The 56,247-nt window shown below is 70.8% G+C and carries 50 protein-coding genes (1 of these 50 only partly in view); 15 read left to right on the forward strand and 35 right to left on the reverse strand.

Annotated elements, in window-relative coordinates; genetic code table 11:
- Window positions 1-420 precede the first annotated feature (420 nt).
- Window positions 421-930 (reverse strand): peptide deformylase, encoded by a 510-nt coding sequence (gene def, locus K8625_RS25200; RefSeq protein ID WP_223751025.1) that lies wholly within the window; start codon window positions 928-930, stop codon window positions 421-423.
- A gap of 164 nt (window positions 931-1,094) precedes the next feature.
- Here def and K8625_RS25205 point away from each other — a divergent pair, with 164 nt between their 5' ends.
- Window positions 1,095-1,577 carry a nuclear transport factor 2 family protein gene (locus K8625_RS25205; RefSeq protein WP_141331158.1) on the forward strand — a complete coding sequence of 161 codons (483 nt, stop codon included), beginning with the start codon at window positions 1,095-1,097 and terminating at the stop codon, window positions 1,575-1,577.
- Between the two features lie 53 nt (window positions 1,578-1,630).
- Here the strand turns inward: K8625_RS25205 and K8625_RS25210 are convergent, their stop codons facing one another.
- The 5 genes from K8625_RS25210 to K8625_RS25230 all read right to left on the reverse strand — a co-directional run bounded on the left by K8625_RS25210 (window position 1,631) and on the right by K8625_RS25230 (window position 5,108).
- On the reverse strand, window positions 1,631-2,059 hold the full coding sequence (locus tag K8625_RS25210) for a hypothetical protein (RefSeq protein ID WP_223784141.1): 429 nt from the start codon (window positions 2,057-2,059) through the stop codon (window positions 1,631-1,633).
- Window positions 2,056-2,526 (reverse strand): MarR family winged helix-turn-helix transcriptional regulator, encoded by a 471-nt coding sequence (locus K8625_RS25215; RefSeq protein WP_223751023.1) that lies wholly within the window; start codon window positions 2,524-2,526, stop codon window positions 2,056-2,058. The genes K8625_RS25210 and K8625_RS25215 overlap by 4 nt, the downstream gene beginning before the upstream one ends.
- A gap of 167 nt (window positions 2,527-2,693) precedes the next feature.
- Window positions 2,694-3,269: a hypothetical protein gene (locus K8625_RS25220; RefSeq protein WP_223751022.1), complete on the reverse strand. Its 576-nt coding sequence runs from the start codon at window positions 3,267-3,269 to the stop codon at window positions 2,694-2,696.
- Window positions 3,270-3,337: 68 nt separating this feature from the next.
- The gene (locus tag K8625_RS25225; protein ID WP_370640428.1) at window positions 3,338-3,955 is read right to left on the reverse strand and encodes a DUF2378 family protein; all 618 of its coding nucleotides are present in this window, start codon (window positions 3,953-3,955) and stop codon (window positions 3,338-3,340) included.
- Window positions 3,956-3,995: 40 nt separating this feature from the next.
- Entirely contained in the window at window positions 3,996-5,108 is a 1,113-nt protein-coding gene (locus K8625_RS25230; RefSeq protein WP_223751021.1) for a 3-oxoacyl-ACP synthase III family protein, read from the reverse strand.
- 507 nt (window positions 5,109-5,615) lie between these two features.
- On the opposite strand from K8625_RS25230, the gene K8625_RS25235 reads away from it, so the two are divergent.
- On the forward strand, window positions 5,616-7,313 hold the full coding sequence (locus tag K8625_RS25235) for an MASE1 domain-containing protein (RefSeq protein WP_223751020.1): 1,698 nt from the start codon (window positions 5,616-5,618) through the stop codon (window positions 7,311-7,313).
- 92 nt (window positions 7,314-7,405) lie between these two features.
- Here K8625_RS25235 and K8625_RS25240 read toward each other — a convergent pair whose 3' ends face one another.
- From K8625_RS25240 to K8625_RS43840, 3 genes are all read right to left on the reverse strand, one after another.
- Window positions 7,406-7,930 (reverse strand): hypothetical protein, encoded by a 525-nt coding sequence (locus K8625_RS25240; RefSeq protein ID WP_223751019.1) that lies wholly within the window; start codon window positions 7,928-7,930, stop codon window positions 7,406-7,408.
- A gap of 799 nt (window positions 7,931-8,729) precedes the next feature.
- Window positions 8,730-9,317: a vegetative protein gene (locus K8625_RS25245; RefSeq protein WP_074958614.1), complete on the reverse strand. Its 588-nt coding sequence runs from the start codon at window positions 9,315-9,317 to the stop codon at window positions 8,730-8,732.
- 169 nt (window positions 9,318-9,486) lie between these two features.
- Window positions 9,487-9,651, reverse strand: a complete 165-nt coding sequence (locus K8625_RS43840) for a hypothetical protein (RefSeq protein WP_254042161.1) — start codon at window positions 9,649-9,651, stop codon at window positions 9,487-9,489.
- Window positions 9,652-9,824: 173 nt separating this feature from the next.
- Between K8625_RS43840 and K8625_RS25255 the strand changes: the two genes are divergently transcribed.
- The 3 genes from K8625_RS25255 (at window position 9,825) to tkt (ending at window position 14,105) form a co-directional block, all read left to right on the forward strand.
- Window positions 9,825-10,673, forward strand: coding sequence for a MoxR family ATPase (locus K8625_RS25255; protein WP_141331140.1), 849 nt, complete (start codon window positions 9,825-9,827; stop codon window positions 10,671-10,673).
- A gap of 13 nt (window positions 10,674-10,686) precedes the next feature.
- The gene (locus K8625_RS25260; RefSeq protein ID WP_223751017.1) at window positions 10,687-11,895 is read left to right on the forward strand and encodes a VWA domain-containing protein; all 1,209 of its coding nucleotides are present in this window, start codon (window positions 10,687-10,689) and stop codon (window positions 11,893-11,895) included.
- Window positions 11,896-12,044: 149 nt separating this feature from the next.
- On the forward strand, window positions 12,045-14,105 hold the full coding sequence (gene tkt, locus K8625_RS25265) for a transketolase (RefSeq protein WP_223784142.1): 2,061 nt from the start codon (window positions 12,045-12,047) through the stop codon (window positions 14,103-14,105).
- Window positions 14,106-14,388: 283 nt separating this feature from the next.
- Here the strand turns inward: tkt and K8625_RS25270 are convergent, their stop codons facing one another.
- From K8625_RS25270 to K8625_RS25285, 4 genes are all read right to left on the reverse strand, one after another.
- Entirely contained in the window at window positions 14,389-15,840 is a 1,452-nt protein-coding gene (locus K8625_RS25270) for a hypothetical protein (protein ID WP_223751015.1), read from the reverse strand.
- Between the two features lie 303 nt (window positions 15,841-16,143).
- Window positions 16,144-17,037, reverse strand: coding sequence for a tRNA pseudouridine(55) synthase TruB (gene truB, locus K8625_RS25275; protein ID WP_223751014.1), 894 nt, complete (start codon window positions 17,035-17,037; stop codon window positions 16,144-16,146).
- Between the two features lie 132 nt (window positions 17,038-17,169).
- Window positions 17,170-18,351, reverse strand: coding sequence for an FAD-dependent monooxygenase (locus tag K8625_RS25280; RefSeq protein ID WP_223784143.1), 1,182 nt, complete (start codon window positions 18,349-18,351; stop codon window positions 17,170-17,172).
- Between the two features lie 205 nt (window positions 18,352-18,556).
- Window positions 18,557-19,678: an AAA family ATPase gene (locus K8625_RS25285; RefSeq protein ID WP_223784144.1), complete on the reverse strand. Its 1,122-nt coding sequence runs from the start codon at window positions 19,676-19,678 to the stop codon at window positions 18,557-18,559.
- Between the two features lie 242 nt (window positions 19,679-19,920).
- Here K8625_RS25285 and K8625_RS25290 point away from each other — a divergent pair, with 242 nt between their 5' ends.
- Complete coding sequence (locus K8625_RS25290; protein WP_223784145.1) at window positions 19,921-21,579, forward strand: LVIVD repeat-containing protein; 1,659 nt, start codon at window positions 19,921-19,923, stop codon at window positions 21,577-21,579.
- Window positions 21,580-21,594: 15 nt separating this feature from the next.
- Here K8625_RS25290 and K8625_RS25295 read toward each other — a convergent pair whose 3' ends face one another.
- The 4 genes from K8625_RS25295 to K8625_RS25310 all read right to left on the reverse strand — a co-directional run bounded on the left by K8625_RS25295 (window position 21,595) and on the right by K8625_RS25310 (window position 28,352).
- A complete protein-coding gene (locus K8625_RS25295; protein ID WP_223784146.1) occupies window positions 21,595-23,025 on the reverse strand; it encodes a S28 family serine protease in 1,431 nt (476 codons plus the stop codon).
- Window positions 23,026-23,112: 87 nt separating this feature from the next.
- Window positions 23,113-25,179: a M36 family metallopeptidase gene (locus tag K8625_RS25300; protein ID WP_223784147.1), complete on the reverse strand. Its 2,067-nt coding sequence runs from the start codon at window positions 25,177-25,179 to the stop codon at window positions 23,113-23,115.
- A gap of 142 nt (window positions 25,180-25,321) precedes the next feature.
- Window positions 25,322-26,059: a hypothetical protein gene (locus K8625_RS25305; protein WP_223784148.1), complete on the reverse strand. Its 738-nt coding sequence runs from the start codon at window positions 26,057-26,059 to the stop codon at window positions 25,322-25,324.
- Window positions 26,060-26,126: 67 nt separating this feature from the next.
- Window positions 26,127-28,352: a DPP IV N-terminal domain-containing protein gene (locus K8625_RS25310; RefSeq protein WP_223784149.1), complete on the reverse strand. Its 2,226-nt coding sequence runs from the start codon at window positions 28,350-28,352 to the stop codon at window positions 26,127-26,129.
- 76 nt (window positions 28,353-28,428) lie between these two features.
- Between K8625_RS25310 and K8625_RS25315 the strand changes: the two genes are divergently transcribed.
- On the forward strand, window positions 28,429-29,334 hold the full coding sequence (locus K8625_RS25315) for a LysR family transcriptional regulator (RefSeq protein ID WP_223751006.1): 906 nt from the start codon (window positions 28,429-28,431) through the stop codon (window positions 29,332-29,334).
- Between the two features lie 4 nt (window positions 29,335-29,338).
- Here K8625_RS25315 and K8625_RS25320 read toward each other — a convergent pair whose 3' ends face one another.
- The 3 genes from K8625_RS25320 to K8625_RS25330 form a co-directional block, all read right to left on the reverse strand.
- Window positions 29,339-29,548 carry a hypothetical protein gene (locus tag K8625_RS25320; protein ID WP_223784150.1) on the reverse strand — a complete coding sequence of 70 codons (210 nt, stop codon included), beginning with the start codon at window positions 29,546-29,548 and terminating at the stop codon, window positions 29,339-29,341.
- 184 nt (window positions 29,549-29,732) lie between these two features.
- Complete coding sequence (locus tag K8625_RS25325; protein ID WP_141332502.1) at window positions 29,733-30,614, reverse strand: AraC family transcriptional regulator; 882 nt, start codon at window positions 30,612-30,614, stop codon at window positions 29,733-29,735.
- A 45-nt stretch (window positions 30,615-30,659) separates the two neighbouring features.
- Window positions 30,660-31,598 carry an NAD(P)/FAD-dependent oxidoreductase gene (locus tag K8625_RS25330; RefSeq protein WP_223751005.1) on the reverse strand — a complete coding sequence of 313 codons (939 nt, stop codon included), beginning with the start codon at window positions 31,596-31,598 and terminating at the stop codon, window positions 30,660-30,662.
- A 326-nt stretch (window positions 31,599-31,924) separates the two neighbouring features.
- Between K8625_RS25330 and K8625_RS25335 the strand changes: the two genes are divergently transcribed.
- Window positions 31,925-33,502: an LVIVD repeat-containing protein gene (locus K8625_RS25335; RefSeq protein WP_223751004.1), complete on the forward strand. Its 1,578-nt coding sequence runs from the start codon at window positions 31,925-31,927 to the stop codon at window positions 33,500-33,502.
- Between the two features lie 6 nt (window positions 33,503-33,508).
- On the opposite strand, the gene K8625_RS25340 is transcribed toward K8625_RS25335, so the two are convergent.
- From K8625_RS25340 to K8625_RS25360, 5 genes are all read right to left on the reverse strand, one after another.
- Window positions 33,509-35,524 (reverse strand): response regulator, encoded by a 2,016-nt coding sequence (locus tag K8625_RS25340; protein ID WP_223784151.1) that lies wholly within the window; start codon window positions 35,522-35,524, stop codon window positions 33,509-33,511.
- Window positions 35,521-38,082, reverse strand: coding sequence for an ATP-binding protein (locus K8625_RS25345; RefSeq protein WP_223784152.1), 2,562 nt, complete (start codon window positions 38,080-38,082; stop codon window positions 35,521-35,523). Before K8625_RS25345 ends, K8625_RS25340 begins: the two co-directional genes overlap by 4 nt.
- A complete protein-coding gene (locus tag K8625_RS25350; RefSeq protein WP_223751001.1) occupies window positions 38,079-38,456 on the reverse strand; it encodes a response regulator in 378 nt (125 codons plus the stop codon). The genes K8625_RS25345 and K8625_RS25350 overlap by 4 nt, the downstream gene beginning before the upstream one ends.
- 139 nt (window positions 38,457-38,595) lie before the next feature.
- Window positions 38,596-39,033 (reverse strand): helix-turn-helix domain-containing protein, encoded by a 438-nt coding sequence (locus K8625_RS25355; protein ID WP_141332397.1) that lies wholly within the window; start codon window positions 39,031-39,033, stop codon window positions 38,596-38,598.
- A gap of 50 nt (window positions 39,034-39,083) precedes the next feature.
- The gene (locus tag K8625_RS25360; RefSeq protein ID WP_223751000.1) at window positions 39,084-39,455 is read right to left on the reverse strand and encodes a helix-turn-helix transcriptional regulator; all 372 of its coding nucleotides are present in this window, start codon (window positions 39,453-39,455) and stop codon (window positions 39,084-39,086) included.
- A 231-nt stretch (window positions 39,456-39,686) separates the two neighbouring features.
- On the opposite strand from K8625_RS25360, the gene K8625_RS25365 reads away from it, so the two are divergent.
- Both K8625_RS25365 and K8625_RS25370 read left to right on the forward strand, forming a co-directional pair.
- A complete protein-coding gene (locus K8625_RS25365) occupies window positions 39,687-40,862 on the forward strand; it encodes a serine/threonine-protein kinase (RefSeq protein ID WP_141332395.1) in 1,176 nt (391 codons plus the stop codon).
- Window positions 40,863-40,983: 121 nt separating this feature from the next.
- The gene (locus tag K8625_RS25370; RefSeq protein WP_223750999.1) at window positions 40,984-42,393 is read left to right on the forward strand and encodes a serine/threonine-protein kinase; all 1,410 of its coding nucleotides are present in this window, start codon (window positions 40,984-40,986) and stop codon (window positions 42,391-42,393) included.
- Between the two features lie 9 nt (window positions 42,394-42,402).
- Here the strand turns inward: K8625_RS25370 and K8625_RS25375 are convergent, their stop codons facing one another.
- Both K8625_RS25375 and K8625_RS25380 read right to left on the reverse strand, forming a co-directional pair.
- A complete protein-coding gene (locus tag K8625_RS25375) occupies window positions 42,403-43,374 on the reverse strand; it encodes a zinc ribbon domain-containing protein (protein ID WP_223750998.1) in 972 nt (323 codons plus the stop codon).
- Window positions 43,371-44,324, reverse strand: a complete 954-nt coding sequence (locus K8625_RS25380) for a hypothetical protein (RefSeq protein WP_223750997.1) — start codon at window positions 44,322-44,324, stop codon at window positions 43,371-43,373. The genes K8625_RS25375 and K8625_RS25380 overlap by 4 nt, the downstream gene beginning before the upstream one ends.
- Before the next feature lie 135 nt (window positions 44,325-44,459).
- Between K8625_RS25380 and K8625_RS25385 the strand changes: the two genes are divergently transcribed.
- From K8625_RS25385 to K8625_RS44535, 4 genes are all read left to right on the forward strand, one after another.
- Window positions 44,460-44,774, forward strand: coding sequence for a hypothetical protein (locus tag K8625_RS25385; protein WP_223784153.1), 315 nt, complete (start codon window positions 44,460-44,462; stop codon window positions 44,772-44,774).
- A 176-nt stretch (window positions 44,775-44,950) separates the two neighbouring features.
- Window positions 44,951-45,634 carry a hypothetical protein gene (locus K8625_RS25390; RefSeq protein ID WP_141332498.1) on the forward strand — a complete coding sequence of 228 codons (684 nt, stop codon included), beginning with the start codon at window positions 44,951-44,953 and terminating at the stop codon, window positions 45,632-45,634.
- A 183-nt stretch (window positions 45,635-45,817) separates the two neighbouring features.
- Window positions 45,818-45,991 carry a hypothetical protein gene (locus K8625_RS25395; RefSeq protein ID WP_170300510.1) on the forward strand — a complete coding sequence of 58 codons (174 nt, stop codon included), beginning with the start codon at window positions 45,818-45,820 and terminating at the stop codon, window positions 45,989-45,991.
- A gap of 183 nt (window positions 45,992-46,174) precedes the next feature.
- Window positions 46,175-47,755, forward strand: a complete 1,581-nt coding sequence (locus K8625_RS44535; RefSeq protein WP_223784154.1) for a CBS domain-containing protein — start codon at window positions 46,175-46,177, stop codon at window positions 47,753-47,755.
- A 22-nt stretch (window positions 47,756-47,777) separates the two neighbouring features.
- On the opposite strand, the gene K8625_RS25405 is transcribed toward K8625_RS44535, so the two are convergent.
- The 6 genes from K8625_RS25405 to K8625_RS25430 form a co-directional block, all read right to left on the reverse strand.
- Window positions 47,778-48,317, reverse strand: coding sequence for a hypothetical protein (locus K8625_RS25405; protein ID WP_223750994.1), 540 nt, complete (start codon window positions 48,315-48,317; stop codon window positions 47,778-47,780).
- Between the two features lie 18 nt (window positions 48,318-48,335).
- Window positions 48,336-49,664, reverse strand: coding sequence for a kelch repeat-containing protein (locus K8625_RS25410; protein ID WP_223784155.1), 1,329 nt, complete (start codon window positions 49,662-49,664; stop codon window positions 48,336-48,338).
- On the reverse strand, window positions 49,661-50,518 hold the full coding sequence (locus K8625_RS25415) for a hypothetical protein (RefSeq protein WP_223784156.1): 858 nt from the start codon (window positions 50,516-50,518) through the stop codon (window positions 49,661-49,663). Before K8625_RS25415 ends, K8625_RS25410 begins: the two co-directional genes overlap by 4 nt.
- Before the next feature lie 179 nt (window positions 50,519-50,697).
- Window positions 50,698-51,504 carry a Rieske (2Fe-2S) protein gene (locus tag K8625_RS25420; protein ID WP_223784157.1) on the reverse strand — a complete coding sequence of 269 codons (807 nt, stop codon included), beginning with the start codon at window positions 51,502-51,504 and terminating at the stop codon, window positions 50,698-50,700.
- Window positions 51,501-52,079, reverse strand: coding sequence for a YceI family protein (locus K8625_RS25425; protein ID WP_223750990.1), 579 nt, complete (start codon window positions 52,077-52,079; stop codon window positions 51,501-51,503). The genes K8625_RS25420 and K8625_RS25425 overlap by 4 nt, the downstream gene beginning before the upstream one ends.
- A 62-nt stretch (window positions 52,080-52,141) precedes the next feature.
- Window positions 52,142-52,801, reverse strand: a complete 660-nt coding sequence (locus tag K8625_RS25430; RefSeq protein WP_223750989.1) for a hypothetical protein — start codon at window positions 52,799-52,801, stop codon at window positions 52,142-52,144.
- 493 nt (window positions 52,802-53,294) lie between these two features.
- Here K8625_RS25430 and K8625_RS25435 point away from each other — a divergent pair, with 493 nt between their 5' ends.
- Window positions 53,295-55,139, forward strand: a complete 1,845-nt coding sequence (locus tag K8625_RS25435) for a GAF domain-containing protein (protein WP_223750988.1) — start codon at window positions 53,295-53,297, stop codon at window positions 55,137-55,139.
- 13 nt (window positions 55,140-55,152) lie between these two features.
- Here the strand turns inward: K8625_RS25435 and K8625_RS25440 are convergent, their stop codons facing one another.
- A complete protein-coding gene (locus tag K8625_RS25440; protein ID WP_141332492.1) occupies window positions 55,153-55,578 on the reverse strand; it encodes a nuclear transport factor 2 family protein in 426 nt (141 codons plus the stop codon).
- 136 nt (window positions 55,579-55,714) lie between these two features.
- On the reverse strand, window positions 55,715-56,247 hold the 3' portion of the coding sequence (locus K8625_RS25445) for a hypothetical protein (RefSeq protein ID WP_223784158.1). 916 nt of this gene lie beyond the right edge of the window; the window shows 533 of its 1,449 coding nt (coding positions 917-1,449); the start codon falls outside the window, past its right edge; it ends in the stop codon at window positions 55,715-55,717.

Here is a 56,247-nt window from a genome sequence, read left to right on the forward strand (position 1 = left end):
CTCCCGAAGTCCTCAGCGCCGCCCAGTGGCTTCCGCTGCTTTCTTCCGGAGGGGCGCGGCTTCTACCTCTTCGCCGCGTCCCGGATCAACCTATTTGGTCAGATCCGTTTGATTCTTTTCGTCCGCCCCGGTGGGCTGCTGCGTTCACCGGTTCGTCGAGGGGCGCGGCTTCTATCACCACCGCGTTCCAGGTCAACAACCTTCGTCGACCTTTTTCTTCCCCCGTTGTTCGTTTCCCCAGGGCCGGAGCGCCAGGGCGACGAGCAGGGGTCCAGTTACTACCTCGTCACATCCCGTCCGTCAAATACCGGATGATCCACCCGGCGGATTTTCCGGCCCGGTCCATTGGGGGAACCCGGGAGGCCCTTGCGCCCCATCCCCGAATCGTCCGGCTCGTCGCTCCGGCTGCCCCTCGACGGGTCAGCTCTCCTTCTGACGGGCCTTCGACTTCTGGAGCTTCTTCATCTTGTCCAGGATGAGGGTGCGCTTGAGCGAGGACAGGTGGTCCACGAAGACGTGGCCATCCAGGTGGTCGATTTCGTGCTGGAGGATGTGGGCGATGCGGCCCTCCGCCTCCAGCTCGTGCCACTCCCCCGTCCGGTCCTGGTAGCGGACCTTGACCTTGTGGAAGCGCGGGCACTTCTCCCACTCCCGGGGAACCGAAAGGCACCCCTCCTCCAGCTTCACGGGCTCCTTCTTCTCCAGCACCTGGGGATTGACGATTTCGAAGGACGTCCCGTCCTCCCGCCCCACCAGCGCCACCCGAAGAGGCTCGCCCACCTGGTTGGCGGCGATGCCGATGCCCTCGGCTTCCTTCATGGACTCGGCCATCTGCTCCAGGAGCGTCTGGAGGGCGGGGCCGAAGTCCGTCACGGGCTTCGTGGGAGTGGTCAGGACCTTGTTGGGCCAGATAACGATTTCGCGAGCCATGGGCGCAATCTGCCATGTGCGCCCCACCTTCGCCGCGCCATTCCGCATGTCCCTGGAATGATGGACCCTGGCCAGGCCCCAGCGCCCCATCCGTCGGGGCCCCCGCCCCGTCGGAGGCCCGCCTCCCAGCGCGGAGGTCCCCAGGTCTGCTAGACCTCGGCGCCATGCACCCGCACGCTCAGCTCCTCAACGACTTCTACTCGGCGTTCCAGCGCCGCGACGCCCAGGCCATGAACGCCTGCTACCACCCGGATGTGGAGTTCACCGATGAGGTCTTCGTCGGACTGCGCCACGCGGGCACCACCTCCATGTGGAGCATGCTCTGCGAGCGGGGCAAGGACCTGGAGCTCACCTTCCGCGACATCCAGGCCGATGACCGCTCCGGCCGCGCCCACTGGGATGCGAACTACACCTTCTCCACCACCGGCCGGAAGGTCCTCAACCGCATCGACGCGGAGTTCGAGTTCCGCGACGGCAAGATTGTCCGCCACCGTGACCGCTTCGACTTCTGGGCCTGGTCACGACAGGCGCTCGGCCCCGCGGGACTGGTGCTCGGATGGACGCCCCTCCTGCGAAACCAGGTCCGCGCCCAGGCCCGGAAGACGCTCGACAAGTACATGCGCGAGCGGGGCACCGCCGCTCCCTGAGCAGCCCACCTCACCGGCCCCGCTCCGGCGCGCCGCTCGACCCAGGGCGCGCCTCACACCGCCGGTGGCCTCAGGGGCGTGACGTCGGGCGCCACCCACGCCGTCCTCGCCTCGGCGGAGTCGAGCGTCTGCTTCCGGTAGTGCCTCGCCAGGAGCGTCGCGTCCAGCAGGTGCGGATTCTCCTCCAGCAACTGCTCGAGCGACCGGGCCTCGGGGGTGAGCTCCATCGCCACCTGGACCAGCTCCATCCACGCCCGGGTGAGCGTCTCATGGTACTTGCCCGTGGCTCCAAGCGCGGCCGCATAGCGCTGGATGAGCGCTCGCACCCGTTGGAGTCCACGGTCGAACCCCTGCTCCTCGCGCAGGCAGCTCCAGGCCAACCTCAGGTGCTCGCGGTGCCCGAACCGCTCGCCCGGATACGTGGCCGAGGCCACCGCCGCCACGAAGGCCGCGTCCTCCAGCTGATTCCAATCCTCGCTCATGTCGACCGGGTCCTCGTCCGCATTCGCCTCGGGCTCTCGGACGGGTGCTCCTCCCGGTCGACCTCGGCGATGGCCTCGAGCCCCGCTCGCAAGCTCTCCACGTCCTCTTCTCCCAGCTGCCCCAGCACCACCGCCTCCAGGGCCTCCAGGCGCCGGTGCACCCGCGTCGCCAATGTCCGCCCCGGCCCCGTCAGGGAGACCTGGAACGAGCGCCGGTCCTCCGGCCGCGCCTCCCGCTTCACCAGCCGCTTCGCCTCCAACCGGTCCATGTAGCTGGTCAGCGTGGAGCGCTTGTGGCCGAAGGCCGCGTGCAGCTCGCTCAACGACGTGTCCCCCGCCTCCAACAGGTACGCCAGCAGGTGGGCCTCCCCCTGCGAGAGCCCCAGCGGCGGCGCCGCCCCCTCCAGGAACAGGCCGATGCGATGCGTGGCCCGGTGCACCTCGAGAACGAATCTGAGCCGCTTCATGATACTCGCGCAACAATCATTCCGTTTTCGGAATTTCCGAAATCGGAACGAATGTGCCTCCCGGTCCATGCCGGGGCCCGCAGAGGGTACACGGGGCACTCGAGCCGGGACGGCGCTCCCGGGCGCGGGGAGCCATCACCGCGGGAGGCTCCTCCGTGCTCCAGGACTCAGGGCGTGGGGGCCTTGGCTCCCGCCGCCTTGGGCGGTGAGCCCCGGTAGGCGAGGAGCGTGTAGTACGAGCCCGTCGCATACCCCGGCAGCTTCTTCGGGTTGAACGAGCTGGTGCTCGACACCGTGCCGCCCACGTAGCCCGCGGGCATCTCCACCAGCTTCAGCGCACACCCGGCGAGCACCAGGCCCGCGACGGGGACGTCGTTCGACACCACGTTGCAGGTGCCCGTGGCCGCGAAGGTCCCCTCCGGGAGGACGAAGCGCATGTGGGCCGGCACCTGGTTGCCCGGCGCCAGCGGCGTGCCCGGCGTGATTCGCAGACAGGCCGTGGCCATGCCCACGCTCTTCTGCCCCAGGTCCACCCACTTGCCATCCTGCTCGCGAGCGCGCGGCACGTAGATGCCCGCCCCCAGCTTCACCGTCGCCTCGAACGGCGCCGCCGCGCAGGCCGCCGCATCCGCGGGCTTCGTCGCGTCCTCCTGCGTGCGGAACTGGAAGACCTCCGACTCCGCCCGCGCCTCGAACGCACCCGCGAACATCAACGCCACCACTGCGTCGTGCCACCGCGCCATCGGCACCTCCGTCGAGAGTCCACCCTCCTAACGGCGCCCGGCCCTCCCGTCCGGGCGCGCCAGGACGGCTACTGCCAGGACAGCGTGTACTCAGCGTCGAGCGGCCCCGTCTTCTTGCCGCTCACCCGCACCTGCTTGCCACCGACGGCCTCGATGACCGCCTGGAGCACGCCCTCGTGATAGGCCGGCGTCATGAAGTCGCGCTTCATGGAGAAGACACCACTGGTGTCTCCCGTCCACGTCACGCCACGCTCACCGTAGCTCACCGCCGCCTTGTAGCCCGAGTGCAGGTTGCCCAACATGCGCTTCGGGCTGTTCGACGCCAGCAGGAGCAACGTCTTGCCCGCCGCGGAGGACAGGAAGTCCGTCGTCGCCTGCACGCCCATCCGCCGCAGCGCCGCGTCGAAGCCACCCAGCTTGGGCCCCATCACCTGCGCCGCCGTGAAGGCCAGCCTCAGGTACGCCTCCACCGGGTAGTTGAAGAAATCGACGTACTTCTTTTCTCCCGCAGCGGCGAGGCAACGCTGCACCGCGGCCTCGCCATCGAGCACCCTGACCGCGCCAAGTACGCCATTGAAAAACAGTCCTCGCGCGGTGTCGTCGCGCGTCGCCAACGAGACGCGCTCCTCCAGCTCTCGTGCGAGTTGGGGTTCGAGCACGTCCAACTTCAAAGCCATGTCTGCCATCAAACGGTGTCTCCATGGGGGGGAAGGAGGCACCCGAAGTCTACAGCCGAATGAGCTGCGCGCCGTAGTGGATGTTCGCGCCAACGGCCGCCACCAAAACGATGTCCCCTCCTCCGAGGCGAACCCGCCCGCACGCCAGGTCCTCGGCCAACAGGATGAGCATCCCCGCGGCCGACGTATTGCCATACAAGTCGACATTGCAGGCCACCGCCTCCGCGGGTAGCCCCGCGCGCGCCACGAACGCGTCCATCACCCGCTTGTTCGGTTGATGAAAGTAGTACCGCTTCACCTCACCCTTCAGGTCGGGTCGGGGACTCAACACCGCGTCCAGGCACTTCTGCATGTACTCCGGATAGCTGCGCGCCACGCGGAAGCCATCCACCACGAAGGCCATGTCCGCCGGACGCGAGCGCCCCGGCTGGTAGGGCAGCTTCAGCGTCCCGCCGCCCTTGCGGATGACCAGGTCCCCATGCGCGTTGCCGGAGAACGAGGCGAGGATGCCCGCACCTCCCGGCGCGTCCTCCTTCGTCTGGAGCACCACCGCGCCCGCCCCGTCTCCGAACACGTACATGGACAGATAGCCCTGCAGCGTCTTCGCCCGCCCGGGGCCCGGTGGCAGCTCGTCCTGGTACACTTCCCGGTTCACCAGCGGCGAGGTGAAGGCCGACGCCACCACCGCCACCGTGCGGAAGCGGCCCCCGTCCATCATCTTCTTCACCAGGTCCAACACGTACGTCGTGCCGCCGCAGCCATCGTCCACCAGCAGCGCGAACGCGTCCTCGCGCAGCCCCAGCCGCTGGTGCACCGCCATGGCGTCGTGGTTGAAGTGCGGCGCGTCCGGCGTGCACGTCACCACGAACAACGCGTCGAGCTGCTTCGCGTCCACGCCCGAGCTCTCGAGCGCCTTGCGCAGCGCCACCTCGCACATGTCCGTGTTCGTCGCGGGGTAGAAGTGGCCGTCGTCCTCCGGCGGAGGCACCGCGCGCCCCGTCGCCTCGTCGAAGTCCCACAAGAACCGCCGCTCACGGATGCCCAGCTTCTCCTCGATGCGCTCCGCCGGCCACCCGGGGATGGCCTTCGCGATGCGCGCGTTACTCACCCGCCGCGAAGGAACAAATGCTCCGGCACCGACGACACAGACATTGGGTGTCATTCCATGGCCTCGTTTTTTCACAGCCACGCCGGATGGGAGGGATTCCCTGGCCCACTGCATCGAGCAGGATTCACGCCAGATACGAAGCCCTTGAAATGACGGCCTCTCAACCCGGAAGCCGCTTCACTCTTGAAGAGCTTCATGGAGCCACGCGCGCTCAACCCACCGGATTTACAAGGAGGACCGTGATGCTTCAGAAATGAAGCGTCTTGCTGCGGAATTGAAGCAGCGCCGGCGATACATTGACTTCAGGTGCGGCGCCACTCCACTCGACGCGGCATCCCGGAGACCAGCAACGCCAGGGTTGCGAGTGATTGCGCACTCCGAGTGCCGAGACATCTTGGACCCATGGCACTGGACACGCCAGGGCCTCCTGGGGTTCCCGGCGGAGGCCCGGGGATTTCCCGGATACTTCCCGGGGCGCGTGGGAGCATGCCAGTGTGCGCCTCCGAAAGGCGTCGCGGGACCGCGCACTCCCAGAGCGGAGGCCCGGTCGACGAATGGGTCGTGCCCTCGCTCGAGTCCCTCCCCCGCCGCTGGCAGCCCGTCCTCCGGCTGGTGCTCTTCACGGCCGCGTATGCACTGGGGGCACGGCTGGGCGCGGTGCTGGCGTTTCCTCCCGAGCACGTCTCCGCCATGTGGCCCCCCAGCGGCGTGGCGCTCGCGGGGCTGCTGCTCACCCGGCACCGCGAGTGGCCCGCGCTCGTGCTGGCCGCCATCCTGGTCGAGCCCTTCGCCGTGGGCGCCTCACACGGGCCCGTCACGTCCACCGGGTTCGTCATCGCCGCGGGCAACCTGCTGGAGGCCATGGTGGGGGCGCTGCTGCTGCGCCGGGTGGTCCGCTTCCACCCGTCGATGGACCGCGTGCGCGACGTGCTGGGGCTGGTGGGGCTGGGCGCCCTGGGCGCCACCCTGCTCAGCGCGAGCCTGGGCATGAGCATGCTGCTGTCCGCGCAGCGCCTGGCCCCCGCGGACTTCTGGCCCGCGTGGCGCGTGTTCTGGGTGGGCAACGCCATGGGCGTGCTGCTCGTCGCGCCCCTGCTGCTCACCTGGACCGCGCGAGGGACCAGCGGCTGGAACCGGCAGCGACGACTGGAGCTGGTGGCGCTCCTGCTGCTGCTCGGCGTGGCCACCCACTGGGTGTTCCGCATGCCGCCGTCAGCCGCGCCTCCGGCCACCTTCCATCCAGTGACGTACCTGACGTTCCCCTTCCTGCTGTGGGCCGCGCTGCGCTTCGAGGCCCGGGGCATCACCATGGCCGCCGCGGTGATGTCCTCGGTGTCCCTGCTGCACACCGCCCTGGGCAACGGCCCGTTCGCCCAGTTCGCGTGGCACAACGACAGCCTCACCTTCCTCCAGTCCTTCCTCGCCGTGGCCAGCGTGTCCGGACTGCTGCTCGCCAGCGCCCTCAGCGAGCGGCGCCGCGCCCAGGAGGAGGTCAGCCACCTCAACCAGGAGCTGCGACAGTCGCTGCAGACGCTCGCCGCCACCCAGGCCACCCTGGTGCAACGCGAGCGCATGGCCGCGCTCGGCGAGCTGAGCGCCACCGTGGCCCACGAGGTCCGCAATCCGCTGGGCGCCATCTCCAACGCGCTCGCCGCCATCCGACGCCTGACGCCCCAGATGGCCACCGGCCCCACCGGCTCCCTGATGGACATCATGGACGAGGAGGTCGAACGGCTGGCCCTGCTCGTCAATGACCTGCTCGACTTCACCCGCCCCGTCGAGCCCCGGCTGCGCAGCCAGTCACTCGGCCCCGTGGTGGAGGGCGCGCTCGTGGCGTCGCTGCGCTCGGGGGCCTCGGGCATCAACGTGTCGCGAGATCTGGACGAGTCCCTGCCGCCCATCGCGCTCGACGCGCACCTGCTCCACGTGGCGCTCACCAACCTGTTCACCAACGCCGTGCAGGCCATGCCTGCTGGTGGCAGCCTGGTCACCCGCATCGAGACGGATGTGCGCTCAGGCACGCCGCACGCCCGGCTCACCATCTCCGACACCGGTCATGGGATGACGGACGAGCTGCAACAGCGCATCTTCGAGCCGTTCTTCACCACGCGCGCCAGCGGCACCGGGCTGGGGCTCGCCATCGTCCGACGCATCGTCGACGGACACCACGGCGAGGTCATCGTCCACAGCACCGTCGGACAGGGCACCACCTTCACCGTGTGGTTGCCCTATGCCGGGGAGACTCGCGCCGTGGCTTGAGGGTGCGGCGCTCGGGGCGGTCGACCTCACGCCTCCTGGGTTGCTTCACACGGGCACCGCGCTCGACGGTGCCCGCGAGGACCGCTCGACGCTCAGAACGGGATGTTGTCGTCGTCGTTGGGCGGCGGGACGTCGTCCTGGTAGCCACCACCACCGCGGCCACCGTAGCTGTCGCCACCACCGCGACCGCCACCATAGCCGCCGCCCTCGTTGCCACCGCCGCCGCCCTGCTGACGCGCCATCTCCGCCTCGATGGCGGAGAGCAGCTGGCGCTCCTTGTCGTGCCAGCGCGACTTGCTCGGGTCGTTCAGCGAACGACGCGCGCCATTCGCGTAGAACTCCAGGTCCTGCATGCTCGCTCCCGCGACGGGCGCGCCCTTGCTGCGGCCGTAGTTCGGGAACACCATTCCGTCCCCGCCACCGCCGCCACCACCCGCGCTCGGCGCAGACCGACGGGGCGCCGCGGAGGCCGCGTCCGGCGTCGAGCCGATGGACAACTCTCCCATCCGCAGCGTGAAGCCTTCCTCGCTCCTGAACGCCGTGCCCACGCGCACCTGCTCCACGCGACCATCGGGGCGCCGCACCGCCACCGTGACTGGATAGCCTTGCTCACTCATGGCGCCCGAATCCCATCCCTCCCCCCAACCTGTCAACGGCGGCGAAATCGCCCTGTCCGCCAGCCACATGCCCGCCTGGTGAACGCCCTCCCACCTCCGCGTCCCAGGCACCTGCTCGCCGGCTGAACACCCCTCCGCGCGCACCTCGGACTCCATGCTCGGACCGGGGACCGCAGCCGTTCCGAAGGACCTCGGTCTCACGTCGCCACCGTCCCCGCGGCCGTCGCGAGCGCGCCCCTGCTCAGGTTTCGTGGAGACAGGCTCGGGGCGGTGCCCACGTGGAGGGGAGTCCCCCCGGAGTCAGCGCCTCCGCGGGCTTCGAGAAGCTCGACACATCGTGCGCCCGGAAGCAGCCGTGCTCGCGCCGACCTGGGGCCACTGGGGCGAGGGCGACGCGCGCCTTTCACCCTGCTCTCAAGACTCGGGCTTCTCGCCCTGGCATCCCGGGCCGTGACGAGGTCGGGGCGCGCCACGCTCGTCCCGCCGCGGCGCGTGCGAGCATTCCGCGCACGGGATTCAGGGCACCCGGGCTCGGCCTTCTGCCCTGGCCTCCTTGGCCGTGACGAGGTCGGGCGGTCCACGCTCGTCCCGCCGCGGCGCGTGTGCGCATTCCGCGCTCGGGATATGGGGCGCCCGGCTCGGGCTCATCGCCCTCGCTGCCGCTGGCACGCTCGGGACACACGGCTCGCATGGCGGCTCATCCGAAGAGCCGCTCGATGCCGTGAAACAAGGCTCCCCTCTCGAGGAGCCCGGTCACCGGGAGCTTGTGTGGGAGCCGCGAGACATCCGCGGCGGGACTTCAGACCAGCGACGCCTGCGCGCCCCTGCCGCCCTTCTTGCGACCGCGCTTGCCCTTCGCCGGCTGGGCCTCACGCAGCGCCTTGCTCGCCGCACGGCCGCGCGGCAGCTTCACGTCCTGCACCGACTGCGGCTTCGCGTCATCCACCCACGCGGTGGGCCGACGGTCCGTGCGCATCAGGAGCCGCAGCTTCTGGTAGTGCGCCGAGCAGTAGCCCTTGGAACGGCTGGGGCGCTTGCACCCGATGATGGCGCACGAGCGGGAACCCTCCGCCACCCGGGCCCGCGTCGCCGCGCCCTTCGTCGCCACCAGCGGCAGCTCCACCTGCGCCGCCGGCTTGCGACCCGGCTTGCGGCCCCGCTTCGCCGCGGGCGCCGGCAACACCGACGACTGCCGCGCCGCCACCGGCCGCACACCGGCGACCGCACCCAGACGGCTCGTCAGCGGCGCCAACCGGAAGGTCACCGAGCGCAGCATGTCCAGGGCCTCGAGGCCCTCTTCCAACCGGCTCACCGCCTGCTGCAAGGGCACGAGCTGCGTCTGCAACTCGCGCCGGAACATCTCTCCAAGCTCATTCGCAATGGACATGTGACGGGAGGATATACGCCGTCCTGGGTTCCCGGCGGGAAATCCGCTGCACGGCACGCGCCAAGCGTCGCCTCCGAGCGGATTTCCGCCTCCGGACCCTCCACGAGGTCCTGCTCCGAGCGAAACCCTCCGACTCCAGGGCCTGGTGAAACGTCTCCCTGAAACAGTTTCAACCCTGGGCGCAGGTCAACGGCTCGGGCCGCGGCGTCACCGGGTCCACCTTGCGCACCGACGTCGGGAGCTCGAACAGCGAGGCCCCCGCCCTGGGGCAGCCCCCCGCCAACGACGCGAGCGCCCACACCAACAACACCGTCAGCACCACCGGGTGACCCACGACACGTGCCTCCTCAGGCTCGGATACCCACCCAGAACGCGGCGGACCGTATTCCTTGGCCTCCTGGGGATACGAACGAGCCTAGCCCAAGGGTCTGACCCGCCCTGGAGGGAGGGGGAGCGAGCGGCCCGGGTCCCCCGCGCGGCCACTCCGGATGTTAAAGGAGGCCCAACATGACCTTGGCCCCTCCTCCCGTCCGCTTCCGAGGCACTGACTCCTACCTCACCCACGAGGGCCTCCAGGCCGCCGTCAACTGTGCCCTCACGCTCCAGCGCCCCCTGTTGGTGAAGGGCGAGCCGGGCACCGGCAAGACGCTCCTGGCGGAGGCCATCGCCGAGGCCCTGGGCCTGAAGCTGCTCACCTGGCACGTCAAGAGCACCACGCGCGCCCAGGACGGCCTGTACATCTACGACACCGTGCAGCGCCTGTATGACTCGCGCTTCGGCGACGGGGACGTGAAGGACATCCGGCGATACATCCGCATGGGCCCCCTGGGCGAGGCCTTCGCGTCCCCCGAGCGCGTGGTGCTGCTCATCGACGAGGTGGACAAGGCGGACCTGGAGTTCCCCAATGACCTGCTCCACGAGCTGGACCGGATGCGCTTCCGCGTCACTGAAACCAACGACGAGGTGGCCGCGAAGCACCGCCCCATCGTGGTGATTACGTCCAACAACGAGAAGGAGCTGCCCGACGCGTTCCTGCGCCGGTGCGTGTTCCACTTCATCGACTTCCCGGACGCGGACCTCATGCGCCGCATCGTCGACGTGCACCACCCGGGGCTCGACGCCGCGCTCGCGGAGCAGGCCCTCAAGGTGTTCTACGAGCTGCGCGCCCTCTCCCGCCTGCGCAAGCGGCCCTCCACCAGCGAGCTCATCGACTGGATCACCGTGCTCAAGGCGCAGGGCGTGACGGACCTGAAGCTGGACGAGCAGCTTCCATTCCTCGGGGCGCTCCTGAAGAAGGAGCAGGACCTGGTCTCCGTGGCGGAGGCCTTCGGGCGCGGCCGGCGCACGCGCGCCTGAGCCAGGAGACGGCATGTTCCTGCCATTCTTCTACGAGCTGCGGCGACGAGGCGTGAAGGTGGGCGCGCAGGAGGCGCTCGCCCTGGCCGGCGCGCTGAAGGCGGGGCTGCACGACAGCAGCCTCGACGGCTTCTACCACGTGGGCCGCGCGCTCCTCGTCCACTCGGAGACGCAGCTGGATGCGTTCGACCAGGCGTTCCTCGCGCACTTCCAGGGCGTGGAGACCGCGGGCCTGGAGCTGACGCAGGAGCTGATGCAGTGGCTGGAGGACGCGCGCGAGCGACCCCAGCTCACGCCCGAGGAGCAGGCGCTGCTGGAGGCGCTGGACCCGGAGGAGATCCGCCGCCTGTTCGAGGAGCGCTTGCGCGAACAGAAGGAGCGCCACGACGGCGGCAACCGGTGGATCGGCACCGGCGGGACTTCACCGTTCGGGAACAATGGCTTCTCGCGCGGCGGCATGCGCGTGGGCGGCAAGGCCGGCGGCAAGCAGGGCATGGCGCTGATGCAGGCGGGGGCGCGCAAGTACGCGGGCTACCGCGATGACCTGGTGCTCGACACGCGGCAGCTGGCCGTGGCGCTGCGCAAGCTGCGCGCGTTCGCTCGCGAAGGCGCGGCGGAGGAATTGGACGTGGACGAGAGCATCTCCGCCACCGCGCGCAACGCGGGCGAGCTGGAGGTGGTGACGCGTCCTCCGCGCAGGCCCAACACGCGCGTGGTGCTGGCGATGGACGTGGGCGGCTCCATGGACCCGTACGCGGCCACCATGAGCCGGCTGTTCTCCGTGGCGAGCCAGGCGACGCACTTCAAGGAACTGCGAACGTATTACTTCCACAACTGCGTCTACGGAAAGCTCTACGCCACGCCGCAGCTCACCGGCGGCATGACGGTGCCGGAGCTGGTGGCGCAGGTGGGAAGACATCACAAGCTCATCATGGTGGGTGATGCCTCCATGGCCCCGTACGAGCTGGGCATCCGCACCGACGCGGAGGGGCGCTACAAGGCGGACGGGCTGGAGGGGCTGACGTGGCTGATGCAGCTGGCCCAGCACTTCGAGCGAAATGTCTGGCTCAACCCCGAGCCCATGGGCGCGTGGCGCACGGGCTCCATCGCCACCATCGCCCGCGTGTTCCCCATGTTCTCCCTCACCGTGGAGGGCCTGGGTGAGGCCGTGGCCCACCTGACACGGGGACGCACGGTGAAGGGCGCGATGGCGCGGCGCTGAAGTCCTCGGAGCCCCCAGCAAGGGCCAGAAAATCCAGGGGCTCGTGGACTGCCGGACGGCGAGCGGGCGGGCCTGGTCCTTTCGTGCGGCGCACCGGCGCGAGTTCCGGCATGGTGCGCCCCACGATTCGCCGGAAGCTCGAGGACCTTATGACCACCGATACGCAGGACCTGCTGAGCATCAACACCATCCGCACCCTCGCCATGGATGCGGTCCAGCAAGCCCACTCGGGTCACCCGGGGGCCCCCATGTCCCTGGCCCCCGTCGCCTACCAGCTCTGGCAACAGGAGCTCCGGTACGACCCGTCCCACCCCATCTGGCCGGACCGCGACCGCTTCATCCTCTCCAACGGCCACGCATCCATGCTCCTGTACGCCCTGCTCCACCTGGCAGGCGTCAAGCGCGTCACCCGCGACTACAAGGTCGAGGACGCCCTCAGCGTCTCGCTCGAGGACATCCAGAAGTTCCGCCAGCTCGACTCGTCCACCCCCGGCCACCCCGAGTACCGGTGGACCAGCGGCGTGGAGACGACGACGGGCCCCCTGGGCCAGGGCGTCGCCAACAGCGTGGGCATGGCCATCGCCAGCCGTTGGATGGGCGAGCACTTCAACAAGCCCGGCTTCGACCTGTTCACCCATGACGTCTACGCCATCTGCGGCGACGGAGACCTCATGGAAGGTGTCGCCTCCGAGGCCGCGTCCATCGCCGGCCACCTCAAGCTCGGCAACCTCTGCTGGCTCTACGACTCCAACCACATCTCCATCGACGGCAGCACCGACCTGGCCTTCACCGAGGACGTCGGCAAGCGCTTCGAGGGCTACGGCTGGCGCGTCCTCCACGTCCCCGACGCCAACGATTTGACGGTCCTGGGCGAGGCGCTCCACACCTTCAAGACGCTGCGCAACAACCAGCCCACCCTCATCATCGTCACCACCCAGATTGCCTTCGGCGCCCCCAAGCTCCAGGGCTCCTCCAAGGCCCACGGCGAGCCGCTCGGCGACGAGGAGATCAAGGGCACCAAGCGCAACTACGGCTGGCCCGAGGACGCGAAGTTCCTGGTCCCCGACGGCGTGCGCGAGCGCTTCCAGGAGCGCGTGGGCGCCCGCGGCAAGAAGCTGCGCGAGGCGTGGGACGCGCGCTTCGTCGAGTACCAGAAGCAGTTCCCCGAGCTCGCCGATGAGCTGGTGCGCATGCAGCGCCGCGAGGCCCCCAAGGGCTGGGACTCCGAGCTGCCCACCTTCCCCGCCGACGCCAAGGGCATGGCCACCCGCGAGTCCAGCGGCAAGGTGCTCAACGCCGTGGCGAAGAACCATCCGTGGCTCGTGGGCGGCTCGGCCGACCTGAACCCGTCCACGAAGACGTACATCACCACGTCCGAGTCCATGAAGCCCGGCGAGTTCAAGGGCCGCAACATCCACTTCGGCGTGCGCGAGCACGCGATGGGCTCCATCGTCAACGGCCTGTGCCTCAGCAAGGTGCGCGGCTACGGCGCCACGTTCCTCATCTTCAGTGAGTACGAGCGCCCCGCCATCCGCCTGTCCTCGCTGATGGAGCTGCCCGCGCTCCACATCTTCACCCACGACTCCATCGGCCTGGGCGAGGACGGCCCCACCCACCAGCCCGTGGAGCAGCTGGCCAGCCTGCGCGCGATTCCGGGCCTCATCGTCCTGCGCCCCGGCGACGCCAACGAAGTCGTGGAGGCGTGGCGGGTCATCGGCCAGCAGAAGAGCCACCCCGTGGTGCTGGTGCTCACGCGCCAGGCGGTGCCCACGCTGGACCGCACGAAGTACGGCGCGGCGTCGGGTGTGGCCAAGGGCGGCTACGTGCTGGCGGACGCGGCGGGCGGCAAGCCGGAGGTGGTGCTCATCGGCACGGGCAGCGAGGTGCAGCTGTGCCTGGACGCGCACGACAAGCTCACCGCCGAGGGCATCGCCTCGCGCGTGGTGAGCCTGCCCTCGTGGGAGCTGTTCGAGCAGCAGGCGCAGGAGTACCGCGACAGCGTGCTGCCGCCGAACGTGCGCGCCCGCGTCGCCGTGGAGAAGGGCGCCGCCTTCGGGTGGGAGCGCTGGGTGGGCTTCCAGGGCGGCATCGTCGCCATGCGCAGCTTCGGCGCGTCCGCGCCCATCAAGGCGCTCCAGCAGAAGTTCGGCTTCACCGTGGACAACGTGGTGAAGGTGGCTAAGGACACGCTCGCCAAGAACAAGGCGTGAGCCACCGCGCGCCCCACGCGCGCGCCTGAAGAAACGAAGGGCCCGGACCATCCCCCAACGGTCCGGGCCCTTCTTGCTTCTGTCCCTCGGTACCGCATCAAGAATGGGGCTCGGGCCATCCCCCAACAGTCCGAGCTTCCGCTGCCCCCCTTAAAGAGGGGCGCTCCCACAAGAAAAGGCTCCCGAACCATCCCCCAACGATTCGGGGAGCCCGAGGGCTGGCTCCCCCTATGTCGGAGCCGCCCGTTTCAAAGTCATCGCCAGGCCGCGCGGTGTTCGTGAATCAGGCGGCGATGATGCGCGGCGGGAGGACGGGCGTGCTGGCGCGCTCCATCTCCTTGAGCATCTTCTGGAACTCCGTGTTCGCGATGCCCGTCTCGCCCTTGGCCAGCGCGTCCGAGGCGTACTTCCCGTAGAGGTCCACGACCTTCTTCGCCTCGGGCGAGAGGCGGTCGTAGTTCTGCATCGCCCACTTCTGGAAGTCCGCGTGCTCCACGCCCGCACCCTGCCCGTCGAAGTCACCCGCGCCCTGGTTGATGGCGTCGGTCAGGTCCTTGCCGGAGATCTTCCCGCTCTTGCCGTCCAGGCCCTCGAGCGCGGTGCGCATGGTGTCGTCGCGGAAGGTCTTGTGCTGGGACGCCTCCTTCACCGCCGCGTCCAGCTCGGCCTTGTCGAGGCCACCGGTGCCCGACTTCATGGCGTGCTGCTGGAACGTCTCCAGCACCTTCTGCGCCTCGGGCGTCATGCGGTCCTTGTTCTTCTCCGCCCACTTCTGGACCTCGGCCAGCTCCTTGGGCGTGGCGCGGCCACCGTCGGACACACCCTTCTGGATGGCGCCCAGCATGTCCTCGCCGGAGATGGGGCCGCTCTCCTTGTCCAGCTCCCCCATCGCCTTCTTCGCGCTCACGTCACCGACGCTCTTGAAGTCCTTGAGCATCTTGTCCAGCTCGCCGCGCGACAGGTCCTTGTCCCCGGAGGCCATCGCCTTCTTGGCGTGCTTCTCGAACTTGCCCAGCACCTCCTTGGCCTCGGGCGACAGCTTGTCCTGGTTCTTCTTCGCCCAGTCCTGGAAGGCCTTGAGCTCGTCGCCGGTGTTGTTGTCGCGGTCCTTCACGCCGCGCTCGATGGCGCTCGACATCTGCTCACCGGAGATGGGCTTGGGCAGCGAGTCCAGCTTCGCCAGCTGCTTCTCGGCGCCCTTGTCGCCGATGCCCTTCATGTCCTTCATCATGTCGCGCCAGTCGCCGTCCTTGTGGCCGTTGGCCTGGCGCTCGGCGGCGAACTTGGAGAAGCGGTCCATCACCTGCTTCGCCTCGGGCGTGAGGCGGGCCTGGTTCTTCTCCGCCCACTCCGAGAACGCGCGGTACTCGCCTCGCGCCGCGTTGCCGTCACGGTCTCCCGTGCCACGACGGATGGCCTCGGTGAGCTGGTCCGCGGTGATGGGGCCCTTGGTCTTGTCCAGCTTGTTCGTCTCGCGCAGCGCCCCCGTGTCCAGCGGGCTCCACTCGTTCGGCAGCGGGCGGTTGGCGACCCCACCGCGTGAGGAGCCCGCGTCGAAGCTGTCGCCACCGGCGCGGCCGTTCTGGCCCTGCTGCTTCATCGCGTTGCGCAGCTCCTTGAGGAGCTTGTGCTCGCGCTCGAGGACTCGCTCGAGCTTGCCTTCGAGCTTCTCCAGCTTCGCCTCGGTGCGGTTGAGCTTCTGCAGCGCGGGCTTGAACGTGGTAGCGATGGCCATTTGGGGTCTCCGTCGTGTGCCGTGGTGAGCACCCCTATTGCGCGTCCCGTGCCACAGACGCCTACCTTCACTTCTTCTTTATTTTCAGGGAGTTACGGCGCACCTCGGTGAAGGTGGGGGGTGGTGACACCTGTCACCACCGGTGACAACAGTCACCAGCCGGAGGCCCATTGGGTGGTGACTGGAGTCACCGGATCCTCGCCCTGCCTGTCAAAGAGCCGCACCCGCCCCCGTGTCCCGGGACGCACAGGACATACGGACGACCCTCGAAAGCAGTTTCATGTGCCGGACAACGAGACCTGCTCACAGTCCGCCGCGAAGCTCCGACTCGCTCCACAGCGCGCCGTCCCGCTCACGCAGCAGGAACACGAGCCGGCCCTGGTGGAAGCCCCGCACCGGCGCCTCCGGGTCCGGGAACCCCGTGGGCAGACGCCAGTCCGGTGGGTTCGTGCCGATGAGCGGAATGGAGCGCTCGCGACGCAGCTCGCCGACCTCGTGGTCCGTGAGCGGACGCACTCGCGCCCAGGGGAGCAGCTCGCGGCCCGTGGCCAGCACCCGCGTTCCGGGCTCGGGGTCGGCCCAGGGGCCGATTCGTGTGCGGCGCAGCGTGGACAGGTGCGCGCCACAGCCGAGTGCTCGACCGAGGTCTCTCGCGAGGGAGCGCACGTAGTAGCCGCCCCGGCAGGTCAGCGTGAGGCGGCTGGTGCGCGGCAGGTCGTGCGAGAGCCAGCTCGCGGAGTGGAGGTACACGCGCGATGGAGGCAGCTCGACCACTTCACCCCGGTGTGCCTTGCGATACGCGGGCTCGCCGCCGACCTTCTTGGCGCTCGTGGCGGGCGGGACCTGCGCTCTCCAGCCGAGGAACGGGGCGAGCGCGGCGTCGAGCTTCTCGGGCGTCAGGGATGATGTGTCCCCCTGGGAGACGGGGCGGCCATGCAGGTCCCCCGTGTCCATCTCCGTGCCCCAGATGACGTCCGCTTCGTAGGTCTTGGGCACGGCGTGCAGCAGCTCGAACAGGCGCGTGGACTGTCCCACGAGGATGAGCAGCAGCCCTTCCGCGAACGGGTCCAGCGTGCCGCCGTGACACACCGGCACGCGCTTGCCGGGGACGGCCCGGGTCTCCTCGAGGAACGACTGCACCACCGAGAAGCTCGTGGGGCCCACCGGCTTGTGCACGCGATAGAGGCCCGGCGTCATGAAGCCACCCTGCACGGAGGATTGCGCTTGCGCGGAGTGAGGGCTGACACGCTCGGAGACCCGGGGAGGTGGGCAGCATCGCGCCTGCCGGTGGGGTGTGTCACCGGAGAACGGCGCCGCCGTGGACTGGGGCTATGCAAGGAAGTCGTGGGCGACCACGGAGCGCAGGTGCTGGAGCGCCACCGCGTGCGGGAGGGCCTGCATCAACACGTCTCTCGACCATCGTGCCACGGGGTTGCGGAGGTAACGGAGTGACCCGGCTCGCCGGCTCATGTCGGCGACGTGCTTCGTGCGGGGCCGGCGCGTGGCCTCATAGGCCCGCAGGGCTCCGCGCAAGTCGCCGCCTTCGCGCAGGTGCTTCGCCAGGACCAGCGCATCCTCGATGGCCTGACAGGCCCCCTGCGCCAGGTCGGTCACCATCGCGTGCGCGGAGTCTCCCAGCAGCGTGACGGGCCCTTCTCCCCAGCGCGACAGCGTCTCCAGGTCATGGATGTCCGTGCGGAGGATGTCCGACTCGCGCGTGGCCTGGACCAGGGACTCGACGGGCGCCATCCAGCCGCGCACGTGGCGCAGCACCGCTTCGCGATGGCCGCCCTCCTCGTCACGTCCACCCTCGGGGGCTCGGGCCATGAGGAACCAGTACATCCGCCACGTCCCCTCCGGACCCCGGCCGAGATGACAGATGCCGAAGCGGGTTCCCTGGCCGTAGAGCTCGAACTGACTGCCCTCGGGAATCATCTCCGTCGGGACAGTCACGATGCCGCGCCATGAGGTCCGACCGCTGTAGCGGACTCGCGACTCCGGGCGCAGTTGTTGGCGGATGACGGAGCGCAGGCCATCCGCTCCGACGAGGCAGTCGCCCCGCGCTTGCTGACCGTCCGCGAACTCGACGCGGACCTCGTCGCCCTCCACGTGGAAGCCCGTGCATGCCGCCGCCATCCGGACGTTCTCCGGTCCGAGCGCTCGCAACAGCACCTGCTGGAGGTCCGCGCGGAGCAGCGTCACCGTCGGCTGCCCCAACTCCTCGCAGAGCGCGTTCACGTCGAGTCGCGAGAGCACCTTGCCGTCCCACCGGTGCATCACCGTCTGTCGCCACCGGGCTCCCATTCGAGCCACCTCGTCGGACAGCCCCAAGAGAGAGAGGGCCCACATCGCGTTCGGCCAGAGGGAGAGCCCCGCACCGAGCGCCTGGTAGTCCTCGGCGCGCTCGTACACCTTCACCCGGAGCCCTGCTCGACGGAGCGCGAGGGCCGCGCACAGCCCACCCACGCCGCCACCCACGATGATGACTTCACGCGCTGGCACGAGCGACATGCCTCCTTCTCAGGAACGGTTCCGAAGCGGCTCGACTCTATCGCCCACGTGGACTTGTGGCTGGCCAGGACATCAGGCGCGCTGATTGACGGTGTCACTCACGGATGTGGGATGTCCGCGCGGGACTCGCGGCTGGTCATGGCCTCGGGCGCACGCACGGACTGATGGAGTGTCCACGAGCGCGGCGGGTGGAATGAGGAAGGGCTCACGCATCATCGTCGGGCTCGTCCTCATCATCCTCCGAACGTCCCTCCACCTGCGTGGCGCCGTCTTTCTTCACCAGGTACACGGGCTCGCAGCGAGTGGCGCTCGCCACGGTGCGCGCCAACAGTTCCGCGTGCGTCGTCACCCAGACCTGGGAGGTCTTCGACGCCTTCGCGAGCAGTCGGCCCAGTGGCTCCAGCAGGTCCGGGTGCAGGCTCGTCTCGGGCTCGTTGAGCGCGAGGAACGCGGGAGGACGCGGGCTGAGCAACGCGGCCAGCAGGCAGAGGTAGCGCAGCGTGCCGTCGGACAGCTCGGCCGCCGCCATGGGGCGACTCAGTCCGGGCATGTGCAGGAACAGGCTGAAGCGGCCCTCCTCCGAGCGGACATCGAGCCTGGCGCCCGGGAACGCATCGTCGATGCCTTGGTCCAGGGCTCGGTCGTCCCCGATGTCGAGGATGGTCATCAGCGCCGCCGCCAGGTCCGCGCCGTCATGCGCCAGCACCGGCGTCCTCACACCCACGCGAGGATGACGCATGGGCGCGTCCGGGTCCGTGCGGAAGTGATGGTAGAAGCGCCACGAGGCGAAGGTGCGCTGAACCTCCGACAACCGAGGGAAGCGGTGCGGCTCACCCAGTTGGTCCAGCACCGACTCCGCGCTCCAGAGGTGGGTGGGAAACACCACCCGCTTCCCATCGGCGTCCCGCATGAAGGCCGTGCGGTCCTTGCGCTCCATCAGCACCACCTTGCGCCCTCCGGAGAGAGCCCACAGGTGCTCCGTCTTCACCTCAGGGTCCAGGCGGAAGGGGTCCGGCATCTTCGGGACAGGAGGAACGATTCCGCAGGTCAGCTCGTACGCAAGCTCGCCCAGTTCCACCTGCACCGACAATCGCACGGGCTTCTTCGCCATGCGCGGCCCGGCCCATAGCACGCTCGGCGTCCCACCCTCCTCCGCGAGCGTCCGCGCCAGCCTTCCCTCCGCGGCCACCGACAGCAGATACAGCGCGCGGTACAGGTTCGTCTTGCCGCTCCCATTGGCGCCGACAATGACATTCATCGGCCCGAGTTCCATCGAGAGCCGGCGCACCGAGCGGTAACCCGATATCTGCAAACGCGTGATGGGCATCGAGCGCCCACCCTACCGCGCCCGCCTCACGCCGCAACCCGAACACTCCGCAGGGGCGGCTCGCACTTCGAAGTCGCGACACACCGCGCACATCCTCGCGCCACCCACCACCACGAGCCACTCGTGGCGCCGAGTCCACATCACGCGGCAATCACTTTCCCATCCATGCGCCATGCCCCTCGCACCGCGACGTATCCGCGGAAGGTCGCCACGCGCGACCTCTCCCCGGCCGAGGTCCACGGATGACTCACCCTCCCCGCTCACACCGACTCCTGACGTCCCTCTGTGTCCTCACCCTCGCCCTGTGCTCCGGCTGCGACGACGACGACAAGCCCCGCCGCGCGGCTCCTCCCGACGCGAGCGAGTCGTCCCAGGACGACGCGGGGACTCCCGACGCGGGCACGCCCTGGGACGGCACCGCCACCCCACTCGAGGAGCGCGGCAACTGGGTGGACCCGGGCCGCTCCTCCGCCTGCGACTTCGACACCGCCGACGCCTCCACCTCCCCGTGCCAGGAGCCGTCCCGCTTCGACGTGTCCTCGTGCGACCCCACCGCGCTCGCCGCCCTGGAGCAACACGGCATCTACATGGTCGACCTGCGCACCGAGCGCGCCCTCGGCGATGGCGGCACCCTGGCCACGGGCACCTTCACCTCGTTCCGACTCAGCGAGGACGGCACCCAGGACACGATGATGGGCCAGCCCCTCCTCACCCGCGACACGCGGGATGGCGGGTTCTCCCTCGTCTCGCGCACCGTGACGAACACCACCACCACGCTGAGGGGCTGCGACACGCTCGCGCCGGACCGCATCACCGGCTGCTTCGCCCGCTGCTTCGGCGCCGGCGCCATCCAGAAAGGGACCTTCACCGCCCACCGCGTCGCGAAGTGGTCCGGTGAACCCGAGTCCTCCGGCGGATTGACGCTCCTCTCCGAAACCCACGTCGCCACCGGTGAGCCCGTGGACGTGTACGTCGCCAAATCCCACGCCTACGTCGTCTCCATGCGACGCCACAGCCGCAACGGCGGTCTGTCCGTCTACGACGTCAGCGACCCTCGGCACCCCATCTTCAAGACCTCCATCAGCCTCCCGCAGGACAACCTGTGGAACGCCGCCTGGGCCCACGGGGACGCGCTCTACATCGCCAGCGCCGACTCGGGCACCGTCGTCTACGACATCTCCAACCCCGCCGCGCCCGGCTTCGTGCGCAACCTGCCCTCCGGCACCTACGGCGTGCACACCCTGCTCGTCGATGGCCAGCGGCTGTACGCGATGGCTCCGGAGAGCGGCACCTTCGTCTACGACGTGACGAACCCGCTCGACCCGGTGCTGCGCACCCTCATCTCCCTGCCCGAGCCGCTCTCCCTCGCCGGGCCCCACGACGCCTTCGCCCACCAGGGGCGCCTGTACATCAGCAACGCCAACGGCGGTTACTCCATCATGGACGTCACGGACCTCGAGGACGTGCGGCACCTGGGCCAGTTCGTCCACGGCAACAAGGCCTTCGCGCACCACAGCGCGGTGGGCACCTTCGCCGGCCGCACCATCGCCTTCGAGGGCGGAGAAGGCGCCGGGGCCCACCTGCGCGTGCTCGACGTCACCGACCCGACGCACATCGTGAAGATTGGCGAGGTGCGCAAGCGCAACGTCACCTCCATCCACAACCTCATCCTCCGCGGCCAGACGCTCTACGTCGCCTGGTACCAGGAGGGCCTGCGCGTGTTCGACGTGAGCAACCCCACGAGCCCCCGACAGGTGGCGCACCACAACACCTATCGGGAGACCGACCCCGAGCGCACCGACAGCCCCTTCACCGGCGCCTACGGCGTGCGCGTGCCCGGTGACGGGCACGTCTACGTGGTCGACTCCTCGCGCGGGTTGCTCATCTTCGACGAGCTCTGAAGAGCCCCTCCGGACTCAGCGCCCGCGGACGTGACGCAGCAGCTTCTGGTACCGCGCGCCCTGCTTCTGCTCGGAGACCTCCGGCACCTGCACGGGCGCGCCGGCCCAGTCGGACAGCCGCTCGAAGAAGAACGCGCGCTGGGGCTCGGGCAGCGCCGTCAGCGTCCCGTAGAAGCCGATGCCCTCCGGGTCCACGATGCGGTACGCGTCGTTCCACGGGCTCACGTGGAACGCGGAGGCGCTCCACGGGCTGAGCGCGCCATCCAGGATGAGCACCTGCTTCGCGTGCAGCCGCGCCCACACCTCCAGCTTCAACAGCGGCACCGGGTTGTAGAACTTCGTCACGCCCAGGGGCGGCAGGAACGTGGGCACCTGTCCGCCCGGGTAGCGCAGCAGGTCGCGCAGCTCCGCCTCCGGATACAGCGGCGCGCCCAGCTCCGTGGCGCTCTGGTAGCTCTCCGGCTCACCGAACGTCGCCAGCGCCTGGTCCGAGAAGACGTACGCCGGGCCCGCCACCAGGTCCACGAAGCCGAACAGCTCCTCCGCCGACACCGTGGGCTCCGGGATGCTGTCGCAGTCGTACGGCGCCAGCCCCAGGTACTCCCAGAAGTTGAACGACAGCCGCACCACGCTGAACTCCAGCGACTTGTCCACGCCCAGCGTGTCGAAGGTGAAGCCCCACTCCACCTGCGCCGCCAGCAGCGGCGCCAGCTCCTCGCGCCGAGCCAGCGCCGCGCGCTGCACCGCCGTCAGCTTCGCGCGGCACGTCGCATCCCCCACGTTGCGCAGGAAGTGCGCGGCCCGCGCGTCCTGCAAGCCCAGGCTGTGCCGCTCCGCGTACGCCAGCGTCCCCTGCACGTCGTTCGGGAAGTAGTAGCGGTGCAGCAGCGCCGCCGTGCCGCCCCGGAACACGCCCGTGGACAGCCACCGCCCCGTGTAGAGCGTCTTGAACACCTCCACCACCCGGTGCGCGTCCGCCGCGGACTGCCACACGTCCAACAGGCGCCAGTCCCGCGAGGCCGGCGTCGAGGTGCCGTAGAAGCGGTGCTCCACCGTCACCTGGTTGCCCTTGAGCAGGTCCACCGGCTCCGCGGCGATGGGCTCCGTGAAGAGCTCCGCGCCCTCCGTGTCGATGACCATCGGCGCCGTCGTCGACCGGTGGAACAACGTCATGCGCTGCAGGAACTTCTCCCCCCGCGGACGGCGATGGTCCGCCGGCTGCTCGAAGTCGAGCGTGAAGAAGCGGAAGTCCTCGAACCGCTCATCCCCCAGAATCGTCACCCCCGGCAGCGCCTCCAGCCGCGCGCGGATGTCGTCGTCGATGGCGCGCCCCGCCTGCCCCACGTCCTCGGGCGCGCCCGCGGGCCCCGCGTCACCACACGCCCCCGCCAACGACACCACCAGCGCGCCCACCACGCCCCGAAGCCGATGCCTCCGTGCCAACATGTCTTGCTCCTCTCGATGGAACCCTCACAGGGGTGCCTCAAACTCTCGAATCGAGAGGGCCACCGTCCAGAACGTGGCGGGTGGTGCTCAGCGAGGGGTGCGCGCGGGCGCGTCGTCGCGGCCCCTGACGAAGTCGCACGAGGACGGCACGGCATGGCCGTTGACGGCGACGGCGTTGAAGGCGGTGGCGTTGGAGCCCAGGCCGAAGCCCGCGAAGGCGCGCCACATGCGGCAGACGTCCTCGCCTCCGTGCAGCGTGTGCGCCGCGCTGATGATGGCGTCGCGCGTCTGGAGGAAGGAGGGGTTGCAGGGGGCGCGCTTCAGGCCCTCGATGAAGTACAGCAGCATGCGCTGGTTGCCCGCGCCGCCCTGGGCGTCCTGGAGGTTCGCGTCGAAGCCCCACTGCGTGACGAGCGCCCAGTACACCTCCCACAGGGCCTGCGCGAACACCGCTCCCACGCCGTGGGGCACGGGCAGCGTGTTGCTGCTCTCGTAGGTCCAGGTGTTGCGCAGGGAGTCCAGCGTGTACGGCTGCGGACGGAGCCCCGCGCCCGTGATGGCCTGGTTCAGGAGATAGGTGCCCACGCCGCGCGGCGTGTTCGCGGTGTCGCCCGGGCGCGCGGTGAACACGAGCGCCAGGAAGTCGCTGAGCCCCTCGCCGGGCTGCTGGCGGTTGGTGAGGCACGAGACGATGGAGGGCCCACCGACGAGCCGGTTGGAGACGCCGTGGCCGTACTCGTGGGCGATGATGCCGCTGTCGAGCGAGCCGTCCCGGTCCGGGTCCGGCGCGGTCCACAGGTAGAGCTGCATGCGCGGACGCACCCCGTCCGGCGGCGTGAGGAAGTTGGCGTTGTTGATGCCACCGCCGTCCTGCGCCTCGGCGCGCACGTCGTCGTTGCCCAGGCCGCCCCGCCCCAGGTTGTTGACCTGGAAGTTGCCGGCCACCTCGTCGAAGCCGTACTGGTACAGCACGTCGTGCAGGCGGTTGTTCCAATAGAACAGGTTCACGACGGACGCCGAGACGTACGTGGACGGCGCGCCCGTGAGGTCGAGCGGGAAGACGCAGTCGAGCCTCACGCCACAGTCCGGCTCTCCCGACGTGGGCGGCAGGTTGTTCGCGTCGCGGTCCTCGTACGCATGGACGTTGTTGCCGCGCGGCGTGGTGTACTCCGCGCCCGCGACGCCGTCCGTGTCGTGCCAGCCGTGGGGTGACGCCTCCGTCGCGCGTCCATCCGCGGGCGGCAGCGGGGCCGTGTGGTGGGGGCCCTCCACCGGCATCGGGTAGACCTTGTATGAATCGCTCGCGACCTGGTCGAAGCGCGTCCAGACCTCGCCCGTCTCCGCGTCCACCGTCAGCTCGTAGGCGTGCCGTGCATCCAGCGTGTGCACCAGGAAGCGCCACACCCAGCGGGACTCCCCCCGACGCAGGGGCAGCACCGCGAGCGACGCGTCGATGGGCTCGCTCGACAGGCCCGCCACCTCGACCCGGGTGCGCCGCGCCGGGCCCGGCTCCGCCTCGAGCGCTCGCGGCGCTCGGGCCAGCGGCACCCCCAGGTGCTTCGCCGCGCTCCGGACCGCCTCGGCGGCGCCCAGGCGAGGCGTGGTGCCCACGAGCGTCGACTCCACCGAGGGCTGCAGGTCGCTGTGCACCGCGAGCACGCGCCCCTCGCGGTCCACGTTGAGCTGCAGCCGCGCATTGTAGACCTCGATACCGTTGTACCTTTGTCGCAGATACAGGTGCGTGGCGCCGCTGGGCCTGGAGTAGACCCGGTCAGCCACCTCCAGGTCCGCCACGTCCGCGAGCTCCAGACCCAGGACGTCGAGGTTGCGCTGGACGAACGCCAGCCCCACGGCCAGCGCGTCTCCCGGCGCGGGTTCGGAGAGCGCGCCCACCAGGTTCACCAGCGAGCGCACCCGCCCCGTCGAGGGGTCCACCTCCACGCGGAGCTCCGGCACCGCGCGACGCAGGCGGGCCTCCGCTTCACCTTGGACCGCGGAGACGCGCCGGCGCGGGCCCGCGTTGTGCGACAGGCGCGCGTCGTGGTGCCGCTCCGTCGGGTCCCGCGGGGTGATCGCGCGGGCGGAGGGAAGCCAGAGCACTCCCGAGACCAGCACCGCGCAGACGAGGGACCGGCGGACATCACGTGAGGACATGTCGTGTTCCTGGGTCGCGACGGAACAGCCCCGACATGGGGCGGTCGCGCACCGGGAGGAGACACGCGTCACCCGGAGGCCTCCAATGCGCTCCCGCGTGACTTATCGACTTCCTGGCGGAAGCCCTCGGCGACGCCCGGACTCAGTCGTCATAGAGGACACTCCACTGGTCATCGTACGTCTCGGGTTTGCCCTTGGGACGCAGGTGCGCGAAGGACAGGGTCACCTCCACCTCGAACTCGCGCTTCTCGGGAGGCGTGCCCAGGTAGACGTACTTCGTCCTGTTCTTGATGCAGGCATCGAGCATCCGCACGGACGTCTTGGGGAGGACGTGGCCCCGCATGCCCTCGCCGTTCGCGTCGAACCGCGCGTGGAGCGTGAAGCGGCGAGGGATGGTGCCGTCCCGGAGGATGGCCTCCTTGCCGCAGTAGTCGTACTGGCGCAGCTTCTTCGCGAGCTGGAGGGCGCCCCAGGCCTCGTTCGTCCTGGGCATCGGCGGAGGCGGCCGCTTGACGGGCTTCTCCACGATGATTTCAGGCACGGGCGGCGGTGCCTCCACGATGGGAGGAGGCGGCGGCGGAGGCGTGACGATGGGGGGCGGGGGCGGCGAGACCGGCCTGGGCGTGACGACCCGGGGAGGGGGCTCGTCGTGAGGGGACAGCGCCAGCATCAGGGTGGCGGCGAGCAGGCCGCCCGTGAGGCCGATGCCCAGCAGCCCCCAGGCGACGATGACCTTCGTGTCGTTCGACGACCTGGGCGCCGGGACCTCCTTCCACCCGAGGGGGAGAGGGTTGTTCGAGGGCCGGGGCCGGTCCGCGCCGCAATGGCCGCACGTCGACTCACGCTCCACGGACTTGAGGAAGGGGGCACCGCAGTTCACACACCGAAGACGGACTCTGGCCACGGCCGGAGTCTACCCCAGGGTGCGTTCGTGCCCCAGGCGCCGTTCACCGGGGCTCGCCCAGCGTGCGCAGGAAGAACAGGCCCACGTCGTCCCGGGAGTAGCGACTGGCCGCGCCCCGCGGGGAGTGGGGCTCGCCAGGCATGAGGAGCAGCTCGAAGCGCTTGCCTGCCTTGATGAGCGCGTCCGCCATCCGCATCGTCACCGAGAGCGTGGCGTTCACGTCGCTGGTGCCGTGCATCAGCTTCAGCTGTCCCTTCAGCTGGTGCGCGAGCGCGAGGTTGTCGCCCGCCGCGTAGCCCTGGGGATTCTGGTCGCGCAGGCCGAGGTAGGGCTCGTTGATGATGGCCTCCTCCTCCAGCGCGCCCGGCGCCACGGCATAGCCCGCCTTGAAGAAGTCCGGCGCCGTCAGCATGCCTCGCAGCGTGAAGTAGCCACCCCACGAAGCCCCATGGAGCCCCACGCGCTCCAGGTCCATCCACGGACGCGTGGACGCGGCCTGCTCCAGGCCCGTGACGTAGTCGGGAATCTCCGTCTGGCCCACGCGGCCGTGGTTCGCGTCCTGGAAGGCCTTGCTCAGTCCGGGCCCTCCGCGCGGGTCCAGCAGCACCACCACGAAGCCGAGCTGCGCGAGTGCGCTGGCCGTCAATGACTCGTAGTTGCCGATGTAGCTCCATGGCACCACCGAGAGGAAGGGCCCCGCGTAGATGTGCGCGATGACGGGGTAGCGCTTCTTCGGGTCGAAGTCGCGCGGCTTGTAGAGCACGCCGTGCAGGGGCGTGACGCCGTCGGCCGCCTTGACGAGCAGCGGCTCCGGCTTCGTGCCGCCGAGCGCCTCCAGCTCGCTCGCGTCCGACGTGGTGAGGCGCACGCGCCGGCCCCCCTTCACGGAGACCAGCTCCCGGACGCGGGGCTGCGTGCGCGAGGACCAAGTGTCGACGTAGTACTGGCCCGAGGGGGACGGCGTCATCCGGTGCATCCCCGAGCCCGGGGACAGCCGCGTCAGCGCGCCGCCCTTCAGGCTGCCCCGGTAGATGAGCTGCTCGTAGGGCGCGCCGCTGTCCGCGGACGCCAGCACGTAGAGCGCGTCACCGGTGGGCGCCAGGGACACGACCTGGTGCACGGGGAAGGCCCCCCGCGTCACCTGCCGCACGAGCTTCCCCGCGCGGTCATACGCGTACACATGACGCCAGCCGTCGCGCTCGGACATCCACAGGTAGCCGCGCTCCGAGGGCAGCGCGGTCACCTGCTGCTCGAAGCCGCCCACCGCGAAGTCGAGGCCCGCGACGAACGTCTCCGGGCGCTCCTCGCGCAGCACGTGCCGACGCTGGGCACTCCCCGGCGTCACCGCAGTGAGGTCCAGCCGCTTCGCGTCCCGCGAGAGGTGGAGGCACAGCGCCTCCGTGCCCTCGGGGTTCCAGCCCGCGAAGAAGTCATACGTCTCACCCTCGACGGGGGCGACGCGCGTCACGCTCCCCGTCGTCACGTCGACCAGGTGCAGCTCCGAGCGCGGCAGCGGCGTCCCCACCTTCGCGTACGGCACCGTCGTCACCTTCTCCAGCGCGGTGGAGTAGTCCACGACGGGGACCTGGTGCACCGCGCGCGTGTCCTCGCGCCACACCACGAGGTAGCGACCATCCGGCGACCAGGCTCGCTCGGGAATCCGCCAGTCGAGCCGCTCCTCGCCCTGGCGCTCCACCACGGTGGCCCCATCCGCGCCCAGCACCGCGAAGCCGCCCTCCTTCCGCACCGCGAGCGCGCCTCCACGCGGCGCGAGGACATGCTCGCGAGACAGCGTCAGCGCGGCCCGGTCCTGGGGCGACAGCCGCGTGACCTTGCCTCCCGACAGGCCCAGTCCGAAGGCCTTCCCGTCGAGCTGGAACACGATGCCCTGCTCATCCGGCGCCAGCGCGACGTCGTGGAAGCGCGGCGCCGTCACCGGCCTGCCCAGGAGCGCGGAGAGCTGGCGGCGCAGCGCTTCCCCGGACACGAGCGGCTCGAGCTCGCCCGTCCTCGCGTGCGCCAGCACCCACGTCCCGCCGTCCTTGCCCTCGCGGGCCCAGAAGACCACGCGGTCTCCCTCGCGCAGCCACCGGGGCGGCACCAAGCTGTCCCGCACGAGCTCCACGCGCCGGAGGTACCGGTCCGCCAGGTCCAGCCTGGCCTGGGTGCTCGTGTCCGGGACGGGCGCGAAGACCGGACCGGGCGGGTCCGCGAGGACGGGCGCACCCGACAGCGTCGTGAGCATCAGGGCGAGGAAGGAGAGTCGCATGCACCGATGCTAGGGAGCCGCATCCTTCACGACCAATATCTCTTTCAGCACCCATCCAGACGGATATCGTCTCGATATGGAATTCCGTCAGCTCCAGCTCTTCATCGCCGTGGCGGAGGAGCTGCACTTCGGACGCGCCGCCGCGCGCATCGGCATGGCGCAGCCGCCGTTCAGCCAACAGATCCGCCGGCTGGAGTCCGAGCTGGGCGTCGAGCTGCTCACGCGCACCAGCCGCCACGTGGCCCTCACCGCCGCCGGGGCGCGGCTGTTGGAGGAGGCGCGCGCGCTGCTCGCCCGACGCGTGGACGCCACCCACGCCGTGCGCGAGGCCGCGAGCGGCGAGTCGGGCACGCTGCGCGTCGGCTTCGCGGCGTCCTCGGCGTTCGGCGTGCTGCCGGACATCGTGCTGCGCTTCCGCACGCGCTTCCCCAAGGTGAAGCTGGAGCTGGATGACAGCGAGACGCTCAACGTCGGCGCGGCGCTGGCCTCGGGGGAGCTGGACCTGGCCATCCTGCGCGCGCCCTTCCGCCACGAGGGCCTCACCGTGGAGCGACTCCTGCGCGAGCGCTTCGTGCTCGCCCTGCCCGCCCGTCACCCTCGCGCGAGGCAGCGCGTCGTGGCGCTGTCCTCGCTGGCGCACGAGCCCTTCGTCCTGTTCCCCCGCCACTCCGCGCCCGGCCTGCACGACCTGGTGACGAGCATGTGTCTGGCGGCGGGCTTCTCCCCCAACATCCGACAGGAGGCGCGCTCGTGGCCCTCCGTCGTCGGCATGGTGGAGGCGGGGCTGGGGCTGACCATCGCGCCCGCGTCCTCGCAGGCCCTGTGCCCCAAGGGCGTCGTGTTCCGCCCCCTGAGCGGCGCGCCCGGCCACGCGGAGCTGGTGGTGGCCTTCCCTGGACGGCGGCCGTCACCCGCCGCGCAGCACTTCCGCGCCCTCGCTCACGAGACGGTGTCCCGCTCGGGGCGCGACACGTCGGACTGAAGGCTCAGGACGCGGTGGGCCCGCTCTTGCGACGACCCTTCCTACGGGACGGGGACTCCGTGTCGTTGGCCGCCACCTGCGGGCCCAGGTTGAACCAGAACGGGCACAACAGCGGCGGCGCGCCGCCTCCCTCCGGAGCGGAAGACCCCTCCTCGGGGTTGAGACACACGGGCCGCGCGGCGCCCCTGCCTCCTCGACTCGCACGCGTCGCCATCAGCGACACCGCCCGTGCTGTCCCGCTGCTGCGCTGAAGCATGGGCACGCAACCGCCCCTCGGGGAGCAGCCCTCGAAAGGCTTGCTCCCGATGAGTCCCTCATCGGCGTCGGCATGCCCCCGGAACTACCCAGATGACAGTTTCCTGTCAATCCATTCGCCCCACGAAATAGAGAACGTGCGTTCAGCGCACCCCTGGCGCCATGCGTCGCCTCCATGCGGCGGGTGTCACACCATGCACGCGACGGAAGAGTCGGATGAAGTGCGTCACATCCGCGTAACCCACCCGGTCCGCGACGATGTCCACGCGCTCGTCGGTGTGGCGCAGCCGGCTGCGGGCCTCGGCCATCCGGCACTCGAGAATCCACTCGCCCACGGTGCGGCCCGTCTCCTGGCGCACCACGCCCGCGACGTGTGGCGCCGAGCGGCCCAGCTCCTTCGCCACCTTCGCCAGGGACAGGGGCTCCAGGCAGTGGGTCTCGATGTACGTGAGCGCCCGGCGGCTGAGGCCCACGGAGGCGGGCTCGGTGAGGGCCTCGGGGGAGGCCATCCGCTCCAGCTCGATGAGCACCAGGCGCAGCAGGGACAGGCTCGCCTCTTCGTTGCCGCGCTCGTTCCGGGTCTGCTCCTCCTCCATCAGGCGCATCCAGCGCAGCAGGCGGCGGCGCTGCACGCTGGTGGGACGCAAGACGGGGTGGCAGCCCGCGCGCACGCGCAGCAGCGGCCCCAGGCGCGCCTCGCGCTCCTCGGCGTTCGCGGAGAGGGCCTCGGGATAGAAGCCCAGCCCCAGGCCCTGCGCGTCCGAGTGCTCATGGCCATGCGCATCTCCCGGTGGGATGAGGTGCACGTCGCCCGCGCGCAGCACCAGGTCCCCCGCGTGCCGCACGTGTGACTCGCCCTTCAACACCAGGACGATGGCGGCGTACGCGTGGACCCTGGCGCGGGGGGTGACTCGCAGGGGCGCCACGGGCCCCAGCGTGCCGACCCACGTGAGCCGCCGCTTCTCCTCGAAGTCCTGGCGCAGCGTGGAGGGGGGATGCACACAGGACTGCTCGGTGGACGCCATGGGGTCGTTCTCGTAGCGGTTGGCGGGGCCGGGCTCAAGCCGGCGTCAGGCCGGGTGCGCCAGGCCCAGGGCGTCCATGTTGAGCAGGTGGTTCAGCGTGTAGGCCGCCATCGCGCCCGCCGACGCGGCCACCAGGGCCCCTTGAAGGCGCGTGGTGAGGTCTCCGGCCGCGTAGATGCCGGGCACGGAGGTCTCCAGCGTCGGGCCCACCTTGACGAAGCCCAGCTCGTCGAGCGCGAGCCCCAGGCCCTGGACCAGCGCCGTCTGCTTCTGGGGCGGGTGCGCGAAGAGGTACTCCTGCGGCACGCGGGTGCCGTCCTCCAGCTCCACCGCCTCCAGGTGCTGGCCATCCTGGGTGGGGATGAGGCCGCGCACCTTGCCCTCGACGACGCGCACCTCGGCGCGGCGCAGGGACTCGCGCTGCTCGGCGGTCAGCGCCAGGTGGCCCTGGGTGTAGAGCGTGAGGTTGGAGGTCCAGCCCTTCAGGAAGAGGACGAAGTCGACGTACGGGTGATGGGTGTTCTCCTCGGGGACGAGCACGCCCCAGCCCCGGTCCCGAATCTCCCAGCCGTGGCAGTACGGACACTGGAAGACGCTGTGCGCCCACAGCTCGCGGAAGCCGGGCTGGTCCGGCACCTGGTCCACCAGGCCCGTCGTCAGGAGCACCTTGCGGGCCTCGACGACCTGGCCGTCGCCCAGCGTCACCTGGAAGCGTGTCCCCTTGGGCTCGATGCGCTCGACGCGCACGTTGCGCACGTCGACGTCGTAGGGGCGCAGCTGCTCGCGGCCGATGGCGCGGAACTCCGCGGGGGGGATGCCGTCCCGGGTGACGAAGCCGTGCATGTGCTCCGCCCGCTCGTTGCGCGGAGCGCCCGCGTCGCACAGCAGCACCCGCTTGCGGCCCCGTCCCAGGATCAGCGCGGCACTCAGGCCCGCCGGGCCACCCCCCACAATCACCACGTCCTTCACCTGTGTGTCGTTCATGGTGAAGAACTAAACGGGAGCCCTCGCTCGCGGGAGAGCGCCGATTCAGGGCGAATCGGCGCATCGTCGGGTCGGCCCGGCTCCCCGGCCAGGCGTGCGGGTCAGCGCCTGCTGGCGTCGGGGGCGTTCGGGATGTGTCCCCGTGGACACCGGGCGTCCCGCATCCGCCGTGGCGGGTGGGTGCGAACACAGGGCACATCCCCCAAGACGTATGGCGTTCACCACTCCGCGGCGGCGTGCGCTTCCCGAGCGGACGACCTCATTCCTACAATCCTGGAGCGGGAGCTCGCTGGCCGGCGCGTGGCTCTGCACCCGGGAGGTACGCGATGCGGCCCGCGCTGCCAGCGTCGATGGCACTGCTCGCCTGTCTGGCGACGGGCTGCGCGTCGTCGGATGAGCCCCCTTGGGATGGGCGCTACACGCCGCTGGAGGAGCTCGGCGACTGGAGTGATTACGGGCCGCTGTCCGTCTGCGGCGTCGTCGAGAGCGGGGCCGCGTGCGGCAGCCTGGAGTCCTTCGACCTGTCCGGCTGTCGACGCCACACGCTGGAGCAACTGGAGCGCATGGGGGTGTATCGCAGCCTCCTGCGCATCGATGCGCGCAACGGCGCCCCCGCGCGCTTCGTGCCCATGGGCGGGGGCTTCAAGCTGAACGCGGCGGGGACGCCCGAGCAGGTGCAGGGCGCCAACGCCGTGGCGGGCGTCTGGGACGCGCGGACGCTGTTCATCGCCAGCGAGACGCCGGATGGGGGTCTGTTCACCTTCGCGGGCTGCAACGCGGTGAACCCTCGCGTCGTCACGGGGTGCTTCACGCGGTGCCGGGACGGGGTGCTGGTGGAGTCGGGGACGTTCCGCGCCGAGCGCGTCACGCGCTTCCAGGGCGAGCATGAAATCTCCGGCGGGATGCGGCTGGTGTCCGAGCGCGCGGTGGGCCTGGGTCCGGCCGTGGACGTGCAGCTCATCGACCGCCATGCGTATGTCATCTCGCAGGACCGGCGTGGGCGGCCGGGGGGGCTCACGGTGTTCGACGTGAGCGACCCGGCGGTGCCTCTGCGCGTGGCGGAGCTGAGCACGCCAGGGGACACGGACTGGCGGGGCGCGACGTTCAAGGGCGGGATGCTCTACGTCGCGAGCGCCAGCTCGGGGGTGGTGGTGCTCGACGTCTCCGTGCCCTCGGCGCCGGTGCTGGTGCGCCGCGTGTCCGCGAGGGCCTCGCCGGGAGTGTCGATGGTGAGCGTGGACCGGGACCGGCTGTATGCCGTGTCCACGGACGCGGCGGTGGGCACCTTGATGTTCGACATCAGCGAGCCCGCGGAGCCGCGCTTGCTGGAGCGCATCGTCTCCGGCATGCGCATGCCGGACCAGCCGTCCTCCCGGGGCCCGGTGAGCTACGAGGGCCGGCTGTATGTGAATCACCGGGGCGCGGGGCTGCAGGTCGTCGACGCGCGCGCGTCCTCGGGGGTCCGGGTGCTGGGGCACTACACGTATCCGTACGCCAACAGCCGAGCGAGCGCGGTGGGCACGTTCGGCGGGCGCATCGTGGCCTTCGAGAGCAGCCTGGGCATGGGGGCGCGGCTGCGCGCGCTGGATGTCAGCGAGCCGCGGCACATCGTGAAGATAGGGGAGTACGGCCTGCGCGCCGTGGTGTCCCCGCGAGCGATGGAGCTGAGGGGCTCGCGGCTGTACGTGACGTACCACCAGGAGGGGCTGCGCGTGCTGGACGTGAGCAACCCCACGAAGCCGCGCGAGGTGGCGTACTTCAACAGCTTCCGCGAGACGGACCCGGGACGCGGGGACTCGATGGAGGAAGGCGCCACCGGGCTCCAGGTGCCCGGGGATGGCCATGTCTATGTCGTGGATACGTCGCGCGGACTGCTGGTGCTGACGGAGCCTCCGGGGGAGTGACGCCGCTCACACCTCGATGCGGTTGCGCCCGTTCGTCTTCGCGCGGTTGAGCCGTGCGTCCGCGACGCGCAGCAGCGCCTCCATCGTCGCGCCGTCTCCTGGCGACTCCGCGATGCCCGCGCTCATCGTCACGCGGAACGACTCGCCGCCGTCGCCGTCGAAGGTCATCTCCGCCACCTCCGCCATCGTCCGCGACAGAATCGCCTTCGCGCTCGCCGCCGTCTCCCCGAGCAGCCCCACCACGAACTCCTCCCCTCCCCAGCGCCCGCGCACGTCCTCGCGCCGGAACCGCGCTCCCAACAGGCGCCCCAGCCGCGTCAGCACCCGGTCCCCCGCCAGGTGCCCGTACTTGTCGTTCACCCGCTTGAAGTGGTCCACGTCCAGGAAGCACAACGACAACGGCCGCTGCTGACGCTGCGCCTCCGACAGCCGGCTCCTCAACCCCTCGATGAACGGCCGCCGCAACATCAGCCCCGTCAGCGCGTCCCGCTCCGCCCGCTCGCGCGACAGCCGCGCCCGCTCCAGCCGCGCCTGCACCCGCGCCCGCAGCTCCTCCTTCAACACCGGCTTGGAGATGTAGTCGTCCGCCCCCGCCTGGAACGCCGCCAGCCGGAACTCCAACCCCAGGTGCGCGGTAATCAGCAACACCGGCAGCTCCTGCCACGCCGGCATCGACCTCAAAATCCGACACAGGTCGAAGCCGCTCGGCCCCGGCATCTGCACGTCCAACAGCAACAGGTCCGGCCGATGCTCCGCCAGCGCCTCCATCAACCGGTGCGCGTCCCCCAACCCCACCACTTCAATCTGCTCGCTCGCCAGCGCGTGCACCAGCGCCGCAATCGCCTCCGGGTCGTCGTCCACCACCAGCACCCGCGAGCGCTCCGGCCGCCGCGCCGCCACCATCCGCTCCGCCGCCGCCGCGAAGTCCGTCGCCGTGAAGGGCCTGGGTAGGAACAACGAGCCGCCCGCGTGCGCCGCCGCCACCCGGTCCTCCAACCCGCCCGACACCCCCGTGAACCCCAACGGCAACGAGCCCAGCCCCTCCGTCGAACGCAGCTCGTGCGCCGCCTGGATGCCGCCCATCTCCCCACCCAGGTGCATGTGGATGAGCACCCCGTCCACCCACTGCCTGCGCGCCAACACCACCGCCTCGCCCGCCGTGCGCGCCGACAACACCCGCACCACGTGCGCGCGCCCCAGCCGCTGCGCCTCCTCGAGGACCGCCGGGTCCTCGTCCACCACCAACAACACCCCCTCCGTCGGCAACACCGCCGAGGGCCCCTCCTTGCGCGCCGGCGGCGTCACCTGCACGGACGCCGTCGCCGCCAGCTCCCGGAACACCACGTCCACCAGGCCCCAGTCCCTCCCCGCCCGGAGCGCATCCTCCAGCCGCCCCGCCGCCAGGCTCACCTCCGTGAAGCCATAGCTGCCCGCCGTGCCATGCAGCTTGTGCGCGACGACGCCCGCCTCCTCCAACGCCGCCCCGTCCCCCGCGCGCGCCGCCGACAAGAGCGCCTCCAGCCCGCTCACCTTGTCCTTCAGCCGCGCGCCGTACTCCTGGTTGAGCGCCACCAGGCTCGCCGCCAGCTCGTCGCGCACCAGGTCCACGTCCGCCAGGGCCCGAGGCCCCGCCGGCGCCGGCGGCAGCGCCTTGGTGAAGAGCTGATTCACCCAGAGGTACAGCTCGTCCGGCCGGTACGGCTTGTGGATGATGCGCGCCACCTTGAGCTGCCGCGTGAGCAGCTCGTGGCTCTTCAGGTCCTTCCAGAACGCCGACGCGAACAACACCGGCAGGTCCGGCTGCTGGCCGCGCAGCTCGCGGATGAAGTCCGCCCCCGTCACCCCCGGCAGCAAGCCGTCCACGATGGCCGCGTCCACCGGCACCTTCGCCAGCACCGCCCGCGCCTCCGCCGCCGTGCGCGCCGTCTCCACCCGGAAGCCCTTCTCCCGGAGGAAGGCGCACACCAGGCTCTGCAAGTCCTTGTCGTCCTCGAGGAACAGCAGCGTCTTCGCGTCGGTCATGAAACGGCCCTTGTCTCCAGCTCGCCGTCCTTGCCGGACAGCAACTCGTGCAGCAGCTCGCGCACCGAGGCCACCAGCTCCTCCTCCGACGAGCGCGCCTTGCTCAGGTGCCGCGTCATCCCCAACGTCAGCTGCCGCTGGTCCGCGCGCGACAGGTCCCGCCCCGTGAAGACGATGAGCGGCGTCGTGCGTCCCCGTCCCCGGCGCAGGATGTCCACCACCTCGAACCCGTCCAGCCCCGGCAGCCCCACGTCCAGCACGATGAGGTCCGGCGGCGTGCGCCGCGCCAGCTCCACCGCGCTCTCTCCATCCGCCGCCTCGAACACCTGCACCCGCCCCAGCCGCTCCAGCCTGGCGCAGATGACCCGCCGCGTGGCCACGTCGTCGTCCACCACCAGCACCCGCGCCTGCCCCGGTCGCCGCATCGCGTGGCGCAGCGCGCCGAGCAGCCCCGACTCCTCCAAGGGCTGCGACATCCAGTCCACCACCAGCGGCGTGCCCACGCCCTCGCCCTCCGACGAGCGCCCCGACAGCGCCACCACCGGCAGCGCCCGCGTGCGCGGCTGCTCCCGCAAGGAGCGCACCCAGTCCAGCGCCTGCCCGTCCGGTATCCGCGTGTCCAGCACCACCGCGTCCGGCGGCTCGGCCTCCAGCACCTTCTGCGCCTCCGCCAGGCTCACCGCCCGCACCACGCGGTAACCCTCTTGCGACAGCAACCCGCGCAGCAACGCGGACAGCTCCCCATCCGCCGTGGCCACCAGCACGTCGTGCCGGCTGGTGTCGCGCGCCGTCGCCGCCGCCACCACCGCCGGGTGCGAGCCCGACAGGGGCCTGGCGGCCTCCAGCGTGAAGGTGAAGGTGGAGCCCTTGCCCAGCGCGCTCAGCACCTCGATGCCGCCGCCGTGCTGGTTCATGATGGCCTGCGAGATGGCCAGCCCCAGGCCCGTGCCGCCCTTGGAGCGGGTGTCCGAGCCGTCCAGTTGTTGGAAGCGCGCGAACAGCCGGTCCTTCTGCTCCTCGGGGATTCCGGGCCCGGAGTCCACCACGCTGAAGCGCACGCGCCCCGGCACCTCCGGCAGCACGCGCACCACCACCTCCGCGCCGCCGGTGGAGAACTTCACCGCGTTGGAGACCAGGTTCGTGAGCACCTGGATGAGCCTGTCCCGGTCTCCGCGCACGCGGGGCGACTCCTCCACGTCCGCGCGCAGCACCACGCCCGCCGCGTCCGCCACGCCCCTCAGGCCGCTGAGCGTCGCCTCCACCAGCTCTCGCGCATCCAGCGAGGCGAGCTTCAGCTCCAGCATGCCCGCCTCCATCTTCTCCAGGTCGAGGATGTCGTTGATGAGGCGGATGAGCCGCTCCGTGTTCGAGCGGGCGATGCGCACCATCTCCAGCGCCGGCTCCGGCACCTCGCCGACGATGCCGCCCTCGAGCAAACCCAGCGAGCCGCGGATGGACGTCAGCGGCGTGCGCAGCTCGTGGCTCACCGTGGAGACGAACTCGTTCTTCATCCGCTCCACCTCCTTGCGCTCGGTGATGTCGCGCACGAAGGCGGTGAAGCGCGCGGGCCCCTCGCCCGGCACCCGCACCAGCGTCAGCTCCGCGGGGAACATGCTCCCGTCCGCGCGCAGGCACGGCGACTCCAGCCGCGTGGCCACGCCGGACGTCTCGCCGAGCGCGGCGGAGACCTCCTCGCGCTTGCTCGCGGGCAACGAGGCCGGCAGCGCGAGCCCCAGGAACTCGCGCCCCACCGCCTGGGCCGCCGTGAGCCGGAAGACCTTCTCCGCCGTGGGGTTGAGCTCCAGCAGCCGCCCCGCCTCGTCGATGAGCAGGATGCCGTCCGGCGCCGCCTCCAGGATGGCCGCCTTGCGCGCCTGGGTGGTGCGCTGCGCCTCGCTCGCGGCGACGAGCTCCCGGCCGCGCTGCTCCACGCGCTCCTCCAGCGCCGCGTTGAGCGTGGCCAGCTCCCCGGACGCGCGCGACAGCCGCACCAGCACCACCACCACGTACGCCCCCAGGAGCAGCGACGCCGCGAAGAAGACGACGCGCGTGCGCTCGTTGGCCACCTGCGCCCGCTCGTGCAGCTGGATGAAGGTGCCCACCAGCCGCTCCGCCTGCGCGCTGGCCGAGCGCTCCAACAGGGCCTGCATCGCGGCGTCCGCCCCTGGCTGCTCCCCCCGGGCCTGGGCCGCCCGCGAGCGCTCCAGGAGCAGCCGGTTGTCCTCCAGCGCGCCCAGGTACGCGTCCAGCGACGAGGCCATCACCCGCGCCTCCTCCTCCGACAGGAAGGGCGGCACGTCGCGCAGCGACTCCGCGCGGGCCTTCAGCGCCGCGAAGGCCTGGGCGTGGGAGCCATGGCGCTCGGGCAGGCCCAGCCGCTCGCGGAGCACGTCCTGCTCCAGCTCCGCGCTCGCCAGACGCAGCTGCTGCAGGCCCGTGCGGTACGCGTCGATGCGGGCGGTGCCCCAGGGGCGGCCCACCACGAACAGGGCGCACAGCACCAGCAGGGCCCCCACCGCGAGGGCGACGGAGCGCTTCGACAGGCGCGTGCCGCTCACTCCGGCACCAGCTTGCGAATCTCCTTGGGCAGCGTCATGGGGTCGAAGGGCTTGCTGATGACGCCCACCGCGCCGAGCCCCAGGTAGCGCTCCACCTCCTGCTTCTGGACCTTGGCGGTCATGAAGATGATGGGCGTGCTCGACGTGGCCGCCTGCTTGCGCAGCTCACCGAAGGTGGTGGGCCCGTCCATGCCCGGCATCATCACGTCCAGGAGGATGAGGTCCGGCAGCTCCTCGGCGGCCTTGGAGAGGGCCTCGGCGCCCGACGCGGCGAGCACCGTGTCCCATTTGCCCACCCGACTCAGGCTCAGCCTCCCGATGGCGCGGATGTCCTCTTCGTCATCCACCAGCATCACCTTGCGAAGGGTCGTCATGGGGGCGGACCTCCTCTGGGGGGTAAGGGTGTGCTAACCCACGTGCGGGGAACCTGGGGAGTGGACGTCTGTCCAGGGTTCCGCGTCGGGGATTCAACACCCGACGCCCGCGCATTCCCAGCCTCCCGGCGCCGGACGCCTAGCCGGTCGCCTTGCGCCGCCGCGCCGGACGGGCCTGCTTCACCGGGGCGGCCCGGGGCGGCATCACCGACACGACGGCGTTGACGACGCGCGACACCGCGCGCAGCTGCGAGGGCTCCAGCTCCCGGAGCTTGCGCGTCATGCGACGCAGCTCCAGCGGGTCCTCGCGCTCCGGCTTGCGCGTCACGGGCGTCAGCGGAGCACCACCCCGGCCGACCCCCAGCAGCGTATCCGAGGAGACCTGGAGCACGTCACACAGCCGCTTGAGCGTCTGCGTGCGAGGCAACATCCGGCCACGCTCCAGCCGGCTGTAGACCTCCATGGCCATGCCGACGCGCTCGGCCACGTCGCTCTGGGTGAGGCCCAGCCGCAGGCGAGCGGTCCGCGCCGCCCCTCCCAGGATGGCCGCGAGCTTGTGGTCGACGGGCTCACGCATGATGGGGGCAGCGTCGCACGGCGCGCGGGGGAGGCAAGTTTCCCGTCCCCTCAGCGCCGCCGGAGCGCGAGCGCGCCCTGGACCACCTGCACCACGGCCCTGAGCGCCTCCGGCTCCAGCGCGCGCAGGGAGCGCAGCAGCCGCCGCAGCACGGGCGGGTCCTCCACGCGCGGGCCCACCGGTCCTCGGACCGCCACGGGCGCGCCCTCCGACAAGCCCAGCAGCGCGTTCGCATCCATGCACAGCACCAGGCACAGCCTGCGCAGCGTGGTCACGCTGGGCAGCACGCGTCCGCGCTCCATGCGGCTGTAGACCTCCATGGCGATTCCCACGCGCTCCGCGACGTCCGCCTGGGTCAATCCCAACCGGGCCCGCGCCGCCTTCGCCGCCGTCCCCACGGTGATGGCCAGTTCCTCGTTCATGGTCCCCGCGCCTCTCGGGCAGTCTCCCTACCACATCGTCCGCGCCGCACCCTACCTCACGAGGGGGACAGGCTACCCAAAAAGAAGGCCGCCATGCTAATGACGTCAGGGGTTGACCCAGGTCATCCGGATTCGCTGGCGGGGTTTCGATTTCCGGAGAGGGATTCGACCTTGAAGGTCCTGGGTGTGGTGATGCCCTCATGGGTGGGGACAGACGGAGAGGATGGGACGATGAGCGACCTGGAGGCGATGCACCCGCTGCTGCTCCAACCGTCGGAGCAGCTGGGGGCCCTGCGCATCATCCGGAGGCTGGCGACCGGGGGTTACGGCGCCATCTTCCTGGCGGAGAGCGAGACGAAGGGCACGGTGGCGCTGAAGTTCGCGCTGGAGGGCCCCTCGGAGAACGACGAGGCGCGGGTGGACGCGCGCACGAAGCGGGAGGCCCGGCTGCTGATGCACCTGGCGCACCCCAACGTGGTGGAGCTCCTGGGCTACCGGCGCTGGCCGGACGCGCACCGCGGCTACCTGTACCTCATCATGGACTACGTGGAGGGCCCCACCCTGGCCAGGTGGGCCACCACGGAGAAGGCCACGCCGCGCCGGGCCGCGCAGGTGTTCGCGTCGCTGGCGCTCACGCTGGACGCCATCCACGGCGCGGGGGTGGTGCACCGAGACCTCAAGGGCAGCAACATCATCGTCCGCGCGTCGGACGGGGAGCCGGTGCTGGTGGACTTCGGCTCGGGGGACCACCCGTGCGCCCCGTCGCTGACGGAGGACCGGCTGCCTCCGGGCACGCCCAGCTACCGCAGCCCGGAGTCGCTGCGCTTCTGGATGGGGCCACGCATCCCCGGCGCGCGCTACCGGTTCGCGCCCACCGATGACCTGTACTCGCTGGGGCTGGTGCTGCACGAGGTGCTCACGGGCACCTTCCCCTATCCGGCCCACCTGCCGCCGTCCGCGCTGCTGGCCAGCATCGAGTCGGCCGTGTTGCAGCTGCCGTCCGTGCTCAACCCGCGCGTGCCCCGGGTGCTGGATGGCATCGTGCTGCGGCTGCTCGACAAGCATGCGGGCGGACGGTTCCCGAGCGGCGCGGAGCTGTTCGGCGCGCTCTCCGCGGCGCTGGAGCTGGCGGACGACACGTGGGACCAGCCGCTGTTCCCGCCCCGGCCGCCCCACGAGGCCGTCACGGAGGAGGACGAGTCCCTGTTCGATGGGGACGAGGAGGGCCGGGAGGTGCGGCAGTGGATGCGCTGGCCGGACTGGCCCGGCGCGAGCTCCGCGTCGGGGTCCGCCCGCACGCCCTCCACCGAGCCGGTGGCCCCGCCCGTCGCGCCCTGGCGCTCCTGGCTGCGCCGGCGGCTGCACGTGCTCAAGGGGGCGCTCAAGCCCTGGCGCGGGAAGGACTAGGCATCCAACACCTGACGTCCAATGGTTGTCGCCCGACCTCGGATATTCCATCACGGCCGGCTTCGTGTTACCTGGGGCATCCTGTAGCGCCCAACTCACTTCCCAGGTTGAGAGGCAGGCCATGACGACGCCCGACACGACGACGGAGGATTCTCCCGGAGGACCGCGCCGGCCGCGGGTGCTGTTCAACGTGGGCGGCACGGTGTTCGAGTTCGTGCGCAAGCTGGAGGTGCGCTCCACCGGAGAGCTGTTGATGCTGGTCCGGCGCCGCTACCGGGACGGGCAGAGCGGCCTGGTGGTGGTGAAGCGGCTGCGCAGCCCGGCCACCTTCGTGGAGCGGCGCAGGCTGGTGGAGGAGGTCAGCCTGACGTTCCGCTTCAAGCACCCCAACATCGCGCAGGTGCACCAGATGAAGGTGTACCGGGGCGCGCCCCACGTGGTGATGGAGTACGTGGAGGGGCGGTCGCTGGACACGCTGTTGAACCTGACGGCGATGCGGCGGCGGCCCGTGTCCGCCGCGCTGGCGGCGTTCGTGGTGGCGGAGGTCGCGGACGCGCTGCACCACGCGCACCTCGCGGTGGATGACTGGAACCGGCCGCTGGGCATCGTGCACCGGGACGTGAGCCCCCGGAACATCCGGGTAGGGACGCATGGGGACGTGAAGCTGACGAACTTCACCGTGGCCTCGTCGCGGCTGGTGGGGCGGGAGGAGACGAGCCGGCCGCTGGTGAAGGGCGACGTGGCCTATGCGTCACCGGAGCTGCTGCTGCGCGCGCCGGTGGATGCGCGCTCGGACTTGTTCTCGCTGGGGTTGGTGTTGCTGGAGCTGCTCACGGGGCGCCACCCGCTCGCGGTGGAGGACACGCCGCCGCCTCCGTTGCCGGAGGGGCTGACGTTGGAGGCGCAGGGGCCCACCTGGATGCCGGTGGACGAGGTGGCCGCGCGGATGACGAGCCTGGAGCCGGAGCTGGTGGCGCGGCTGGTCGCGGACGTGCCGGAGGGGCTGGCGGCGGTGGTGCTGCGCGCGCTGCGCAGGGCGCCGGAGGAGCGGTTCCAGACGGCGGAGGAGATGGGCTGCGTGCTGCGGGGGTGGCTGAGCGCGCACGCGCCCGGGCAGGGGCGCCATGCGACGGCGGAGGAGATAGCGCGCGTGGCGATGGAGGCGACCAGCCGGCGCAATCAGGCGGAGCTGCTGGAGGGTGGGCTGCATCCGGAGGACCTCACGGCGGAGGAGGCGTCGGTGCCGCTGGAGCCGGGTGGGCGCGCGGAGCTGGACGCCGAGGGCTCGCTGGCGGAGGAGGCCGCGCGGGTGTTCGGGGTGCCGGGCAAGCGCGGGGTGACGCGCGCCCGCGTGGAGGAGCCCGCGCCTCGCGATGGGGAGGAGGCGTGGTGGACGTCCAGGGTCGAAGCGGAGTCGGTGGCCTCGCCCGTGCGGAGCGGGGCCGTGGAGGCGCCGTGGCCAGAGGATGACGTCACGCCTCCGGGTGGGAGCAAGCCGCTCGAGCCGGACGACGAGCCCGACGCGTCCTGAGCGCTCGCGCTACATCCTCCCCGCGATGAGCATCGTCAGCACCAGCGCCGCGAGCACCGCCAGCACCACGCCGAGCACACGCCACGCGGAGATGGGGGACTCGCCGAACACCACCTCCGCGTCCTGGCCATGCACCAGGACGCGGTACGGCTTGTCGCGATAGCGATACGCCAGCACATACACCGGCAGGGCCCACCGCGTGGTGCGCAGGCTCGACAGCGCCACGGCCACGCGCACGTTGCGGTAGCGACGGCCGGGGATGTCTCCACTCGACTGCACGTGCTCGCTCGCGAGCCGCTCCACGGCCTGGAACACCCTGCGCCTCGCCCCCGAGCGCGTCGCCTCGAAGCGCTCGACGCTGGCGCCCTCCGGCCCTCGCGCCTCACCCACCGCCTCGTCGAAGCGGTAGTGCGGCGTGAGCTTGTCGCACTCGTCCATCTTCAAGCCGCGCGACGCGGCGACCAGGATGTTGGAGAAGTCCAGGTGCGTCTGCCCCGCATGAGGCGCCCAGTCCGAGCGCCGTGAGCCCGCGTCCGAGTCCGCCGTCCAGCTCACCTCGACGCCCGCCTTGAACACCCACGCGGGCCACCACATGGGCCGCATGGACTCCAGCGACGCCTCCTCTGCCAGCCCCGAAGGCCGGAAGAACGCCTTGCGCCCCAGGAAGCGCGACAGCGCCTCGCTGGCCACCGACGGCTCCACCGAGAAGGGCAGCCACCCCTGCGCCTGCTCCACCGGGTCCACCGTCATCTCCACATGTGTCACCGCGCCGCAGTAGTCACAGCGTGGCGCCCGCGCCTCCACCGAGTACTCCACCGACGCGCCGCAGCTGTCACAGCGCACCACGCGCGCCCGCTCGACGGCGGCCTCCTGCCTGGGCGGCTCCGGCGTCGCGAGGCCACACACCGGACAGCGCAGGTCATCCACCTCCAGCTCGCACGCGCACCGCTCGCACGGCGACACGCTGACGGCCGCGCTCATCGGCCACCTCCCTGGAGGAAGAGCCACAGGCCCAGCACCCCCAGCAACCCCACCACCACCGCCGCCGCCACCTTCCACACGGACAGGGGCGCCTTCCCGTGCACCTCACCTGTCTGCCCATTCACCAGCACGCGCAGGGGCTCCGCGTCCTGGGCGTAGCGCACCGCCAGCACCCAGACGGGCAACAGGCACACGTCCAACGACTCCCAATCCAGGTGGCTGTCGTGACTCAGCTCCCGATGCGAGTCCCCGGGCATCAGCGCCGCGAGCTTGTCCAGCAGCCGCCCCGACACCTCCTCGCGCGCCTTCTCCAGACACGCCTGGAACGTCAGCGTGGGCTCCTCCGCCACCCAGCCGGACACCAGCGCCGGCGTGTAGCGCGCCAGCCCCCGCAAATCGAACGGCTCCAGCGCCTCCAGCTCGTCGTTGTGCAAGCCATTGGACGCGGTGACGAGCACGTCCGCCACATAGCCGGAGACCTGGCCGCTCAACGGGCGCCACTCGGTGCGCGTCACCGTGCGCGTGCGCGTCACCGTCTTCCCGTTCTCCGTCGTCGTGTAGCGCTCCTGCTCCTGGTAGTTCTCACCGATGGAGGCCTGGAACCGGGAGGTCGCCAGCGCGCTGTAGAGGTAGGCGGGCACATAGACGCCGTGCACGTCCCCCGGCTTCGCGTCGCGAATCCCCGAGCGACAGAAGCGGCTGCGCGAGCGCAGCCAGTGCGACACCTTCTCCCGCGCCGCCGCGTGGTTCAGCGAGAAGCCCAGCGCGAAGCGCGGCTCGGGCACCCCGGGCGTCGGCGGGCGCTCCACCACGGAGGGCGCGGCGCAATACGGGCAGCGCGTGGTGCGCAGCGAGGGCTCCAACACCAGCATCGCGCCACACGACTGACACCCCAGCCGGAGCCTCGGCTCCGTCAGCGCCGCGGCCGGCTCCTCGTGCCCCAATGCCATCACCCCGCTCCTTGTCGAGACGCAGCGGACAGGCGCTCGCCCGCCCGCTCGCCGTGCGGACTTCTGCGCCACGACGATAGCCGGGTTGCCGGAGGCATTCCGCGTCATGACTGTATCCAGACGGAGGATTCCATCATGGCGAAGGACCCGCGACGACAGCCCGTCACCCAGCCCGCCGAGGACTTCTACGGGCGCCCCACCGGTCCCCGGGGCGAGCCCGCGCCCCGCGAGGAGCGTGAGCCGCCCCGCGTCCCGCCCTCCACGCCCGACGACGACGCGCCCGAGCGTCACGGACGCGCCCACCCCATCGACCCCGCCGAGCGCACGCCGGAGGCCATCCTGGACGACATCCCGGACGGCGACGGTCCCCGCAGCGACGCGGGCACCAATCCTCTTCCCGACCTCTACTGGACCGCCTTCCCGGGCAGCCTGGAGGAGGAGAAGGACTGACTTCACGGCCGGCCCGAGGGGGCTTTCCCGAACCCTCCAGGTCCCCTCGGGCCACGGCCTCTTCTCGATTGAGTGTCTGGCGACCCCGCGCGCAATCCCTCACGCCCCGTCTGGAATGTCAGCCCCTCCCTGTACTGTGTGCTCATTCGCCAGCACATCCAGGGGGAGGAAACTCCATGGCGGAAGTCCGTGAGCTGCCTCGTGTATCCGTGAACAAGCTGGGTGAGTACCTCACCGCCACCCCGGCTCGTCGCAAGCGCATCATCTACGACCAGAAGCACCCGCCCGAGCAGCAGTATCTGCGCTACCCGGAGGCGTCGCTCGCCATCACGGACTTCCTGTGTCGTGACCTGGACCCGGCCATCCTCCGCGAGCACCAGCGCCGCTTCGCGTGCAGCGTGCCGCAGTCGGAGTTCGAGGCGCAGCGGCTGCATCTGTGCTCGGAGGCGCTGGAGCGCTTCGCGGACCTGGTGCCGTGGCTGGGGCTGGAGGACACCATCATCAGCCCCGTGGGCGCCGAGCCTCCCGTGCTCGAGATGGCGGGGGTCACCATCAGCGTGCGGCCGGAGGTCGTCCTGCAGCGCATGGACCGACATGGCAATCCACGCGTGGGCCTGATGAAGCTCTACTTCTCCAAGCACCATCCGCTGGATGAGCGCTCCGGGCAGTACATCGGGACGATGCTGCAGCGCTTCGCCGAGCAGCACCTGTGTCAGCTGGGGCCGTCGGACCACCGGATGGTGCAGGTGGTGGACGTGTTCGCGGGCACCCTCTTCACCGCGCCCCGCGCGCATATCCGCCGACTCAGTGACGTGGTGCTCGCGTGTGAGGAAATCGCGGAGCGCTGGGCCGTCCACTGAACGAGCATTCGCTGCACGGCGTCCGCGCTCGGGAGCGTGGTGGAAGATTTCCGTGGGCTCGCGTGAGTCGTGAGACACGGTGAGTCATGTGAAACATGACGCTTCCCGGGTTTCCGGGCGGGGCCTACGCTCTGGCGTGCCGGTCGATTCGGCGACCGGCCTCACCCCTACGGGAGACGCATCATGAAGAGCCACAAGGTGAAGACTTTGAAGGAGCTGTTCGTGAAGGACCTCGCCCGCATCCACGGAGGCGATGGCAGCGCCACGTCCACCTCCTCCACCGAGACGCAGAGCACCTCGCCCCAGGTCTCCACCACGCAGGCCTGTTGCGAGGAGAAGAACGACCCCTGCTGCTAGGGCGCGGTCGTCCTTCGGTTCGCTGAAGCTCGCGCGTGTCTCCCTTGCTTGGGGGCACGCGCGTTTCTTTTCGCGGGGGCCCGTGTCGAGCCCTCCGGTCGGGGGGCATGTCCGGTGCAGGGCGGCGCGGGTGTTGGCTCGTGGGAAGTCGGTGCGCGGGGCCGATGGGAAGCGGACACTCGGGTGGGTCCGCGTGGGTGTGGCGGGTTGGTGGAGCGCGGGGCCGTCACCAGCGTGCGCCGCATGGCGCATCGAGGCATGGACAACGGCAAGGATGAGGCGCGGGGGGCCGCCGCTCGGCCCGGCATGGAGACGGCTCGGCCGGCGGACGCGGCGCCGCCTGGGTCTCGTGAGCGGAGTGAGTCCGATGTGTCGGGCTGGAACCCCGCTCGGGATGAGGCGCCTTCGTCGCGGGAGGGACGCTATCACCGCGCCGCTTCGCTGCGCATGGCGCAGCCCCGGACGGCGGTGGAGGACCGCTCCGACGAGGCGTGGGCGAGCGGAGGTGTCCAGGGCGGGCCCTATGGGCGTGATGACCGGGATGACCGCTACGCCACGGGCGTGGGGCCTCGGGCGCGCATGGGGACGCAGGACCGGGAGCTTTCGCCCCAGCCCGCGGACTATCGGTCGTGGAACCGGGAGGGGTACGGCGGCGAGGAGTCGCGGATGCGCGGGGACGCGCCGGGTGCGGTCTCGGGTTGGCGGGCTCGCGAGGAGGCGCCGCTGCCGCTGGAGACGAGCACGCTCCATGAGCCGCCTCGCCGGAGCGAGGGACGCGCGTTCCACACGGGCGATGTCGACACGGAGCTGGGGCTCGCGGAGGAGACGCTCGAGTTCGAGGCGCGCTCCCACGTGAGCCGCCCGGGTGAGCGCGCTGGGAGCGGATGGCGTGGCGGTCGCGACCTCTCCGCGCCTTCGCGTCAGCACTCCGACCCGGAGCGCGCAGAGGGTGGATGGCGCGGTGCTTCGCCGTCGCGTCAGCATCCCGATTCGGAGGGTGGCGTGCGCGGCCGTCGCGACCTCTCCGCGCCTTCGCGGCAGCACTCCGATGAGGGCTGGCGCGAGGAGCGAGAGATGTCCGCGCGGTCGCGTGAGCGCTCCGGTGTGGTGCGTCCGGAGGAAGGCTCACGCGAGGGCCGTGAGGTGTCTTCGTCCTCGCGAGGAGGTTCTCGTTCGGAGCGCACGTCCTCGCCTTCGCGTGGCACGTCTGGCGTCGAGCGCTCGGAGCGCACCTTCGTCGCGGACCACCTCCGCGAGGACCGGAGCCAGGACTATCGCGCGCCACCGCTCGGGATGTCCCAGCGCTGGCAGCGCGAGCCGCTGACGGCTCGCGACGTGATGACGCGCAACGTGCGCTCGGTGCGGCGTGACAGCCCGCTGCGCGAGGTGGCGCGCATCATGAAGGACGAGGACTGCGGCGTCGTCCCCATCGTCGACGAGCAGGGCCGCCTGGTGGGGCTCGTCACGGACCGGGACCTCGCGCTGCGCGCCTTCGCCGGTGGCACTTCACCGGAGCAACTGCGCGCCGCGGACGTGATGACCGAGGACGTGGAGGCGGTGACGCTCGACGAGAGCCTGCATGGCCTCATCGACATCATGGCCCGTCGGCAGATTCGCCGGCTCCCCGTCATCGAGCGCGATGACCGGCTCGTCGGCATCATCTCGCTGGGAGACATCGCCCAGCGCGCCGACGCGGACGAGGAGCTGCAACACGCCCTGGAGCGAATCTCCGCGCGCCGCTCGTTCTGGACGCGGCTGCGCTGACGTCACCTCGAGGAAGCGGAGCTCACGTCGCCATCAGTCGGCGGAGCTCCGCGTCCTCGACCCACCACACGCTGGACACGGGAATCACATAGAACCCCTGGTCCGCGAGTTCGAGGAGGACGGGCGGAACCCAGCCGTAGACGAGGCCGCCGTGGACCTCTGTGTAGTCGCCCTTCCACTCGCTGTCGTGCGCGAACCAGGTGTCCCAGCCGGGGATGTCGTAGTCATCCAGGTAGCCATTTGACGGCTGCGTCGCCGCGCCACACAGGTCCGAGTCGAAGTGTGTCGCGAACACCCGCCCGCCCATCAAGTCTCCGAGCGGCGGCAGCGGCAGCTTCAGCCGCTCGAGCGCCCGGCGACGTCGCTCGACGATGAAGTCCACCGCCTCCGCGGGCACGGCGGGCGCGCTCAACAACTGGAACACCAGCGTGTCGCCGTCATGCCCGCAGACCGGCGGCATCAGCTCCACCGAGCGCGTCGTCACCCCGGCCCTGGCGGCCTCGGCGCGTGGCAGACACCATGCGATGGTCTCCGCCAGCCGCCGCTTGAATCCTGTCACCATGCGCGCCTCCTCCGTGCGTCAGGGCCAGTAGCGCTCGGCGGACTTCAGCGCGGCGCCATTGGAGCCGTGCCCGCCAATCACCAGCACCGAGCCATCATCGAGCAGGGTCGCCGTGTGTCCCGCGCGCGCCGTCGGCAGGGCGGGCCGGAGCACCCACTCGAGCTGGTTCGAGTCGAAGAGCTCCACCGTCGACAGCGAGTCATAGTCCGCCTCCGAGCCCCCCACCACCAGCACGTCCCCCGACTTCAGGGTCGTCGCCGTGTGCGCGAAGCGCGCGTCGAACATCGCGTCCATGGGAATCGGGGTGTTGCCGCTGCCCTCCTCGGTCGGAATCAACTCGGTCGAGGAGAGGGCGATGACGGAGCCCGCGCCATCCCCTCGCTTGCCGCCCGTGATGAGCAGCTGCGCGGCCGCCTCGCCCTGCCCTATCACCGCCGCGGCATGAGCGTGCCGAGGCTCCAGCAAGGGACCACCGGCGACGCTCCACCCCTCCCCTGGCGTGTACACGTCGTAGCTGCCCTCGGTCCGACTCGCGTTGTAGCCACCGACCGCGAAGACCCGGTTGAGCACCATCGTGACGGACAGGACGTTGCGCTCCGCGCGCATGGAGCCGCTCCCGGTCGACCAGGTCCCTCCGAACACCGCGTAGCGCGCCGAGTCGCCGAGGCCCGTCTCCCCGTTCGCCCCGCCTCCCATCACCAGGACCTCGTCCCCGTCCGGCAGGAGCACCGCCCCGTGGCTCGCGCGAGCCGATATCGGCAGGTCCGGTCGGGGTGAGGTGCCCGAGGCCGGGTCATAGAGTTCCACGCTCTTCGTCGGAGTGGCCCCCGCGCGGCCGCCCACCACCAGCACCTTCCCTCCGGAGATCAACGTGGCGGTGTGCTCGCCCCGAGCCACCTGCAGGGGCGGCAGGCTCGTCCACGAGCCGCCATTCCGGGGGTCGTAGAGCTCCACCGAGGTGAGCGCTCCCGTCCCACTCGCGTTCGAGAACCCGCCCACCACCAGCACGCGCCCATCCGCCAGCAACGTCGCGGTGTGCCCCGTCCGCGCCGTGTTCGGCGTCCCCGCCGCGTCCCATCGGGGACGCCCCGCGTCGGGACCTCCGTCAGGGCCCGCGTCACCCGCGTCGGGGCCTCCGTCAGGGCCCGCATCACCCGCGTCGACACCTCCGTCGGGCCCCGCGTCCCCGGCGTCTCCTCCGTCGTGGGCGCCCGCGTCCGCGTCACAAATCTCCGGGTGCTCCCGGCAGAAGCGCGAGGTCCGCTCCTCCACGTCGACGCACGAGACGACGGCCTGGAGGCCGAGCACACACGCCACCGCCACCACGAACCGCATCCCCGTCCTCACGGCCACCTCCCGGACACGAAGGCGGACGTCCCATCCGTCCCCACCGTCAGCGCCAGCGGTGCCCGCGGCGCCCCCAACAGGTACATCCCCGTCCCCACCCCCAGCCCCACCACGCCACCCACCAGCATCCCCACGCTCACCGACTGGAGCGACCGCGCACGCGACGCCACCTTCCGCGCATCGTCCCGGGAGCGGAGGTCCGGTGAGGGCTCATCCAGCTTCGACTCCTCCCGCGACGCCAACCACCACATCACCCCGCCCCCCGCCGCCAGCGCCCCGCCCACGGCCGCCGGAATCCACGCCCGCTCGCGCAGGGAGACGGCCCGCCCGGACAGCGCGCCGTCACCGCCAGGCAGCACCCGGTCCGAGTTCCCCGTCGCGGACTCGTCGTCCATGCGCGCACCCACGCCCTCCCCGTCCTCCTTCCTCAACGGCTCGGGCCGCTCACCCCGCGCCGCCAGCTCCGCGAGCACCTTCTGGCGCACCGCCTCGAAGCGCGTCCTCAGCTTCGGCGACACCGCCAGCGGCAGCTTCGCCTCCGGGTCCAGGAAGAGCGCCGCCTGGAACGCCGCGTCCGCCTCCTCCTTCCCGCGGCTCAGCTCCGCCAGCACCACGCCCTCGTAGAGCGACACCGCCACGTCGTCCTCGGGCCCCTTCGACACCTTCTTCGCCCGGGAGATCTGCTCCAGCGCCCGCTCGTGCTCCAGGTCCTCCACCAGCCGATGGATGGACAGCAGGTAGCGCTTCACGTCCGGGGACACCTCCGCCCTCGACCCGAACGGCAGCAGACACAACCCCAGCAACAGGACCCCGACCCCCACCCTGCGAGCCCAACCCACGCAAATCCTGCTCATTGAGATGGATTCCATTTCCAGGACATCCATGCTCGATTTCCCCGAGGGGTACAAGAGGCCCCATGGGCTCTCACGCCCCGGGAAAACGTCAAGGGCCCCGAGAGTCTCCACCGAGTGGAGACCCGCGAGGCCCTCGAGCCGAAGCCGTCACTCGCGCGCGCGTCACCGCGCGCCGGACGTCACCGCACGCCCGTCACCACCACCGCGTCCGTCGTCTCCGTCACGGTGAACTTCTTCAGGGGCAACGTCGCGGGCCCTCTCGTCACCGCACCCTGCAGCGTGAAGGTCGAGTTGTGGCAAAAGCAGATGTAGTCCTGCTCGGCCTGACGCGCGGACACCTCGCAGGCCTGGTGCGTGCACAGCGCGTCCACCGCGGACAGCGAGCCATCCGAGGCGCGGGCGATGAAGATCTTCTTCCCGTAGCCGCCAGGGACGCCCTCCACGAAGCTGCCGTTGTCCTTGAGCGTGGGGAACTGCGAGAAGGGCAGCCGCACCTCGCCGTTCACCGCCGAGGGGAAGCCGCCCTGACCCGCGCGCAGTTCGATGGTCAGCTCGCGGTTGCCCGGGTTGTACGTGGAGGCGAACTTGCGCAGGCCCACCGTGGCCGGCCGCTGCGTCACCGCGCCGTCGATGGGGTTGAACTTGGACAGGTGGCACGGGCACACCACCTCGCGCCCGTCGAAGCCGAGCGGGCACGCGGCGTGGGTGCACAGGTTGGACAGCACGGAGAAGGTGTCCTGCCCGGAGTGCGTCACCAGCAGGTCCGTCTCCTCGCCCGCCACGCGCAGCGTAATCGCGCCGCCCACGCGCTCCAGGTCCGGATAGCGCGAGACCTGCAGCGTCACCACGCCCGCGTCGCTGGCCGTCACGTCCGTCACCGGCGCCGGGTCGATGTCCGGCGCGCAGCCCGGCAGCGCCGTCGCGGCCGCGCCCGCCGCGCTCGTTCCGAGGATGCCCTTCAGGAAGCCACGTCGCGACGTGCTCACGTCCCCTCCACCACGAAGACCAGCTTGGGCTCCAGCACCAGCTTGTCGTCCACCTTCACCATGAGCAGCGACGGGCGCTCGATCTTGAACTGCTCCAGGCTGACGGTGAACGAGCCCTCCGTCGTCACCTCCGTGGCGGACTTGAACAGCACCGTCACCGGCACCTCCACGCCCTGCTTCTCCCCGTGGAAGAGCAGCTGGCCCTTGAGCGTCACCTGCACCTTCGAGGGGAAGGTCGCGGGCAGCTTCACCCCCGTCGCCACGCCCTTGAAGTCGACGATGGGGTGCTTGGCCACCTCCGTCACCTCCCACATGTGCTGGTCGCGGTTGGCGTTGCCGGAGTCGAAGTCCTTGATGTTGGCGCGCACGGCCACCTGCAGCGTGCCGTCCGCCTTCAGCAGGGCCTTGCCGTCGCTGGGCTTCGCGGTGCCGACCACCTCGTGCGCGGGGTGGTGCAGCTTGTAGGTGAGCGTGCTGGCGTCCTTCTTGAGCGCGTACGTCTTGGCCCCACCCTGGGCCAGGGCGGGCACGGAGAGCAGCAGGGTGGTGAGCAGCGCGAGTCGTCGAACGGTCATGTCCGTCTCCAGGAGATGCAGAGGTCGTCCCTCCGAGGCCAACGGCGCCCGGGGGAAAAGATTCAGAAGAAGAGGGTGAAGATGCCGGCCGTGACGGCCCCGAGCGTGGTGTAGCCGACCACCTGGTGCGCGGTGGCCAGGTCCGTCTCCGACAGCCGGCCGAAGCGGTCCGTGGCCATGATGCCGAGGATGATCTGCGCGATCATCCCCGCGGTGGCCAGGGACATGAAGAGCTTGTGGAAGGAGATGGTGTCCCACTCGGCGTTCTGCTTCTCGAAGGGCTCCGGGGCGAGCAGGCCCAAGAGGCCCACCGAGGCGAAGACCACGGAGGTCCCCACGGCGAAGCCGCGGTGGAGCCCCAGCAGGTTGCGGTCATCGCCGCCGCCGCGGAACGAGTCGTTGAACTGGAGCTGGCCAATCACCGTGGTGGTGACCAGGCCCGCGGCCAGCGCGAAGCCCAGGCCCTGGTGCAGCTTGAGCATGGTGCGGCGCCGGTCCAGGCGCTTCTGCAGCTCCGGGTCCACCTGGGCGGCGGCGACGTCCTCGGCGGGCTCCAGCAGGTCGAAGTCCAGCGAGGGGTCCTCCGCCGGAGCGGCCTGCTCCTCGGCGGGGGCCTGCTTCGTGGGCGCGTCCTTGGCGGGCGGCGACTTCTTCTGTTGGGCCTGGGCGGTGGTGGTGGACAGCAGCGACAGGATGACGAGGACGGCGGCGAGGCGGTTCATCAGTGGGTATCCGTGAGGGGCTCGTGGCGGAGGGGCGGACAGGTGCGGCAGGGGTGCCGGGGGCCTGCTTCCATCATGCCGACGTGACTCACGAAGAACCCGGAACCGATTGCAAAGTCGCCGCAACGGGGACCGGCCAGGGGTTTCGTGGACGCGATGTGGAAGACGAGAGGCGGCCGGAGACGGCCTGCATGAGGGGACCCGAACGAAACCTCCCAACCAGGTGGTGACCCCGGAAGCATGACTCCGAGGCCCAGGGGCGACGGTAGCGCCACACTCCGCGTTGCGGAAGCCGCATGACGGGCGGCGGACTCTGTCCGACAGCCACCTTCCTCCGGGCTCGGGGTCGGAAGACCCCGGCCGGTGTGTTCACTGCCCGCGCGGGGGACTGACGGGCGCCCGACAATCATCCGCCCGGGGCCGGAAATCCGGCTCCGGATGCGTTTCAGTGGAGGCAGCCCGGGGTGTCACCTGCGCCATCGGGCAGCCGCGCATGGAGAAGCATTCGTCCGTCAGCCTCCGCTTGCCTCCTCCCGACGAGGGCCCGGGTCCCAGCGTGGAGCTGCTGGCGGAGAGCCGCCGCGCTCGCGCCAGCGCCGAGCTCGCCAGCGCGCGCATGCGAAGTCTGCAGTCGCTCACGCTCGCCCTCTCCGGCGCCCTCACCTCCGAGGACGTCGCCCGCGCCGTCGTCGTGGAGGCCGTGCGCACCCTGGAGGCCCAGACCGGCGGCCTCTACCTGCTGGAGGCCCGGGGCTCCACCCTGGAGCTGGTCCACACCGTGCGCTGCCCCCCGGCCATCGAGGCCGCCTTCACCCACGTCCCCCTGGGCGCCAACGTCCCCGTGGCCGAGGCCGTGCGCACCCGCGCGCCCCTATGGCTGTCCGACTTCGCCACCCTGGCCGAGCGCTTCCCCATCGCGGCCGACCCCGCCCGCCCCGAGCACGGAGACCTGTCCATCGCGTGCCTGCCCCTCATCGCCCGCGACAGGACGGTGGGCTGCCTGGCCTTCATCTGGGGCCGCGCGCACGACTTCGACGAGGAGGAGCGGGCCTTCATCGACATGCTGGCCCAGCAGGCCACCATGGCCCTGGAGCGGGCCCGGCTGCTCGCCGCCGAGCGCAGCCAGGTGGAGCGCGTGGGCCTGCTCCAGCACGCCACCGCCATGCTCGCCACGTCGCTGGACCTGGGCCACACCCTGCGCGGCGTCGCGCTGGGCCTGGTCCCCACCCTGGGCGACTTCTGCATCATCGACGTGATGGGGCCGGACCACGAGGTGCGCCGCACCTTCCACGCCGCCACCCCCGAGTGCGCCGGCCTGCTCGCCGCCAGCCACTGGCGCCCCCCGGAGCGCCCCGGCACGCCCATCTGCGCGCTCGCCAGCGGCCAGCCCGTCTTCGCCCCCCAGGTCGACGCGGCCTGGGTGGAGTCCACCGCGTGCGGGCCGGAGACGCTCGCCCTGCTGCGCACCCTGGCCCCCACGTCCTGGCTGTCCGTCCCGCTGGACACGCCCGAGGGCGTGCTCGGCGCGCTCACGCTGGGCCACTGCCTTTCCGGCCGGCACCACACGGCCGAGGACCTGGAGCTGGCGATGGAGCTGGCCCGCCGCGCCAGCGCCGCCGTACAGAACGCCCACCTGTTCCACCAGACGCAGCAGGCGCTCCAGCTGCGCGACGAGTTCCTCGCCATCGCGAGCCACGAGCTGAACACGCCGCTGACGGCGCTGAAGCTCCAGCTGTCCCGGCTGCGGCGCATGTCCTCGGACGGGGAGGTGCGGGCGCGCACCACGTCCGCCGTGCAGCAGGTGGACCGGCTGGGCCGGCTGGTGCACGAACTGCTGGAGGTGGCCCACCTGTCCGAGGGCCGGCTGCACCTGACGCCCGAGCCCGTGGACCTGGTGGACGTGTGCCGGGAGGTGCTCACGCGCTTCACCGAGGAGAAGGAGCGCGCGGGCGCCACCATCTTCCTGCGCGCCGACGGCGCCGTGTCCGGGCGCTGGGACGCCTCGCGCGTGGACGGCATGGTGACGCACCTGCTGTCCAACGCGCTCAAGTACGGCCTGGGCCGCCCGGTGGAGGTGGAGGTGGCCTGCATCCCCGGAGACCTGGCGCGACTGGTGGTGAGGGACCGCGGCATCGGCATCCCCGCCGAGCAGCTCGCCCACCTGTTCCAGCGCTTCGGCCGCGCGGTGCCGCTGAGGCACTACGGCGGCTTCGGCCTGGGGCTGTGGTTCTCCCGTCAGGTGGTGGAGGCCCACGGCGGGCACATCCACCTGGAGAGCTCACCGGGGCTGGGCACCACCGTCACCGTGGAGCTGCCCAGGACGCCGGAGACGGCATGAGCCCCAGGCCCGCTCACGCCGGAGCGGTGGAGGGCACCTGGGAGCGCTGCGCGGTGCCGTGCGCCAGCTCCTCCCCCAGCGCGTGCGGGTCGAAGTACGCGTAGAAGCGGCGGATGTGCTCGCCATCCCACTCCAGGATGGAGACGCCCTCGTAGGCCACGGCCGCGCCGTTCTGCGCGGTGCCATGGGACTCCCACTCGAGCGCCACCCGGTCCCCCGCCTCAATCATGTTCCGGAAGGACGACTTCACCTGGCGCAGCGTGGCCTTGTACTCGCGCCAGAACTGACGCGCGCCCTGCTTCCCCTTGAACACCCGGGAAGAGGCCAGGTTGCTCACATGGGCATCGTCGCTGAAGAGCGCGACGAGCGCCTCCAGGTCGCCGTCCTCCTCCAGGCTCGACAGTGCCTCCACGAACCGCTGCGCTCGCTCCGTCGCCATGCGCGTGTCCTCGCTCGCCCCTGGGTGGAAGGGGGCCCATGGAAGGAGACTGCGCATGCGCCATCCCGGGTGCCTCCCCCTCCCGCCTGCCCTCCGGTGCGACGGGGGAGCTCCGGTCAGCACGCTGTCCAGGCACTCAGGTGCCCCGGGCCCGGGACCACTCCTCGCGGTTCCAGCCGTTGCGCAGGTAGCGTTCACGCTTCGACTCGGGGAGCGCCTCCCAGGCCACTCCCCGCGCCAGCTCTGGCGGCGTGTCGAAGAGGCCCACGTGCTGGCGGTCCACGGCCTGCGTCGCGCGCTTCGCCGTGAGGCCCTTCATCTCGTAGCCCAGCCGCAGCTCGGCCTTGTTGCCCTGTCCCTTCACGTCGACGAAGACGCCCCCGCCGAACTCCGCCTCCCTCAGGTTCAGCTTGCTGTAGCTGCCCGCGTGCTTGCCCACGCCGACGGACAGCTTGAGGTCACCGTCCGAGGAGTGGCTCACCGAGAACAGGCCCAGGTCCACCTTCACCTCCGACTGGAGCTGGCCCTTCGAGTCGCGCGTCACCTCCAGCCCCACGGGTCCGCCCTTGAGCGCCACGCCGCCCGAGGACTTCAGGTCTACGCGGCCCCGCGAGTCGAGCCGCGCCTCGCCGCCCACGAGGAGGTGGTCGTGCTGCAGCTCCGCCTTGC

Source organism: Myxococcus sp. AS-1-15, assembly GCF_020037055.1.
Taxonomy (GTDB): Bacteria; Myxococcota; Myxococcia; order Myxococcales; family Myxococcaceae; genus Myxococcus; species Myxococcus fulvus.

What these genes read in the sequence shown, in the direction of transcription:
- truB (WP_223751014.1), bottom strand. Translation starts at nt 17,037, where the DNA reads ATGACGCCGGGCCTCTATCGCGTGCACAAGCCGGTGGGCCCCACGAGC.
- K8625_RS25215 (WP_223751023.1), bottom strand. Translation starts at nt 2,526, where the DNA reads ATGAAGCGGCTCAGATTCGTTCTCGAGGTGCACCGGGCCACGCATCGC.
- K8625_RS25350 (WP_223751001.1), bottom strand. Translation starts at nt 38,456, where the DNA reads ATGACGACCCTTCGCAAGGTGATGCTGGTGGATGACGAAGAGGACATC.
- tkt (WP_223784142.1), top strand. Translation starts at nt 12,045, where the DNA reads ATGACCACCGATACGCAGGACCTGCTGAGCATCAACACCATCCGCACC.
- K8625_RS25430 (WP_223750989.1), bottom strand. Translation starts at nt 52,801, where the DNA reads ATGAACCGCCTCGCCGCCGTCCTCGTCATCCTGTCGCTGCTGTCCACC.
- K8625_RS25320 (WP_223784150.1), bottom strand. Translation starts at nt 29,548, where the DNA reads ATGGCGACGCGTGCGAGTCGAGGAGGCAGGGGCGCCGCGCGGCCCGTG.
- K8625_RS25330 (WP_223751005.1), bottom strand. Translation starts at nt 31,598, where the DNA reads ATGAACGACACACAGGTGAAGGACGTGGTGATTGTGGGGGGTGGCCCG.
- K8625_RS25270 (WP_223751015.1), bottom strand. Translation starts at nt 15,840, where the DNA reads ATGGCCATCGCTACCACGTTCAAGCCCGCGCTGCAGAAGCTCAACCGC.
- K8625_RS25390 (WP_141332498.1), top strand. Translation starts at nt 44,951, where the DNA reads ATGGCGGAAGTCCGTGAGCTGCCTCGTGTATCCGTGAACAAGCTGGGT.
- K8625_RS25405 (WP_223750994.1), bottom strand. Translation starts at nt 48,317, where the DNA reads ATGGTGACAGGATTCAAGCGGCGGCTGGCGGAGACCATCGCATGGTGT.
- K8625_RS25370 (WP_223750999.1), top strand. Translation starts at nt 40,984, where the DNA reads ATGACGACGCCCGACACGACGACGGAGGATTCTCCCGGAGGACCGCGC.
- K8625_RS25395 (WP_170300510.1), top strand. Translation starts at nt 45,818, where the DNA reads ATGAAGAGCCACAAGGTGAAGACTTTGAAGGAGCTGTTCGTGAAGGAC.
- K8625_RS25380 (WP_223750997.1), bottom strand. Translation starts at nt 44,324, where the DNA reads ATGGCATTGGGGCACGAGGAGCCGGCCGCGGCGCTGACGGAGCCGAGG.
- K8625_RS25290 (WP_223784145.1), top strand. Translation starts at nt 19,921, where the DNA reads ATGACTCACCCTCCCCGCTCACACCGACTCCTGACGTCCCTCTGTGTC.
- K8625_RS25415 (WP_223784156.1), bottom strand. Translation starts at nt 50,518, where the DNA reads ATGAGCAGGATTTGCGTGGGTTGGGCTCGCAGGGTGGGGGTCGGGGTC.
- K8625_RS25245 (WP_074958614.1), bottom strand. Translation starts at nt 9,317, where the DNA reads ATGTCCATTGCGAATGAGCTTGGAGAGATGTTCCGGCGCGAGTTGCAG.
- K8625_RS25300 (WP_223784147.1), bottom strand. Translation starts at nt 25,179, where the DNA reads ATGTCCTCACGTGATGTCCGCCGGTCCCTCGTCTGCGCGGTGCTGGTC.
- K8625_RS25385 (WP_223784153.1), top strand. Translation starts at nt 44,460, where the DNA reads ATGGCGAAGGACCCGCGACGACAGCCCGTCACCCAGCCCGCCGAGGAC.
- K8625_RS25225 (WP_370640428.1), bottom strand. Translation starts at nt 3,955, where the DNA reads ATGGCAGACATGGCTTTGAAGTTGGACGTGCTCGAACCCCAACTCGCA.
- K8625_RS25315 (WP_223751006.1), top strand. Translation starts at nt 28,429, where the DNA reads ATGGAATTCCGTCAGCTCCAGCTCTTCATCGCCGTGGCGGAGGAGCTG.
- K8625_RS25335 (WP_223751004.1), top strand. Translation starts at nt 31,925, where the DNA reads ATGCGGCCCGCGCTGCCAGCGTCGATGGCACTGCTCGCCTGTCTGGCG.
- K8625_RS25375 (WP_223750998.1), bottom strand. Translation starts at nt 43,374, where the DNA reads ATGAGCGCGGCCGTCAGCGTGTCGCCGTGCGAGCGGTGCGCGTGCGAG.
- K8625_RS25285 (WP_223784144.1), bottom strand. Translation starts at nt 19,678, where the DNA reads ATGCCCATCACGCGTTTGCAGATATCGGGTTACCGCTCGGTGCGCCGG.
- K8625_RS25240 (WP_223751019.1), bottom strand. Translation starts at nt 7,930, where the DNA reads ATGAGTGAGCAAGGCTATCCAGTCACGGTGGCGGTGCGGCGCCCCGAT.
- def (WP_223751025.1), bottom strand. Translation starts at nt 930, where the DNA reads ATGGCTCGCGAAATCGTTATCTGGCCCAACAAGGTCCTGACCACTCCC.
- K8625_RS25440 (WP_141332492.1), bottom strand. Translation starts at nt 55,578, where the DNA reads ATGGCGACGGAGCGAGCGCAGCGGTTCGTGGAGGCACTGTCGAGCCTG.
- K8625_RS25210 (WP_223784141.1), bottom strand. Translation starts at nt 2,059, where the DNA reads ATGAGCGAGGATTGGAATCAGCTGGAGGACGCGGCCTTCGTGGCGGCG.
- K8625_RS25205 (WP_141331158.1), top strand. Translation starts at nt 1,095, where the DNA reads ATGCACCCGCACGCTCAGCTCCTCAACGACTTCTACTCGGCGTTCCAG.
- K8625_RS25220 (WP_223751022.1), bottom strand. Translation starts at nt 3,269, where the DNA reads ATGGCGCGGTGGCACGACGCAGTGGTGGCGTTGATGTTCGCGGGTGCG.
- K8625_RS25360 (WP_223751000.1), bottom strand. Translation starts at nt 39,455, where the DNA reads ATGAACGAGGAACTGGCCATCACCGTGGGGACGGCGGCGAAGGCGGCG.
- K8625_RS25365 (WP_141332395.1), top strand. Translation starts at nt 39,687, where the DNA reads ATGAGCGACCTGGAGGCGATGCACCCGCTGCTGCTCCAACCGTCGGAG.
- K8625_RS25310 (WP_223784149.1), bottom strand. Translation starts at nt 28,352, where the DNA reads ATGCGACTCTCCTTCCTCGCCCTGATGCTCACGACGCTGTCGGGTGCG.
- K8625_RS25295 (WP_223784146.1), bottom strand. Translation starts at nt 23,025, where the DNA reads ATGTTGGCACGGAGGCATCGGCTTCGGGGCGTGGTGGGCGCGCTGGTG.
- K8625_RS25425 (WP_223750990.1), bottom strand. Translation starts at nt 52,079, where the DNA reads ATGACCGTTCGACGACTCGCGCTGCTCACCACCCTGCTGCTCTCCGTG.
- K8625_RS25435 (WP_223750988.1), top strand. Translation starts at nt 53,295, where the DNA reads ATGGAGAAGCATTCGTCCGTCAGCCTCCGCTTGCCTCCTCCCGACGAG.
- K8625_RS25280 (WP_223784143.1), bottom strand. Translation starts at nt 18,351, where the DNA reads ATGTCGCTCGTGCCAGCGCGTGAAGTCATCATCGTGGGTGGCGGCGTG.
- K8625_RS25325 (WP_141332502.1), bottom strand. Translation starts at nt 30,614, where the DNA reads ATGGCGTCCACCGAGCAGTCCTGTGTGCATCCCCCCTCCACGCTGCGC.
- K8625_RS25255 (WP_141331140.1), top strand. Translation starts at nt 9,825, where the DNA reads ATGACCTTGGCCCCTCCTCCCGTCCGCTTCCGAGGCACTGACTCCTAC.
- K8625_RS25340 (WP_223784151.1), bottom strand. Translation starts at nt 35,524, where the DNA reads ATGACCGACGCGAAGACGCTGCTGTTCCTCGAGGACGACAAGGACTTG.
- K8625_RS25355 (WP_141332397.1), bottom strand. Translation starts at nt 39,033, where the DNA reads ATGCGTGAGCCCGTCGACCACAAGCTCGCGGCCATCCTGGGAGGGGCG.
- K8625_RS25260 (WP_223751017.1), top strand. Translation starts at nt 10,687, where the DNA reads ATGTTCCTGCCATTCTTCTACGAGCTGCGGCGACGAGGCGTGAAGGTG.
- K8625_RS25230 (WP_223751021.1), bottom strand. Translation starts at nt 5,108, where the DNA reads ATGACACCCAATGTCTGTGTCGTCGGTGCCGGAGCATTTGTTCCTTCG.